Source organism: Ideonella sp. (genome assembly GCF_041918995.1).
Classification (GTDB): domain Bacteria; phylum Pseudomonadota; class Gammaproteobacteria; order Burkholderiales; family Burkholderiaceae_C; genus Ideonella.
The window spans coordinates 1-55881 of record NZ_JAYRUN010000015.1 but is presented as its reverse complement, the minus strand read 5'-3'; the positions used below and the strand labels follow the sequence as shown (position 1 = coordinate 55881).

Below are 55881 nucleotides of genomic sequence, written 5' to 3'. Positions count from 1 at the left end.
TGGGCGTGGCCGCGGGCGACCGCCTGGGCACCCTGTTCACCGGCCTGTATGCCGAGTTCTTCCACTTCCCCAGCTTCGAGCACCGCATCGCGCCGGGCCTGCTGCTGGTGAGCGCCGGGCTCACGCTGCTCACCGCCGTGGGCGGTACCTTCAACGCCATCGCCGCCACGGTGCGGCTGCCGCCCGCCGAGGCCATGCGGCCGCCGTCCCCCGGGCGCTACCGCCGCACGCTGCTGGAGCGGCTGGGCATCCAGCGCATCGGCCCGGCCGCGCGCATGGTGCTGCGCAACATGGAGCGCCGGCCCCTGCGCACGGCGCTGTCCATCGCGGGCGTGGCGGCCGCGGTGGCCATTGTCATCATGGGCAACTTCTTCCGCGACGCCATCGAGGTGATCGTGGACACCCAGCTGAAGGTGGCTCTGCGCGCGGACGTGACGGTGTGGACGACCGACGCGGTCGACGAGCCGCGCACGCGACTGGCGCTGGCGCGCCTGCCCGGCGTGCGGCAGGTGGAGAGCAACCGCTACGTGCCCGTGACCCTGCGCCACGGCCACCTGAGCGAACGCACGATCCTGCGCGGCTACCCGGGCCGCCCCGAGCTGGGCCGGCTGATCGACGTCGACCAGCGGGAGTCGCTGATCGAGGGCCGCGGGCTGCTGCTGACCGACCGGCTGGCGCGCCAGCTGGGCCTGCAGCCCGGCGACCCGGTGCAGGTGGAGGTGATGGAGGGCCGGGCCCGCACGCTCACCCTGCCCCTGGGCGGCACGCTGCCGGAGATGATGGGGCTGAACGCCTACCTCGACCGCGAGGTGCTCAACCGCGTGCTGGGCGAGGGCGACCTGGCCACCGGCTTCCTGCTGTCGGTGGAGCCGGGCCGCGAGCCGGAGGTGCTGAAGGCCACGCAGGCGCTGCCGCGTGTGGCGGGCGCGTGGAGCAAGGCCACCATGCTGCGCAACATGGAGGAGATCAGCGCCCGCAACATCCGCATCATGAGCACGGTGCTGACGACCTTCGCCGTGATCATCGCCGTGGGCGTGGTCTACAACAACGCGCGCATCGCCCTGGCCGAGCGCGCCTGGGAGCTGGCGAGCCTGCGTGTGCTGGGCTTCACCCGGGCCGAGGTCTCGGGGCTGCTGCTGGGCGAACTGGCCGGGGTCATCGCCCTGGCGCTGCCGCTGGGCATGCTGCTGGGCACGGGGCTCACCCATGGCGTGGTCGCCCTGCTGGCGTCCGACCAGTTCCAGTTCCCGGTGGTGATCCGGGCCCGCACGCACGCCTGGGCGGCCCTGGCCATCCTGGTGGCCGGCACCGCCAGCGCGCTGGTGGTGCGCCGGCGCATCGACCGGCTCGACATGGTGGCGGCGCTGAAGACGCGCGACTGACCCGCCGACAACGCGCCCCCGACAACGACAACCCGCGAATCGAGAGACACGCAACGATGAAGCAGAAGACGGTGTGGATGCTGGCCGGCGGCCTGGCCGGCGCCGTGGCGCTGATGGCCTGGGCCTTCGCGTCGCGGCCGCCGGAGGTGGAGGTGGCCACGGTGGCCCAGGGCCGCTTCGAGGCCACCATCGAGGAGGACGCGCGCACCCGGCTGCGCGACCGCTATGTCGTCTCCGCCCCGCTGGCCGGCCGCCTGGCACGCCCCGCGCTGCGCGACGGCGACCGCGTGGCCGCCGGCGCGGTCGTGGCCAGCCTGCAGCCGGTGCTGCCGGCGCTGCTGGACGAGCGCACGCTGGCCGAGCAGCGTGCCCGCGTGGATGCCGCGCTCGCCCAGGTGCAGCGCGCCGCCGCGCGGGTGGCCGCCGCGGCGGCCAGCGCCGGCCAGGCACAGGCCGAGCTGCGGCGCAGCGAGCAGCTCGCGCGCGACGGCTTCGTCTCGCCCACCCGGCTGGACGCCGAGCGCCTGGCCGCCCAGGTGGCGCAGAAGGAGCACGAGGCGGCGCTTGCCGACCGTCGCGCGGCCGAGCAGGGCGTGCTGCAGGCGCGAGCAGCCCTGGCCGCCGTGCAGGCCGGCCCGGCGGGTGCGGGCGCCTTCGCGGTGCGCGCCCCCATCGACGGCCAGGTGCTGCGCATGCTGCAGACCAGCGAGGCCACGGTGGCCACGGGCACGCCCCTGGTGGAGCTGGGCGACACCCGGCGGCTGGAGGTGGTGGCCGAGCTGCTCACCACCGACGCCCTGCGCGCGGTGCCCGGCAGCGCGGTGCGCATCGAGCGCTGGGGCGGCGCCGGCACGCTGGACGGCCGGGTGCGGATGGTCGAGCCGGCCGCATTCACCAAGGTGTCGGCGCTGGGCGTCGAGGAACAGCGCGTGGAGGTGCTGATCGACATCACCAGCCCGCCCGAGCGCTGGGCCGCGCTGGGCGACGGCTACCGGGTCGGCGTGCGCGTGCTGGTGGAGGCGGCCGACGCGGTGGTCAAGGTGCCCGCCGCGGCCCTGTTCCCGGTGCCCGGCGGCGCCCCGGGCGCCATGGCGGTGTTCGTGCTGCGCGAGGGGCGCGCGGTGCAGCAGCCGGTGCAGCTGGGCGGCCGTCACGGCGCCGAGGCGTGGGTGCGCGAGGGCCTGCGCGCCGGCGAGCAGGTGGTGATCTACCCCGGCTCCGCGGTGCGCGACGGGGCACGGGTGAAGGTGCGTTCCACATGAGCCCCGCCGAGCCCGGCACCATGCAGGTGATGGCGCTGCACGCGCCGGGCGAGGCGCTGCGCCCCGCGCAGCGCCCCCTGCCGGCCCCCGGTGCGGGCGAGCTGCGCCTGCGCGTGGCCGCCTGCGCGGTGTGCCGCACCGACCTGCACGTCGTGGACGGCGAGCTGCCGCTGCCGCGCCTGCCCATCGTGCCGGGCCATGAGATCGTGGGCGTGGTGGAGGCCCTGGGCGCCGGCGTGGACCCGGCCTGGCTGGGCCGGCGCGCGGGTGTGCCCTGGCTCGGCCACACCTGCGGCCGGTGCCGCGCCTGCGCAGGCGGACGGGAGAACCTGTGCGAGGCGCCGGTCTTCACCGGCCATGGCCGCGACGGCGGCTTCGCCACCCACGTGGTGGCGGAAGCGGCCTTCTGCATCGCGCTCGACGAGCCGGCGCCGCTGCCGCTGGACGACCTGCATGCCGCGCCGCTGCTGTGCGCCGGGCTCATCGGCTGGCGCACGTTGCGCATGGCGGGCGACCCGGCCAGCGAGGCGGCCACCGTGGGGCTGTACGGCTTCGGCGCCGCCGCGCAGCTGGTGGCCCAGGTGGCGCGCCACCGCGGCCAGCGCGTGCTGGCGTTCACGCGCCCGGGCGACACCGCCGCCCAGGCCCACGCCCGCTCGCTCGGCGCGGTGTGGGCCGGCGGGTCGGACGAGCCCGCCCCCGAGGCCCTGGACGCCGCGCTGATCTTCGCCCCCGTGGGTGCGCTGGTGCCCGCCGCGCTGGCCGCGGTGCGCCCCGGCGGCCGGGTGGTCTGCGGCGGCATCCACATGAGCGACATCCCGGCCTTCGCCTACCGCCTGCTGTGGCAGGAGCGGCAGCTGCTGTCGGTGGCCAACCTCACCCGGGCCGACGCGGCGGAGTTCCTGGCCGTGGTGCGCGACATGGCCGGCCGCGTGCCGCTGCGCGTGGATGCCACACCCTACCCCCTGGCGCACGCCAACGACGCCCTGGCGGACCTGCGGGCCGGGCGGCTGCTCGGCGCGGCGGTGCTGGTGCCCGGCGCGGCTTGAGGCCCGTCAAGACCGCCACGCGCCGGCGGCGAACAATGGGGCATCGGCCACCGGCCGCCACCCACCACCCCGAGGGATTCGCCATGTCCACCGCCCTGCCCACCGACCGCATCCGCCAGTGGCTCGACGAGCGCGAGCGCCAGCTGCAGGCCCTGGTGGCCGGTGGCCAGCCGCCCGAGTCGACCGGGCCCGAGGTGACCGACCTGAAGGACGGCGCCGCCGACGAGGCCGAGGCCGAGGTGGACGACGCGGAGCTGGCCCTGCACCTGGCCGAGCTGCAGCAGATCGAGCGCGCCCGCGAGCGGCTGGCGTCCGGCGACTACGGACAGTGCAGCGACTGCGGTGAGCCGATCGCCAGCGCCCGCCTCATCGCCCAGCCCACCGCCACCCGCTGCATCGCCTGCCAGTCCGCCGCCGAGCAGCACCCGCGCTGAGCGGCGAACGGCCGGGGCCGCTCACCACCACGCCGTCGCGGCCGCCGCGCCGACGAGGACCGACGCGGCATACGCCACCGCGATGCGCCGGCCGAAGGGCCAGCCGCCGGCCGTCCAGGCGAAGGCCAGCTTGGACACCATGCCGCCCAGCGTGGCCAGCACCACCCCCACCAGCGGCACCAGCGGTGCGGTGCCGCCCGCCGCCCATAGGCGCGTCATGGAGACCACCACCGGGTCCACATCCACCAGGCCGGACAGCGCGGTGACGGCGTAGATGCCGGCGTCCCCGAACCAGCGCTTGGCCGCCTCCACACCCACCAGCACGACCGCCAGCAGCACGCCGAAGCCCAGCATGGTGCCGAGGTCGAAGGGCGCCACCGGCTCGCCGTCCACGGCGGCCGCATCGGGCCCGCGGCGCCGCCAGTGCCAGGCGGCGAAACCGGCCACGGCCAGCGAACAGGCCACCATCACCGGCGCCACCGCCCGGCCCATGGCCGGCTGCAACGCCGCGACGACGATGGCAATGCGCAGGAACATCACCGCCGCCGCCGCCAGGGCGCCCGCGGCCGCCGGCTCCAGCAGGGCGGGTTCCGCCTTCGCCCGCCGCGCGAGCGTGAGCGTGGCCGCGGTGGACGTGGCCAGGCCGCCGAGCAGCCCGGTGAGCAGCACGCCGCGGGTGGGGCCCGACAGCCGCATGGCCACATGGCCGGCCAGCGACAGGCCCGCCAGCAGCACCACCGCCCACCACAGGCGGTAGGGGTTGAGCACGCCCCACGGGCCGTGGCCCGCGTCGGGCAGCAGCGGCAGCACCACCACCGACAGCACGCCCATCTGCAACCCGGCCCGCAGCTCCTGGTGCTCGATCAGACGCAGCACGCCGTGCAGCGCGCTCTTGTAGTCGAGCAGCACCACCGCCACGATGGCCGCCGCGAGCGCCGGCAGCACGTGCCCGCTGGCCGCCAGCGCGCCCAGGCCGTAGGTGGCCAGCGCCGCCACGGCGGTGGTGGCGCTCAGGCCCGCGCCGCGGCGCACGGCCTCGCGCCAGGCCACGGCCATCAGCACCGCCAGGCCGGCCAGCCCGGCGGCCAGGGACGGCGCCGCCGCGGCGCCCAGGCTGGCCAGCGTGCCGCCGGTCAGGCCGATGAGGCTGAACGTGCGCAGGCCGGCGATGCGGCTGCCCTCGGCGGCCTCGCGCGTGCTCCAGCCGCGCTCCAGGCCGAACAGCAGCCCGATGGCCAGCGCGGCGGCCAGGCCGCCCAGCGGGGGCGGCAGGGTGAAGGTGTCGGTGTCCACGCGGCCATGATGCCCCAAGGCCGGGGGTGGGAGCCCCCACGCGGACGGCGGGTGCGGCGAAGCTGCTACGCTCCACCGGTTCCCGACGACCACACCAAGGTGGTGCGCCGCCTCGGCGGCCCGCCGCCCTCCCCCCGCGTGACGATTGCCCAGCACCTGGCCGTCCTGGACGACGAGCCCGACATCACCCAGCTGCTTGCGGGTTACCTGCAGGCGCAGGGCTTCCGCGTGACCGAGCTGCACAACGGCGCCGCGCTGATGGCGCTCATGCGCCAGGACCCGCCGGCCCTGGTGCTGCTCGACCTCGGCCTGCCCGGCGAGGACGGCTTCTCCATCGCCCGCCAGCTGCGCGAGCACTGGCACTGCGGCCTGGTCATCGTCACCGGCCGCGGCGACGCCATCGACAAGGTCGTGGGCCTGGAGGTGGGCGCGGACGACTACGTGACCAAGCCCTTCGACCTGCGCGAGCTGCTGGCCCGCATCAAGGCGGTGCTGCGCCGCCTGGCGCCCGCCAGCGAAGGCGCGGCCGCGCCGGCGGCCGCCCCCGGCGCGCCGGCCGCCAGCGCGCCGGCGGGGCCGCGGGGCAGCCTGCACTTCGAGGGCTGGACGCTGGACACCGCGGCGCGCCGGCTGCTCTCGCCGGCGGGGCAGGACGTGGCCCTGACCAGCGGCGAGTTCGACCTGCTCGTCGCCTTCGCCCATCACCCCGGCCGCGTGCTGTCGCGCGACTTCCTGCTCGAGCAGACCCGCGGCCGCGAGGCCGGCCCGTTCGACCGCACGATCGACGTGCAGGTGGGCCGCCTGCGGCGCAAGCTGGAAGACGACGCGGACCACCCGCAGATCATCAAGTCGGTGCGTGGCGCCGGCTACCTCTTCGTGCCGCCGGTGACGGCCGGCTGACGCCATGCACAGCTACCCCCCGGTGCCGCCCGCGCCCGACACGCCGGGCGGCGCCGCGCCCGCGCCCGCCCTGCCCGTGGGCGTGGACCCGCAGGCCGTCTACCGCTCGCTGTTCACCGCCTACCCCGACGCCCTGCTGCTGGTGGACCAGGCCGGCGCGATCAGCCTGGCCAACCCGGCGGCCGCGCTGCTGCTCGGCTACGAGGTGCAGGAGCTCATCGGCCTGAGCGTCGAGGCGCTGGTCCCCGACAGCATCCGGCCGCGCCATGCCGCCTACCGCGAGGCCTACGGCCGCACGCCGCGCGCCCGGCCCATGGGGACGACCGACATGGACCTCGTGGCCCGCCGCAAGGACGGCACCGAAGTGGTGGTGGAGATCGCCCTGTCGCCGCTGCAGTCGCAGGGGCTGCCGTTCGTGGTGGCGGCCATCCGCGACGTCGGCGCCTACCCGCGCGTGAAGCGGGCCCTGCAACGGGCCCGCTACAGCGAGCACCTGGCGCAGTTCAGCCGCCAGGCGGTGGACACGCGCAGCCCCCAGCAGCTGCTCGAGCAGGTGCCGGCCATCGTGGCGCAGGCGCTGCAGGTCGAGATGGCGGTGCTGTTCATGCTCGACGAGGACCGACAGCAGTTCCGCGTGGCCGCCTGCGCCGGCGACCTGCCCATGGAACGCCCGGGCGACCGCGTGCCCAACCGGCCCGACACGCCGCCCGGCTTCGTGGTGCACGAGGGCAGGCCGGTGGTCATCGCCGACTACCGCACCGAGCAGCGCTACACGGTGCCGGCGTCCTACCTGGACGCCGGGCTGGTGAGCGCCCTGGCGGTGCCGCTGTTCGACCGCGGCCGGGCCATCGGTGCGCTGACCGCCCGGTCCCGCACGGCGCAGCGCTTCGGCGAGGAGGAGAAGCGCTTCCTCGAGTCGCTGTCCAACCAGCTGGCCACCAGCCTGCAGCGGGCCCATTCCGAGGACGCGCTGCACCACGCCCAGCGGCTGGAGTCGGTGGGCCAGCTCACCGGCGGCATCGCGCACGACTTCAACAACCTGCTCACCGTGATCCAGGGCAACCTGCAGGTGCTGGAGGACCGGCCCGCGCTGGCCGCCGACGCCGGCGCCCCGCCCCTGGTGGCGGCCGCGCTGCGCGCCACGCGGCGCGCCGCGGAGCTGACCAGCAAGCTGCTGGCCTTCGCCCGGCGGCAGGTGCTGCAGCCCAGCGCGGTGGACGTCTCCGCCATGGTGCCCTCGCTGGCCGACATGCTGCGCCGCACCCTGGACCAGCGCATCCGCATCGAGGCCGAGGTGGCGCCCGGTTGCCCGCCGGTGATGGCCGACCCGGGCCAGCTCGAATCGGCGCTGCTGAACATCGCCATCAATGCCCGCGACGCCATGCCGGACGGCGGCACGCTGCGCTTCCGGGCCGAGCCGGTGCAGCGCCTGCCCGAGGGCGTGGGCCGCGAGCTGGGCGACCCGAGCGCCCGCCACGAGCACTTCGTGGCCCTGCAGGTGATCGACAACGGCACCGGCATGCCCGAGGCGGTGAAGGAGCGCGCCTTCGAGCCCTTCTTCACCACGAAGGGCGCCGGCCGTGGCACCGGCCTGGGCCTGTCCACCGTGTACGGCTTCGTCAAGCAGTCCAATGGCGCCATCGCCATCGACAGCGCACCGGGCGCCGGCACCACCGTCACGCTGTACATCCCGCAGCCCTGGCAGCCGGCGGGCGCCGAGCCGGCCGAGGCGGGCCTCGCTTCCCACGCCCTGCCGCCCGGGCTGAAGGTGCTGCTGGTGGAGGACGACGGCGAGGTGCGCAAGGTGGTGCGCGCCTTCCTCACCGGCCTGGGCTGCGAGGTCACCGCCGCGGCCAGTGGCGAGCAGGCGCTGCTGCTGCTGGATGCCGGCGCTTCGCACCAGCTGCTGCTGACCGACATCGCGCTCGGGCCGGGCATGCGGGGCACCGCCCTGGCCGCCGAGGCGCAGCGGCGCCTGCCGGGCATGGCCGTGTTGCTGATGTCCGGCTTCTCGCAGGAGCTGCTCGAAGCCGACCGCGACTCGCCCCAGCACTGGGAACTGCTGCGCAAGCCCTACGGGCGCGGCGAACTCGCCGCCGCCATGGCGCGCGCGCTGGCGGCCGTGCGGGGCTGAGGCCGCCCGCGACCCGGCGGCTCAGATCGCCAGCGCCGGCTCCTCGCCGGCCGGCAGCGGCCGGATGGCGCCCGCTTGCATCACGGCCTGCAGGGCCGCCGCCGGCATGGGGCGGCCGAAGTACCAGCCCTGCAGTTCGTCGCAGCCCTGGCCGCGCAGGTGCTCCGCCTGCTCGGCGGTTTCCACCCCCTCGGCCACCACATGCAGCTGCAGGCGGTGGGCCAGGGCGATGATGCCGTCCACCAGCGCCGCGCCTTCCGCGCCCAGCTCGATGCGGTGCACGAAGGCCCGGTCGATCTTCAGCGTGTCGATCGGGAACCGGTGCAGGTAGCCCAGGCTGGAGTAGCCGGTGCCGAAGTCGTCCAGCGCCACGCACACCCCCAGGGACCGGATGCGGCGCAGGGCCGTCTCGGCCTCGCCCGCCCGGTCCACCAGCGCGCTTTCGGTCAGCTCCACCTGCAGGCAGCGCGGCGGCACGCCATGGCGCTGCAGCGCGGCCGCCAGCACATCCGGCAGGTCGCCCGCGGCGAACTGGCGCGCCGACACGTTCACCGCCACCTGGGGCGCGGGCAGGCCCGCGTCGAGCCAGGCGCGGATCTGCCGGCAGGCCTCGTCGATCACCCAGCCGCCGATGGCGTGGATGAGCCCCATGCGCTCGGCCAGCGGCACGAACACGGCGGGCGACACCATCTCGCCGCCCGGCCGCTCCCAGCGCAGCAGGGCCTCCACGCCGGCCAGGCGCCCGTCCACGGCATGCACCTTGGGCTGGTAGTGCAGGCTGAACTCACCGCGGCCGAGCGCGCGGCTGAGCGCGGCCTCCATGTCCAGCCGGGCCATGGCCTCGGCGTGCAGGTCACCGGTGTAGAAGCGGAAGCGGTTGCGGCCGTCGTCCTTGGCGCGGAACATGGCCGCGTCGGCGTCACGCAGCAGCTCCACCGCGGTCGCCCCGCGGTCGTCGGGGTGCAGGCTCACGCCGATGCTGGCCGTGACGTAGGCCTCGCGGCCCCCCGCCAGCCGCAGCGGCTCGCCCACGGCGCGCAGCAGCGACTGCGCCACCATCACCACCTCGTCGGTGTCGGCCACCGATTCCAGCAGCACGAGGAACTCGTCGCCGCCCAGCCGGCCCAGCGTGTCGCCCTCGCGCAGGCGGCCACGCAGGCGCGCGGCCATGCGCACCAGCAGCTCGTCGCCGGCCGGGTGGCCCAGGCTGTCGTTCACCGTCTTGAAGCCGTCCAGGTCGATGTACAGCACCGCCAGGCGGCCGCCCACCCGGCCACGGCGCTCCATCGCGCGCTCCAGCGTGTCCTGCAGCTGCAGGCGGTTGGGCAGGCCGGTCAGCGGGTCATAGCGGGCCAGGCGCTCCAGCTCGGCCTCGCTGCGCTTGATGCGGCTGATGTCGGTGAACACGCCCACGTAGTTCTGCACGCCGCCCGCGTCGTCGCGCACGGCGCTGATGGTCAGCCACTCGGGGTACACCTCGCCGTTGCAGCGGCGGTTCCAGATCTCGCCCTGCCAGTGGCCCTGGCGGCGCAGCTGGCTCCACATCTCGGCGTAGAAGCTGCCGTCCTGGCGGCCGGACGACAGCATCGCCGGGGTGCGCCCCACCACCGCCGCGGCGGCGTAGCCGGTGATGTCGCTGAACGCCCGGTTGACGGCGAGGATGGTGGCGTCGGCCGAGGTGATGATGACGCCGTCGCGCGTGTTCTCGAAGGCCATCGCCCATTGGCGGCGGGTGTCGTCGGCGCGACGGCGCTCGGTGATGTCGCGGCTCATGCCGAACACCCCGATCAGCTGGCCCTGCGCATCGCGCAGCGGGCCGAAGGTGTCGAGCAGCCAGCGCTCGCCGCCCGGCGCGTCCAGCCGGGTCTCGCCCTGCACGGTGTCGACGCCCCGGCGCAGGCCGTCCAGCGCCTCGCGCCAGCGGCGCGCCAGCGCCGGCGGCAGCACCTGCTCCACCGGTAGGCCTTCCGCCGTGTCGGTGGGGCCGGGCGCCTGCGCGCGCACGCGCGGGTTGGCGAACAGGCAGCGCCCGCGCGTGTCGAAAGCGTAGACCAGGTCGGGCGTGGCGTGGCACAGGCCGTCGAGCAGCTGCAGGGCCTGCAGGCGCTCGCGCGCGCTGCGTCGGTCCTCCCGCAGGCGGCGCATCCGCTGGCGCTGCACCCACAGGCCGGCGGCCCCGGCGCCCAGCGCCAGCACCAGGCCGTCCACCGCCAGCACCCAGCCGGCGTGGGCCAGCGCGTCGCCCTCCACCCGGGCACGCGGGTAGGCGATGCGCAGCTGCCAGTCGCTGCCCGGTACCGGCACGGCATGGGAATACACGCGTTCGGTGGACGCCAGCGGCAGGCTGGCCCCCTGGCGCGACAGCTCCACCTGCGCCTCGCCTGCGGAGGCGGGCACCGCCAGCAGCAGCTCACGGGCGGCCGAGCGTGCGGGCTCGGCCAGGGCGTCCAGGTCCGCACCGCCCAGCGCCTGGGCCTTCAGCCGGGCGATGGTGTCCAGCTGGTCCAGCCATTCATCACGCGCCAGCCGGGCGCTGGACCACGCGCCCAGCACACCCACCAGCACGACGAGCACGGCGACCGGCCCGAGCACCCAGGCCCACCAGGCCACACCGGCCGGGGGATGCCCGCGGGTGCCGGACGCCGTCGGCGTCACTGCAGCACCGCGGGCGCGGGCGTCAGGCTGTGCTGCACGAAGGCGGCCAGGGCATCGACGTCGGGGATGTGCACGTCGCGGCGGCCCTTCTCGGTGAAGCGGATCAGCTCCTGGCGGGCCAGGCGCGACAGGGCGCGGCTCACGGTCTCCAGCGTCATGCCCAGGTAGTTGCCGATCTCGGCACGGGTCATGCGCAGGGTGATCTGGTCGGTACGCAGGCCGCGCTTGGCCAGCGAATCGGCCCAGTAGCGCAGGAAGTCGGCCACGCGGGCGTCGGCCGGCAGCGAGCACACGCTCATCAGCGAGTCGCGGTCGCGGGCGATCTCGCGGCTCATGGCCTCGTGCAGCACGCGCAGCAGCGCCGGGCGGTTGGCACAGGCAGCCAGCACCTCGTCGTAGCGCAGCACCCAGACCTCGCCGGTGTCCATGGCCACGGCGTCGCAGGCATACAGGCCGGAGGCGATGCCGTCGAAGCCCATCCAGTCGCCGCGGAACTTCAGCGCCACCACCTGCTCGCGGCCGTCGGCCGACAGGTTCACCAGCTTGAACAGGCCGGAGTTCATGACGTAGAGGTGGCCGAACGCCTCGCCCGCCTGGTAGATGCGCTCGCCGGCCCGCACCAGGCGGCGCTGCGGCATCATCTGGTCGTTCACCAGCTTGAGCATCTCGACGATCGCCTGGCCGGCGCGCTGGTTCTCCTCGGCGGCGCGGCTGCGGACGGCACCCTGCATGGCTTGCGCGGCGGCGGTGGCGGTGGCGGTGGTGGTCTGCATCAGCATGGCGTCGGGCTCCGGGCGGGGGGTCGTCGTGTTCGTCTGCCCTGCACTGTAGGAAGCGACGGACAACGGCGTGCCAATGGCCGGCGTCGCTGCGTAACGCTCGGTCAACCGTCGGTAACCCCCGTGTATCAGCACAAGGGACGCCCCCATGCGTTGACCGCCATCAAAGCCGCCGCATGAGGGCCCGGTAGTCTTGCCATCTGTGTCGTGGCGCCGTCCCGGCCCCCTCACCGCACCATGCCGTTCAGCCCCTCCTCCACCCTGCCCGCCGCCCTGGACACCATGTCCGACGCCGATCGCCAGCACCTCGTGGCCTCGGCGGCCGCGCTCATGCGCCAGGCCCGCGAAGGGCTGGCCACGCACCCCCTGCAGGGCCGCAACCTCGGCCTGGTGTGCGAGGACGAGCACAGCGAGGCGGCCATGCGCTTCGAGCAGGCCGCCACGGCGCTCGGTGCCCACGTGGTGCGCATCCGGCCGAGCGTGGCCGGGCTGGACGACGCCGACGCACTGCCGCAGACCGCGCGTGTGCTGGGCCGCCTCTACGACGCCATCGAATGCCAGGGCCTGCCGGCCGCGACCGTGGCGCAGATCCGCCGCCATGCGGGCGTGCCGGTGTACGACGGCCTGGGCGGCCTGGGCACCGCGGCGCGCACCGTGGCCGCCATGCTGGCGCCCGGCGCCGACAGCACCGCGCCCGCCGAGGGCGAGCGCGACGGCTACGTGCTGCAGGCCCTGCTCGTCGGCAGCGTGGGCTGACGCGGCAAGGCCGGCAGGCGGGGCGGGCAGCGTGCGCATGGGCCCGCAAGGTAGCGGGCCGCCGCGGGCGCGAACTTGACGCAGATCACATTGACCTGCGTCATGCGGCCAGGGCCGCGCCGACTCAGTTCGACTCCTTGATGAGCCGGCCCGCGGTGGACTGCACCGGACGCGCATTCATCGGGTACAGGTGCGAGAAGATCTGCACCTGCTCCGGCGACACGGGCACCGGCGTCTTCATCACCATCCACAGCACGCCCTCGGTGCACGGCGGCGTGGTGAGAGAGCCCATGTAGGTGTAGTAGCGGCGGTCCTCCGGCAGCAGCCGGTTGAGGTCGATCACGCCGGGGGCGGCCTGGTCCTCGCCCTTTTCCAGCGGCAAGGCGTTCCACACGGCCTGCACCACCGGCTGCGCCACGCCGCGGTCGAGCAGCACGGCCACCACCGCCAGCCGCCCTTCGGCGTCCTGGTGCACCAGGTGCGCCACCATGTCGAACTGGCGGCCGTTGATGCGCTCTTCCGACGGCCGGTGGAAATGGAACTGCCTGAGCTCGTAGCGGCGGCCGAGCACGGTGATGGCGTTGCCGGCGGGCAGGTTGACCTGCACCGTGTGGCCGTTGTCGATCACCGAGAAGCCGCTGGGCCGGTAGTCGAACTGGATGGGCTCCAGCTGCACGGCGATGCCGCCGCGGATGTCGATGGGGCTTTGCCGCTGGCCGGCGGCGCACTGGGCGAATTCCGGCTTCATGCGCCCCCACGCCTCCGGCCCGAACTCGCCCGCGTAGTCCCAGTGGGCGGCGGCGTGGGTATGGGCGGCCTGGGACGGGGCCTTGGCGTGCGCGGCGCGCGCCAAGGCGGGCGCGGCCGGCTCGTCCCGCGGCGGCCGGGGGACCGACGGCGTGCGGGCGACGGTGGCCGTGGCGGCTTTCGGCCGGGCCCTGGCCACCGTGCCCGCGGGCGACGCAGGCGGCGCAGGGGGGGGCGTGTGGTTCTCCACCCGCACCACGTTCGACGGCGCCTCGGCCGGCTTCTGCGCGCCCAGCCGGTCGGCCAGCTTCTGGCGCAGCGTGTCCATGGGGTCCGCGTCGGCCGAGGCGGCCCGGCCGCCACGCTCGGCACGCGCCGGGGCGGCCGAGGCCCCGTCGGCCGCCTGGCGGGCGTCTGCCGGCGCGGCCGCGCCGACCAGGGCCGCCGCCACGAGCGCCACCACCGCGCCCGGGCAGGCGGCGTCCAGGCGCCAGCGCCACGCGGCGGGGGGGGCGGCCTGGTGCTGCAGGAGGGGGGATCGGGCGCGGCCCGGCAGGTCGAGAGGCATGGCGAAGGCGATGGGAGGGGACTCGCCTTCGGTATCGGCGCACACGGCAGCGTTCTTGAGGCGTCCGCCCGGCGCACCGTGCACGGCGTCGCACGGCGGCCGCGCCGCGCGGCCCCGCGGTGCGCTGCGTTGGCGGCCCCCTCAGCGGCCCCTCAACGGCCCCTCAGCGGCCCGCTCAGCCCAGCGCCAGCCGCGGCTTGACCCACCACCAGGCCACCACCCCGATGCCCATCATGAGCAGCGAGGCCACCGCGAGGGCCGGCGCCGAGTGCATCACCAGCGGCGCGATGGCACCGGCCACCAGCGCGTTGGCCGCGCTGCCGATGCAGGCCTGCAGCGACGAGGCCATGCCGCGCCGGTCCGGCGCCTGGTCCAGCACCAGCAGCGTCACCACCGGCACCATCAGCGCCCAGCCGAAGGCGAACAGCGCGATGAGCGGGATGGCCCAGGCCGGGTGCGGCGTGAAGCCCAGGTTGAGCCCCACGTTGACCAGCGAGACCGCGGCCATGATGCGGAAGCCGCGCCGGATCTGCCGCTGCGGCGGCAGGCGCCCCGCGAGCCGGCCCGACCACCAGGCGCCGGCCATGATGCCGCCGATGGTGGCCATGAAGAACCAGAAGAACTCCGTCGGGCCCAGGTGCAGGATCTCGCCCAGGAACACCGGCGCCGACAGCACGTACAGGAACATGCCGTTGAACGGCACGCCCGAGGCGAAGGCAAGGGCGATGAACACGGGGCTGGAGCCCATCTGCCAGTAGCCGCGCATCAGGTTGCGCACGCTGAAGGCCTGCACCTGGCTGGGGTGCAGCGTCTCGGGCAGCGCCCGCCACATGGTCAGCCACAGCAGCGCGCCTACGCCCACCAGGAACCAGAAGATCGCGTGCCAGCCGGCGTGCACGAACAGGAAGCCGCCCACCATGGGCGCGATGGCCGGGGCCACGCCGAAGTAGATGGTGACCTGCGACATCACGCGCTGCGCGTCCGCCGGCGGAAACAGGTCGCGGATGATCGCGCGGGACACCACCATGCCCGCGCCGGCGCACATGCCCTGCAGGGCGCGAAACCCCACGAGCGCGCCGATGGACGTGGACAGCGCGCAGCCCACCGACGCCAGCGTGAACACCGCCACGCCCGCCAGCACCACCGGCCGGCGGCCGAAGCTGTCGGCCAGCGCCCCGTGGAACAGGTTCATCACCGCGAAGCCGAGCAGGTAGGCCGACAGCGTCTGCTGCATCTGCACCGGCGTGGCCCCCAGCGACTGCGCGATGCCGGTGAAGGCCGGCAGGTAGGTGTCGATGGAAAACGGGCCCAGCATGCCCAGGCAGGCGAGCAGCGCCGCGAGGGCCCAGCGGGGGCCGCGCCAGATGCGCGAGGCTTCAGGGTTCATGCGGCCGGCCCGCGCGAAGGCGGGCGTGAAGGTTGAAAAGGTGTCGTGAAGCGGGCCGATAGGCCGGATTCTGTGCGGCTGGCAAACGCCTTGCGACGTCTGCGTCCCCGTGGCCGCCATTCCTCTGGGCCGGGCGGTTGCCCGCCTGGCTCGATGCCACCTACCCGCCGGCTCGACGGGCCGCGTCATAGCCGGCCTATTTGGTGTTGCTGCGCGTAGAGATTGCCGCGTTTCACCCCGCCGGGCTTGCGCCTGGCGGACTCGTCTCTGTGGCTCTGATCCGCACCTCGCGGTGGACGGGCGTTACCCGCTACGCTGCCCTGTGCAGTCCGGACCTTCCTCCAGTGCGGCCTTTCGGCGGGTGCACCAGCGGCGGCCTGGCCCGCTTCACGACGGGTTGGATTGTCCCATGGCCGGCAAGACCACGCGGCCACGCGCATTGCGGCATCATCGGCAGGTTATCGATCCGACCGGAGACCCCCATGAAGGCCGCCAACGTCCTCGCCACCATCGGCAACACGCCGCATATCCGCATCAACCGCCTGTTCGGCGACCGCCACGAGGTGTGGGTGAAGTCCGAGCGCAGCAACCCGGGCGGCTCGGTCAAGGACCGCATCGCGCTGGCCATGGTGGAGGCCGCGGAGGCGTCGGGCCAGCTCCAGCCGGGCGGCACGATCATCGAGCCCACCTCCGGCAACACCGGCATCGGCCTGGCCATGGTGGCCGCAGTCAAGGGCTACACCCTGGTCCTGGTCATGCCCGACAGCATGAGCGTGGAGCGCCGCCGCCTGATGCTGGCCTATGGCGCGAAGTTCGACCTCACCCCGCGCGAGAAGGGCATGAAGGGCGCCATCGCCCGCGCCCAGGAACTGGTGGAGCAGACGCCCGGGGCGTGGATGCCGCAGCAGTTCGAGAACCCGGCGAACATCGACGTGCACGTGCGCACCACCGCCGAGGAGATCGCCGCGGACTTCCCCGACGGCCTGGACGCGCTGATCACCGGCGTGGGCACCGGCGGCCACCTCACCGGCTGCGCCCGCGTGCTCAAGGCCCGCTGGCCGCAGCTGAAGGTGTTCGCCGTCGAGCCGACGCAGTCGCCCGTCATCAGCGGCGGCCAGCCCTCGCCCCACCCCATCCAGGGCATCGGCGCGGGCTTCGTGCCGAAGAACCTGGACACCACGCTGCTGGACGGCGTGATCCAGGTGGAGGCGGAGGCGGCGCGCGAGATGGCGCGCCGCTGCGCCCGCCAGGAGGGCCTGCTGGTGGGCATCTCCAGCGGCGCCACGCTGGCGGCCATCAGCCAGAAGCTGCCCGACCTGCCGGCCGGTGCCCGGGTGCTGGGCTTCAACTACGACACGGGCGAGCGCTACCTGTCGATCGAGGGCTTCCTGCCCGCCTGACGGCGCAGCAGGACGGCGCCCCGTTCCCCGGGGCGCCGATGCCTCAGTCGGCGGCGGCGGCCGGCACGCCCACCTGCACGCCGTGCCAGTTTTCGTAGTCCGGCATGGACCAGCTCAGCGAGCTGAAGGTGCCCACGAACTGCACCACGCCGTGGCCCTCGGTGCCGGTGACGGTGCGCTTCTTGACCGTGAGGCAGGTGGCGCAGCCGCCGTAGTAGCCCACGCCCGAGGACAGCAGCGTCGGTGTCTGCGTGAACACATAACGCGCCGGCGCGCCGTTGCGACCCAGGGACAGCAGGGCGATCACCGGGTTGGTCACCGGCCGGCTGAAGGTGATCTTGTACTTCTGGGTGTCGGTGCCGCCGACGAAGCCCATCAGGTCCACGCCAGTGGGCCGGCCGGTGGCGGCGTAGGCGTCCGGCGAGCCGGAGATCCAGTAGTCGCGGTCGCCCGCCTCGCCGATCTGGCTGAAGTACAGCGCCGGCCCCGAGAACTTCACCCGCACGGCGCCGTCGGGCAGCATGAGGCGGCCGGACATCGTGGTGCCGTTGACGGCGGTCCAGTCGGCCCAGGTGGTGGACTGGGCCTGGGCAGCACCCGCGAGGCTGGCCAGGGCACAGACGGCGGCCAGCACGGTGGCACGCGGCAAGGACGAAACACGCATTCTCATATCCCTCTTGTGGTTGAACGGAGCGGCGACTCTAGCGACGCCGATCCCTCCACGCGGAGGGCCCCCCTTGCCTGCGGTTAGGGGGGCGATGCCTGCCAGGCGTCGCGCAGCAGCCGCCCGCATTGGGCCGACGCCTGGCCGGAGCCGGCCGGGCCGCGGCGCGAGATGACGCCGTAGAAGCGACGGTCGGCGGTGATCCAGGGGTAGAAGCCGAAGGCACCGGCGCTGCTGAAGCTGCCGTCGCCGGTGCGCGGGTCGTCCTCGATCCAGTGGCCGAGCCCGTAGTGCCAGGCTTCGCGCAGCGGCACCGGCGTGTGCACGGCCTGGCCGGGGCAGCGCAGGCGGTTGGTGCAGACCGCGTGTGCACCGAGCTGTCGCCCCAGCTGCAGCTCGCCGGTGAGCAACTTGCGCAGGAAGCGGGCGTAGTCCTCGGCGCTGGTCACCACGCCGCCGGCCGGCTGCGGCTGGGAATACGTCAACCGGATGTCCTGGCCCAGCTGGCTGCGCAGCTCACGCGCCAGGCCCGCGTTGTCCAGCGCACCCAGGCCCAGCAGCACGGCATGGTGCTGCATGTGGCCGCCGCTGTAGTCGAAGCGCCCCTCGGTGCGCGGGTCCACCTCGTCGTTGCGGCGGAAGGCCTGGCACTGCCCCACCGTGTGCCCGGGCCGGCACCAGGAGAAGTCGCTGTAGCCGGCGCGGAAGTGGAGGTGGCGGATGTCGTCCTCGGTGGGCTGGCCCTGGCGGCGCTGCACCGCGTAGGCGCCCCACAGCCACTTGGACGCGGAGGCGATCGCCAGCACCGTGCCGGCCTCCACGGTGTCCGGCTGGCCGGGGCGACGCACCGAGCCGCTGGCCAGCGCCCCGCCGGCGTCGCCGATCTCCCAGTAGAACGGGCGGATCGCCGCGCAGGCGTTGTCGTCGGCCTGGGCGGCCCGGGCCACGGCCAGCGCCCGGTCGGCCGCCGCGCCGGGCGTGGCCGCGGGGACATCGGGCGAGGCGAAGGCCGCGGCGATGGCCGCCGCCGCGATGAGCGGCCAGGCCAGCGTGGCGCGCCGCGGGCGCGGCAGGGGGCGAAGTCGGCAGGGGGTGGGCGGCATGGCGTCTCGTCGGCAAGAGTCCGCCTGGGCAACGCACGCGCCCGCCTGCCCGCCGACGCCGGGGCCCCTTCGGGTTAGGGGCCCCGGCCCGGGACGCCGGGCGTCAGGCGACCAGCCGCCAGGACAGCGTCTCGCCTCCGCGCAGCGGCTTGATGGCCGCGTCCTGCGCGAACGGCAGGCTCTCCGGCAGGGCCCAGGGCTCGCGCCGCAGCGTCACCGTGCCGGCGTTGCGCGGCAGGCCGTAGAAGGCCGGGCCGTGGGCGCTGGCGAAGGCGTCGAGCTTGTCCAGCGCGCCCACGGATTCGAAGGCCTCGGCGTACAGCTCCAATGCGGCCGGTGCGGTGAAGCAGCCGGCGCCGCAGACGGACGCTTCCTTCATCACGGCGGCATGGGGGGCCGAGTCGGTGCCCAGGAAGAAGCGGTCGGAGCCCGAGGCCACGGCCGCCAGCAGCGCCTGGCGATGCTGCTCGCGCTTGAGCACGGGCAGGCAGTAGTAGTGGGGACGCAGGCCGCCCTGGAAGATGGCGTTGCGGTTGTACAGCAGGTGGTGCGCCGTGATGGTGGCGGCGGTGTGCGGGCCCGCCTGCGCCACGTACTGGGCCGCCTCCCGGGTGGTGATGTGCTCGAACACCACCTTCAGCGCCGGGAAGTCACGCCGCAGGGGCTGCATGACCTGCTCGATGAACACCGCCTCGCGGTCGAACAGGTCGATGGCCGGGTCGGTGACCTCGCCGTGCACCAGCAGCAGCAGGCCCTCGCGCTGCATGGCCTCCAGCGTGGCATACGTGCGCCGGATGTCGGTGACGCCGGCATCGCTGTTGGTGGTCGCGCCCGCCGGATAGAGCTTGAGCGCGACGATGCCCGCGGCACGGGCCCGCGCGATCTCCTCGGCCGGCGTGTTGTCGGTGAGGTACAGCGTCATCAGCGGCTGGAAATCGGCGCCGGGCTCGCCCGCCGCCGGGCGGGCGGCCAGGATGCGCTCGCGGTAGGCCAGGGCCTGGGCGGTGGTGGTGACCGGTGGCCGCAGGTTGGGCATCACGATGGCGCGGGCGAACTGGCGGGCCGTGTGCGGCAGCACGCTGGCCAGCGCCGCGCCGTCGCGCACGTGCAGGTGCCAGTCGTCCGGGCGGGTCAGGGTGAGGGTGTCGGAGGCGGCGACCCGGGCCGCGGAAGAAGGCGAGGACATGCGGGAATTGTCGCAGTCCTGGCCCTGGCGCCGGGGCGCCCCCCGATTCCCGCCGGCCGGCCGCCCCACTATGATGGGTTGCCCGGGCCCTGGCCGTCCGCCGTGCGTCGGGCGCGAGAGGCTGACTTGACCGACCGCTCCTTCGAAGACTTCAGCGCTGCGCAGTTCCGCCTGCTGGCCGACAACGTGCCGGCGCTGATTGCCTGCTACGACGCGACCAGCCGGCGCTGCCAGTTCGCCAACAAGCAGTACGCGCGCACCTTCGGCCGCGACGAGCGCTCCATCGTGGGCCTGACCTTCGCCGAGATCATCGGCGAGGAGGCGGCCCAGGAGATCGGCCCCCAGGTGGACCAGGTGCTGGAGCAGCGCCTGCCCGCCGTCTACGAACGACGCATCACCGACCGCCACGGCCGCCCGCGCTGGCTGGAGGTGCACCTGCTGCCGCACCTGGACGACGACGGCACGCCGCAGTCCTGCTTCGTGCTCATCTCGGACATCACCAAGCACCGCCTGGCCGAGGCGGCGGTGCGCGAATCCGAGGAGCGGCTGGCGAAGTTCATGCAGGCCAGCGTGGAAGGCATCGTCTTCCACAAGGACGGGCTGGTGACGGACGTCAACCCGCCCATCCTCGCCCTGACGGGCTATGCGCCCGAGGAGATCATCGGCCGGCATGTGCTGAGCTTCATCGCGCCGGAGCACGTCGCGCGCGTGCTGTCCGTCATGAGCGGCGGCCAGGAGCTCACCTACGAGCTGGCCATCCTGCACAAGGACGGTACGCCCATCCCGGTGGAGTTCATCGTGCGCACCATGGTGCGCCACGGCGAGCGCATGCGCATGACCATCGTGCGCGACATGCGCGACCGGCACGCGGCCCAGGCGCGCATCCAGCACCTGGCCCACCACGACCCGCTGACCGGGCTGCCCAACCGCGCCTCGCTGATGGACCGGCTGGAGCAGCACATGCACGTGGCGGCGCACCGCGACCAGCGGCTGGCCCTGCTGTTCATCGACCTGGACCACTTCAAGCGCGTGAACGACTCGCTGGGCCACCTGGTGGGCGACGGCCTGCTGCGCACGGTGGCGCAGCGCATCACCGGCGTGCTGCGTGCCAGCGACCTGGTGGCGCGCTTCGGCGGCGACGAGTTCATGGTGCTGCTGCCCGATGCGCAGGAGCGCGCCCAGGTGGACGAGGTGGCGAACAAGCTGCTGCGCGCCATCGAGATGCCGGTGGACGTGGACGGCCACAGCCTGTCGGTGACCCCGTCCATCGGGGTGGCGGTGTTTCCCGAGCATGGCGACACGTCCGACACCCTGATCAAGCACGCCGACACGGCCATGTACGTGGCGAAGTCGCGCGGCCGGGCGAACTGCCAGTTCTTCGCGCCGGCCATGGCGCAGATGGCCTACGACGCCCTGGTGATGGAGGTCGAGCTCAACCAGGCGATCGAGCGCGGCGAGTTCGAGTGGCTGTTCCTGCCGCTGGTGGCCGCCGGCAGCGGCGCCTGCGTGGCGGTGGAGGGGCTGCTGCGCTGGCGCCACCCCGAGCACGGCCTGCTGGAGCCCGAGCGCTTCGTGCCGCTGGCCGAGCAGCGCCGGCTCATGCCGCGCATCGGCCGGCTGATGCTGCGCCAGGCGCTGCGCCAGGCCCGCGCGTGGCACGCCGCCCGGCCCCTGGGCGCGCCCATCCCGCTGGCGGTGAACCTGTCGAACAGCGAGTTCCAGGCGCCCGAGCTGGCCAGCTGGCTGCCCGCCATGCTGCACGAGGAGCAGGTGCCGGGCCGCTGGCTGGAGATCGAGCTCACCGAGCGCGCCCTCGGCGGTGACCCGCAGCACGTGGAGGCCGCCCTGCACCGCCTGGGCGAGCACGGCGTGCGGGTCACGCTGGACGATTTCGGCGCCGGCCACAGCTCGCTGGCGCAGCTGCGCGCCCTGCCCATCGACCGCATCAAGATCGACCGGGGCTTCGTGGCCGGCCTGCCCGCCGACCCGGGGGCCGTGGCCATCGCCCGCACCGTGGTGCAGCTGGGCCACGGCCTGGGCATGCGCGTGGCCGGCGAAGGCGTGGAAACCCCCGCGCAGCGCGACACGCTGCTCGCGCTGGGCTGCGACGAGCTGCAGGGCTTCCTGGTGGCCCGGCCCATGCCGGCCGCCGCGCTGCACGCCTGGCTGGCGCAGCACGCGCCGGCCTGAGCCGCGTCGGGGGCGGGCGGTGCGAGGCCCCCTGGCACAAGAGGGCCTTCGACAGGCTCAGGCCGAACCAGCCTCAGGCGGAACGGAGGCGGGTGCGGGCCGGCCCGTGCGGTGAGCAAGGAAGGTCGAGCCGAGCCATCCGCCCGAAGGGATCAGTGCTGCAGGATCTTCGAGAGGAAGTCCTTGGCGCGCGGGCTGCGCTCGTCGGGGTGGCCGAAGAACTCCTCCTTGGTGCAGTCCTCGACGATGCGACCGGCGTCCATGAAGATGACGCGGTGGCTCACGCGGCGGGCAAAGCCCATCTCGTGCGTCACGCACATCATGGTCATGCCCTCGTTGGCCAGCTGCACCATCACGTCCAGCACCTCGCCCACCATCTCGGGGTCGAGCGCCGAGGTGGGCTCGTCGAACAGCATGACGATGGGGTCCATGCTGAGCGCGCGGGCGATCGCCACGCGCTGCTGCTGGCCGCCGGAGAGCTGGCCCGGGAACTTGTCCTTGTGGGCCATCAGGCCGACGCGGTCGAGCATCTTCAGGCCACGCGCCTTGGCGTCGTCCATCTTGCGGCCCAGCACCTTCACCTGCGCCAGCGTGAGGTTCTCGGTCACCGACAGGTGCGGAAACAGCTCGAAGTGCTGGAACACCATGCCGACGCGGCTGCGCAGCTTGGGCAGATTGGTCTTGGGGTCGGCGATGGACACGCCGTCGACCACGATGTCGCCCTTCTGGAAGGGCTCCAGCGCGTTGACCGTCTTGATGAGGGTGGACTTGCCGGAACCCGACGGGCCGCAGACCACCACCACCTCACCCTTCTGGATGCTCGTGGTGCAGTCGGTCAGGACCTGGAACGCGCCGTACCACTTGCTGACGTTCTTGATTTCGATCACGGCTTGCTCCTATCGGATGATCTGGATCTTGGCCTGCAGCCGGCGCACGAGCATGGACAGGCTGAAGCAGATGACGAAGTAGACGACGGCGGCGGTGAGGTAGGTCTCGACCGGGCGGTTGAAGTTCTTGCCCGCCACCTCGAAGCCCTTGAGCAGGTCGTAGGCGCCGATGGCGTAGACCAGCGAGGTGTCCTGGAACAGGATGATGGTCTGCGTCAGCAGCACCGGCAGCATGTTGCGGAAGGCCTGCGGCAGCACCACCAGCTGCATGGTCTGGCGGTAGGTCATGCCCATGGCGTAGCCGGCGTGCACCTGCCCGCGCGGCACGCTCTGGATGCCCGCCCGCATGATCTCTGAGTAGTAGGCGGCCTCGAACACCGTGAAGGTGATCATGGCCGACAGCTCGGCGCCCATGGGCCGGCCGATCAGCATGGGGATCAGCAGGAAGAACCACAGGATCACCATCACCAGCGGGATGGAGCGCAGCGTGTTGACGTAGGCCGCCGCCGGGACCACCAGCCAGGGCCGGCCCGACAGCCGCATCAGCGCCAGCAGCGTGCCCAGCAGGATGCCGCCCACCATGGCCACCAGGGTGAGCTGGATGGAGAACCAGAAGCCCTTGGCGACGAAGCTGGAGACGACACCCCAGTCGAGGAAAGCGAAGTCGAGTTGCATCACTTGCCTCCGCCGATCAGGCCGGGCACCTGCATGCGTGTCTCGATGAACTTGGCCACCCGGTTGATGGCCAGTGCCGAGATGAAGTACAGGGCGGTCACGGCGAGGTAGATCTCGATGCCGCGCGAGGTCTCCTCCTGCGCCTGCATCGCGAACTGGGTGAGCTCGGCGATGGACACCGCAAAGGCCACGGCCGAGTTCTTCACGATGTTCATGCTCTCGCTGGTCAGCGGCGGGATGACGATGCGGAAGGCCATCGGCATCAGCACGTAGCGGTAGGTCTGCGGCAGCGTCAGGCCCATGGCCAGGCCCGCGTAGCGCTGGCCGCGCGGCAGGCTCTGGATGCCCGCCTTGACCTGCTCGGAGATGCGCGCGGAGGTGAAGAAGCCCAGGCCCAGCACCACCAGGACGAAGCTGGGCAGGTCCTTCAGCGGCGGCACCAGCGACGGCACCACGTGGTACCAGAGGAAGATCTGCACCAGCAGCGGAATGTTGCGGAACAGCTCCGTCCATGCCGTGGCCAGGCCCGACAGCCACTTGCTCGGCGTGGTGCGCAGGATGCCCATGAGCGAGCCCACCACCAGCGCCACCACCAGCGCCAGCAGCGCGACGGACAGCGTCCAGCCCCAGGCCGATAGCATCCAGTCCAGGTAGGTGATGTCGCCGCCGCTGCCGAAGCAGCGTGGCCGCACCTCCTGGTCGATGGTGTCGCGGCAGAAGACCTGCCAGTCCCAGTTACCCACTTCGTGTTCCCTCCGCCGGGCAAAGAAACGGCGCGGCCCGCGTGGGGTACCGCGCCGTCAGGCCATGCAGGCCACGCGCCCACCGGGCGCGCGCCGCACGGGCCTCGAGCTCACTTCTTGGCCGCGTAGTCTTCCATCGGCTTGTCGTTGGGGTTGGCCAGCGCCGCCTTCAGGTTGTCGCTCATGGGCAGGCCCACCTTGGCGTTGGCCGGCGGGATCGGCTGCATCAGCCACTTGTCGTAGAGCTTCGCGATCTCGCCGGACTTCATCATCGCGCGCAGGCTGTCGTCCACCGCCTTCTTGAAGGCCGGGTCGTCCTTGCGCATCATGATGGCGATCGGCTCGACGGACAGCACCTCGCCGACGATCTTGTACTCGGCCGGGTTCTTGGACTTGGCCACCAGGCCGGCCAGCAGCGAGCCGTCCATTACGAAGGCGTCGGCACGGCCCGTCTCCAGCAGCAGGAAGCTGTCGGCGTGGTCCTTGCCGAAGACCTCCTCGAAGTTCACGTTGGTGGCGCGCTCGTTCTTGCGCAGCGTCTGCACGCTGGTGGTGCCGGTGGTCGTGGCCACCTTCTTGCCGTTGAGCTGGGCGATGGAGGTGATGCCGGAGCTGGCCTTCACCGCGATGCGCACTTCCTCGACGAAGGTGGTGACGGCGAAGGCGACATCCTTCTGGCGCGTCATGTTGTTCGTGGTCGAGCCGCACTCGATGTCCACGGTGCCGTTCTGCACCAGCGGAATGCGGTTCTGCGAGGTCACCGGCTGGTACTTCACTTCGAGCTTGCGGCCGAGCTGCTTCTCGATGTCGCCCAGCACCTTCTGGCAGATCTCGACGTGGTAGCCCACGTACTTGCCGTCACCCAGCGTGTACGACAGCGCGCCGGAGGATTCCCGCACACCCATGGTCACCACGCCGGTGTCCTTGAGCTTCTTCAGCGTGTCGGTGGCCTGCGCGTGGGCGGCACCCGCGGCGGCCAAGGCGACGAACGCGGCCCAACCGACCAGAGACTTCTTCATGCGAACTCCTTCCAAGAGGCTTCAGACTACAGAGGTGGTGAGGGTGTAACGGCAATCCCGCCCCGCGGGCGTACGTGCTAGCCCGTATGCCACCCGGGCGCCGCGGGGTGGGCGGCGCTGGGCGCGGACTGTAACGGTGCCGTTGGACACCCGCCAATGCCGATGGATTGCGGGGTCATGCACTCCACGCATGACGGCTGCGGGTTTCTACCATAGGGCGGCGGTTCGCCGCAGGCCGCACGCCGAGGGCCGCACGCCGCGGGCGCGCGGGGTCAGGACCGCGAGCGCAGGAAGGCCCAGAGCTCCTGCGCACCGGGCTTCACGTGGCGAGCCACCTCGGGCCGCTCACGGTAGATGCGCACCTCCATGGTGAGCTCGTAGTCGCTCGTGCCGGCGGCCACCAGGCGCCGGGCGCGGATCTCCTTGCGCACCGAGCTGGCCGGCAGGAAGGCCAGGCCGTGGCCTTCGAGCGCCATGGCCTTCAGGCCCTCGGCCATGTCCGTCTCGTACACCGGGTCCAGCACGGGCGGCGTGTGGGCGTGCTTGATGATCTGCTCCACGAGCCGCGCCATGTAGGCGCCGGAGGCGTAGCTGAGGAAGGGCACTGGCGCGCCGGCCCGGCCCGGCAGCGAGAACAGCGGCGCGCCATCGGCGCCCGCCTTGGCGTAGGGCGCCAGCGTCTCGGTGCCCAGGCTCAGCATCTCGTAGCGGTCGGGGCTGAGCTGCAGCGGCTGGGTGGGGTGGTGGTAGGCGATGAGCAGGTCGCAATGCCCCTCGGTCAGCCGCAGCACGGCGTCGTGCACGTTCAGCGCGATGAGCCGGCTCTTGAAGCCGGGCAGGCGCTTGCGCAGCTCCACCAGCCAGTGCGGGAAGAAGGTGAAGGCCAGGGTGTGCGGCACCGCGAACTCCACCATGTCCTGCCCGCTGGCCTGGTGGCTGCGCATGAGGTTGCGCGTGGCCTGCAGGTTGCCCAGGATCTCCAGCGCCTGGGCGTGGAAGGTCTCGCCGGCCGGGGTCAGCCGCGTGGGGTAGGACGAGCGGTCGACCAGGTCGATGCCGGCCCAGGACTCCAGCGCCTGGATGCGCCGCGAAAAGGCGGGCTGGGTGACGTGGCGCAGCTGCGCGGAGCGGGAGAAGCTGCGCGTCTCGGCCAGGCTGACGAAGTCCTCAAGCCACTTGGTGTCCATCCCTGCCCGTCTCCTGACCTGCTTCCTGCCCGGTGTGCTGCGCGCTGTGCTGCAGCTGCCACATGCGAGCATAGCGCCCGCCCTGCGCCAGCAGGGCCGCATGCGGGCCGCGCTCGACGATGCGCCCGGCCTCCATCACCAGGATCTCGTGCGCGTCGACCACCGTGGACAGCCGGTGCGCGATGACCAGCGTGGTCTTGCCCGCCGAGGCGCTGCGCAGCTCGGCCTGGATGGCGCGCTCGTTGGCCGAATCCAGCGCCGAGGTGGCCTCGTCGAAGATCAGCAGCGGCGGGTTCTTCAGCAGCGTGCGGGCGATGGCCACGCGCTGCTTCTCGCCGCCGGACAGCTTGAGGCCGCGCTCGCCCACCACCGTGTCGTAGCCCAGCGGCTGCGCGGCGATGAAGGCGTGGATGTGCGCCGCCTGCGCGGCCGCCTGCACCTGCTCGGGCGTGGCGCCGGACCGCCCATAGGCGATGTTGTAGGCGATGGTGTCGTTGAACAGCACGGTGTCCTGCGGCACGATGCCGATGGCCCGGCGCAGGCTGTCCTGCGTCACCTCGCGGATGTCCTGCCCATCGAGCGTGATGCGCCCGGCCTGCACGTCGTAGAAGCGGTAGATCAGGCGGGCCAGCGTGCTCTTGCCAGCGCCGCTGGGCCCCACCACCGCCACCGTGCGGCCAGCCGGCACCTCGAAGCTCACGCCCTGCAGGATGGGCCGCTTCGGGTCGTAGGCGAAGTGCACGTCCTCGAAGCGCAGCGTGGCACCCTGCACCTGCAGCGGCTGCGCGCCCGGCGCATCGGCCACCTCGCGCTCGCGCTCCAGCAGCGTGAACATCTTGTCCAGGTCGGCCAGGCTCTGCTTGACCTCGCGGTACAGCACGCCCAGGAAGTTCATGGGGATGTACAGCTGGATCAGCAGCGCGTTGACCAGCACCAGGTCGCCCAGCGTCAGTCGCCCTTCCACCACGCCGCTGGTGGCGCGCCACAGCATGGCCAGCAGCGAGGCGGCAATGATCAGCTGCTGGCCGGTGTTGAGCAGCGACAGCGAGGTCTGCGACTGGATCTGCGCGCGCCGGTAGGCGTCCAGCCCCTCGTCGTAGCGGCGGGCCTCGAAGTCCTCGTTGTTGAAGTACTTGACCGTCTCGTAGTTGAGCAGCGCGTCGATGGCCCGGGTATGGGCCTTCGAATCGAGCTCGTTCATGCGCCGGCGGAACTGCGTGCGCCACTCGGTGACCGTGATGGTGAAGGCCACGTAGGCCGCGAGCGCCGCCAGCGTGATCCACACGTAGCCCATGTCGAACTGCGTCGCCAGCAGCACCAGCGCCAGCGTCAGCTCCACCGCCGTGGGCAGGATGGTGTAGAGCGAGTAGGACACCAGCGACTGCAGCGCCCGCGTGCCGCGCTCGATGTCTCGGGTCATGCCGCCCGTCTGGCGCTCCAGGTGGAAGCGCAGGCTCAGCGCATGCAGGTGGCGGAAGGTGTCCAGCGCGATCTGCTTGGACGCGCCGTGCGTGGCCTTGGCGAACACCAGCTCGCGCAGCTCGGTGAACACGCTGGTGGACAGGCGCAGCAGCGCATAGCCCACCAGCAGCGCGCCCGGCACCACGAGCACGGCCGCCGCATCGCCGGGCTTCACGTCGAGCCGGTCCACCAGCTGCTTGAGCAGCACCGGCACACCCAGGTTGGCCAGCTTGGCCGCCACCAGGAACACCAGCGCCGCGCCCACGCGCCAGCGGTAGCGCCACAGGAACGGCCACAGGCGCTGCAGCGTCTCGCGGTCGGAGCGGGTGCGGGGTGTCGCCGCAGCGGAGGCGGCGGGGTCGCCGGAGGCGGCCAGGGAGGAGCGACGCATCGTGGAAGAATCTGCGGCAGACAAACGAACCGTCCGCACAGGACGCCGGCCATGACAGAACCGACTTCCCCCACGGCGGCCACCGCAGCCCCGAGTGTGCCGCAGCGCTCCGACGTGCGCTTGCCCGATGACAAGGCACTGGTGCTGCGTGTCATGCCCATGCCGGCGGACGCCAATGGCAACGGCGACGTCTTCGGCGGCTGGATCATGGCCCAGGCCGACCTGGCCGGCGCCGTGGCCTGCCACCGCGTGGCCCGCGGCCGCATCACCACCGTGGCGGTGAACCAGTTCATCTTCAAGCAGCCGGTGTCGGTGGGCGACGTGCTGAGCTTCTACGCCGAGATCACGCGCGTGGGCCGCACCTCCGTGTCGGTGCACCTGGAGGTCTATGCCGAGCGCAACCCGGCCGACCCGCACTTCGTGAAGGTGACCGAGGCGGACCTGACCTACGTGGCCATCGACCGCGACGGCAAGCCGCGCGCCATTCCGGCGCCCGCGGCCCCCACCGCCTGAGGCCGGAGCGCGCCATGTTCAAGAGTCTGCGTGTGCCCGAGCGCCTGTTCGCGCTCGGCATGTGGGCGGTGTCCTTCCTGTTCGCCGGCTTCCTCATCGGCCTGGGCGGCCAGGTGATCGGCGACCTGCCGCGGGTGGAGGCGCCGCTGTCCATCGAGCAGTTCGCCCCGCCCGGCGCGCTGGAAGCCGAGCGCGAGGCGCTCAAAGGCCTGGCGCAGCGCGAGCGTGAGCAGGACGACGCGCTGGACACCGCGCGCCTGGCCCAGCAGGCCGCCCAACGCGACAACGCGAACGCCCGCGAGGCGCACCGCAACTGGCTGGCCAACCGCCAGGTGACGGGTGACAGCGCCCAGGACCCGGAGCTGCTGCGGCGCACCCGGGAGCTGGACCGCCTGCTGGCCGCCGAGCGTGCCGCCCAGGCCGAGGTGGAGCGCCTGGAAGCGGCGCAGCTGCAGACGAACCAGCAGGCGGAGGCGCGCCGCCGCGAGGAAGCCCGCCTGCTCGGCGACGCCCAGGCCGGATACGACCGCGCCCTGTTCCAGCAGGAGCTGCGTGTCTTCGGCTGGCGCCTGGCGCTGACCCTGCCGCTGCTGGCCGTGGCCGTGTGGCTGGTGGTGAAGAAGCGGCGCAGCGACCACTGGCCGCTGATGCGCGGCTTCGTGCTCTTCGCGGCCTTCGCGTTCTTCTTCGAGCTGGTGCCCTACCTGCCCAGCTACGGCGGCTACGTGCGCTACGCGGTCGGCATCGCGCTCACCGGCCTGGCCGGCCACTGGGGCGTGCGCGGCATGCGCCGCTACCTCGCGCGGCGCGCCGAGGCGGAGCAGCGCGGCGAGGCGGAGCGCCGTCAGCGCCTGACCACCGACGAGGCGCTGAAGAAGATGGCCGCCAATGTGTGCCCGGGCTGCGAGCGCGCCGTGCTGACCACCGGCGAGGTGAAGCCCGACTTCTGCGTGCACTGCGGCCTGAAGCTGTTCGACCGCTGCGGCGCCTGCGGCACGCGCAAGAACGTGTTCTTCCGCTATTGCATGCAGTGTGGTGCGGCGGCGTCGGAGGGCACTGGCGCCGTGCCCAGCTCGGCCGCCATCGCCTCGGCCAGCGACAGCGCCCAGGCCCGGTAGGCCAGCGGGCCCGGGTGGAAGCCGTCGGCGGCCACCCAGCCGGCCGGCACGTCACCCGCGGACGCGGCCGGCACCGCCGGCAAGGGCACATAGCGGCGCGCGGCATGGCCGCGCACGTGCGCCTGCAGCGCCGCATCCAGCCGTGCCGCGTGGCGCCCCATCACCCAGCGCAGCGGCTGGGGCAGCAGCGGAAATCGGCCCATGGGCGGCAGCGCGCTGTGCCACACCTGGCGCACGCCGCAGCGATCGCGGGCCGTGTCGTGCAGCGCCTGCAACGCGGCCAGCCAGGTGCGGGTGGGGGTCAGCGCGGACGCGTCGTTGACGCCCGCGACGACCAGCATCAGGTCGGCCGCGGGCGCGGGCGACACCGTGCGCAGCGTGGCCAGGAGGTCGTGCGCCCGGTGGCCGCTGCGCGCCTGCAGGCGCCAGTGCACCGGCCGGTGCAGGCGGTGCGACAGCGCCTCGGCCAGTGGCGCCGCGAGGGCCACGGCCTGGTGGTCCACCCCCACGCCGGCCGCGGACGAGTCGCCCACGACCAGCAGCCGCCAGGGTGCGGCCGCGGCGGCGCCCGTGCCCGCGCCGGCGATCCCCTCGCGGCCACCCTGGGCCTCGGGCAGGCGCATCGCCACGCGGCGCACCCGCCGCCCCTGCCACCACAGCAGCGGCGCCAGGGCGGCCGTGGCCAGCCAGCTCACGCCGGGCCAGGCCGTGTCACGAAAACTGGGAGAAGTCGGGCTGGCGCTTCTGGAAGAAGGCCTGGAAGGCCTCCATCGCCTCGGGGCTGCGCAGCCGCTGGCCGAAGACTGTGGCCTCTTCGGCGATGACCTGCATGATGCGCTCGCGGCGCGGGCCGTGGATCAGCCGCTTGCTGTCGCGCACGGCGCCGGGCGGCAGCGCATTGAAGCGCTCGGCCACGCGGCGGGCGTGGTTCACCACCTCGGCGGCCGGCAGCACCGCGTTGGCGATGCCGCACTCCACCGCGTGCTCCGGCGTGAAGGGGTCGCCCAGCAGCAGCTTCTCGGCCGCGCGGCGCGCGCCCATGAGCTCGGGCACCAGCAGGCTGGACGCGAACTCCGGCACCAGGCCCAGGCTGACGAACGGCATGGCCAGGCGGGCCTCGTCGCTCACGTAGACGAAATCGCAGTGCAGCAACAGCGTGGTGCCGATGCCGATGGCCGCCCCGGTGACGGCCGCCACCACCGGCTTGTCGCAGCCCACCAGCGCCTGCATGAAGCGGAACACCGGCGAGTCGATGTCCTGCGGCGGCCGCTGCATGAAGTCCTCGATGTCGTTGCCCGAGGTGAAGATGCCGGGCTGGCCGGCGATGAGCACCGCCCGCACGCTGCCGTCGGCCTGGGCCTGGCCGAGGGCATGCGCCATGGCCTCGTACATGGCCTGGGTGAGCGCGTTCTTCTTCTCCGGCCGGGCGATCTCGATGGTCGCCACGCCGTTGACGACGGCGGTCTTGATGCTCATCGCTGGGGTCCCTTTCAGACGGCTTCGAAGATGCCGGCGGCGCCCTGGCCGGTGCCCACGCACATCGTGACCATGCCGTACTTCAGCTTCTGGCGGCGCAGGGCGTGCACCACGGTGGCGGCGCGGATGGCACCCGTGGCGCCCAGGGGGTGGCCCAGCGCAATGGCGCCGCCCATGGGGTTGACCACTTCGGGGTTCAGGCCCACGGTGCGGATGACCGCCAGCGCCTGCGCGGCGAAGGCCTCGTTCAGTTCGATCCAGCCCAGGTCGTCCTGCTTGAGGCCGGCCTTCTGCAGCGCGAAGGGGATGGCCTCGATCGGGCCGATGCCCATGATCTCCGGCGGCACGCCCTTGTTGGCGTAGCTCACGAAGCGCGCCAGCGGCGTCAGGCCGAACTGCTTCACGGCCTTCTCGCTGGCCAGGATGAGCGCACCCGCGCCATCGCTGGTCTGCGAGCTGTTGCCCGCGGTGACGCTGCCCTTGGCGGCGAACACCGGCTTCAACTTGGCCAGGCCTTCCAGCGAGGTGTCCTTGCGCGGGCCCTCGTCCAGGCTCACGGTGCGGGTGTTCACGCTGACCTCGCCCGTCTCCAGGTTGGGCAAGCGCTCCACCACGTCCACCGGGCAGATCTCGTCGCTGAAGCCGCCGGCCGCCTGCGCGGCCAGCGCCTTCTGGTGCGAGGCCAGCGCGAAGGCGTCCTGGTCCTCGCGGCTGACCTTCCACTGCGCGGCCACCTTCTCCGCCGTCAGGCCCATGCCGTAGGCGATGCCCACGTTCTCGTCCTTCAGGAAGACGTTGGGGTTGAACGAGGGCTTCACCCCGGTCATGGGGATCATGCTCATGCTCTCGGCACCGCCGGCGAGCATGACATCGGCCTCGCCCACGCGGATGCGGTCGGCGGCCATCGCGATGGCCGACAGGCCCGAGGCGCAGAAGCGGTTGACGGTGATGCCGCCCACGGTGTTCGGCAGGCCCGCCAGCAGCATGGCGATGCGGGCCATGTTGGCGCCCTGCTCGCCTTCGGGCATGGCGCAGCCGATGACCGCGTCCTCGATGGCCTTGGGGTCCAGCGAGGGCACCTGGGCCAGTGCGGCCTGCACGGCGCGCACCAGCAGGTCGTCGGAGCGGGTGTTGCGGTAGTAGCCGCGGCCCGACTTGCCGATCGGGGTGCGGCTGGCGGCGACGATGTAGGCGTCCTGGATTTGCTTGCTCATGTGCGTCGCTCCAATCGGTCAGTTGCGCACGGGCTTGCCGGTCTGCAGCATGCCCATGATGCGTTCTTGCGTCTTCGGGTGGTCGAGCAGGCTGCAGAAGTGCTTGCGCTCGAGCGTCATCAGGTATTCCTCGCTCACCACCGTGCCGGCTTCCACCTCGCCGCCGCACACCACGTCGGCGATCAGGCTGGCGATGTAGAAATCGTGCGCGCTGATGAAGCCGCCGTCCCGCATGCCCACCAGGCTCGCCTTGATGGTGGCGATGCCCATGCGGCCGGCCACGGGGATGGCGGCCTTCTGCGGCGCGCGGTAGCCGGATTCGGCCATCGCCTTGGCCTGGGTGATGGCCACGTGCAGCAGTTCGTCCTTGTTCGGCACGATGACGTCGGTGTCCAGCAGGTAGCCCAGCTTGCGCGACTCCAGCGCGCTGGTGCCCACCTTGGCCATGGCCGCCGCCTCGAACCCGCCCTTGAGGAAGTTCAGCAGGTCGGCGCCCGGGCCGCTGGCCGCGTTCTCCGCGGCACGGCGCGCGATGTAGGTGAGGCCACCGCCACCCGGCAGCAGGCCCACGCCCACTTCCACCAGGCCCACGTAGGTCTCCATCGCGGCCACGCGCTTGGCGCAGGCCACCGCGATCTCGCAGCCGCCGCCCAGCGCGATGCCGCGCATGGCGGCCACCACCGGCACGCTGGCGTAGCGCACGCGCAGCAGCGCGTCCTGCAGCTTCTTCACCTCAGGGTTGATGCCCTTGCTGCCGTGCTTCATGAACACGGGCATCAGGGCCTCGAGGTTGGCGCCCGCGGAGAACACGTCGTCCGGCGACCAGATCACCAGGCCCTGGTAGCCGCCTTCGGCCAGTTCCACCGCCTTCAGCAGGCCCTCGGTGACGGCGGGGCTGATGAGGTGCAGCTTGCAGGTGATGGTGGCGATCAGCACCTCGCCGTCCAGCGTCCAGACGCGGATGTCGTCGTTGCGGTAGACCTCGGTGCCGGCCTTCAGCGGGTCGGCCGCGCCGGCGCCCACCAGGCTCTCGGGGAAGTGCTGGCGCTGGTACACCGGCAGCGTGGAGCGCGGGATGTAGCGCTTCTCGGCGGCCGACCAGGAGCCTTCCGGCGTGTGCACGCCGGTGCGCCCGTCGAACACCCAGTCCGGCAGCGGGGCGCTGGACAGGGCCTTGCCGGCCTCGATGTCTTCCTTCACCCACTGGGCCACCTGCTGCCAGCCCGCGTCCTGCCAGAGCTCGAACGGGCCCTGCTTCATGCCGAAGCCCCAGCGCATGGCGAAGTCCACCTCGCGGGCGGAATCGGCGATGTCGGCCAGGTGCACGGCCACGTAGTGGAAGGAGTCACGCAGGATGGACCAGACGAACTGGGCCTGCGGGTTGCTGGACTCGCGCAGCAGCTTCAGGCGCTCGGCGGCGGGCTTCTTGAGGATGCGGTCGACCAGCGGGTCGGCCTTGGCGCCGCCCGGGACGTAGTCCCCCTTGGCGGGGTCCAGGCGCAGGATGTCCTTGCCCACCTTCTTGTAGAAGCCGGCGCCCGACTTCTGGCCCAGCGCACCCTGCTCGATCAGCTTGCCCAGCACGGACGGCGTGGCATAGCTGGGGAAGAACGGGTCGTCCTTGAGGTTGTCCTGCAAGGTCTTGATGACGTGCGCCATGGTGTCCAGGCCCACCACGTCCGCCGTGCGGAAGGTGCCCGAGCTGGCCCGGCCCATCTTCTTGCCGGTCAGGTCGTCGACCACGTCGTAAGACAGGCCGAACTTCTCGGCTTCCGCGATCGTGGCCAGCATGCCGGCGATGCCGACGCGGTTGGCCACGAAGTTGGGCGTGTCCTTGGCGCGCACCACGCCCTTGCCGACGGTGCTGGTGACGAAGGTCTCCAGCTGGTCGAGGATCTCCGGCCGCGTGGTGGGGGTGGGGATCAGCTCCACCAGGTACATGTAGCGCGGCGGGTTGAAGAAGTGGATGCCGCAGAAGTTGGGCTTGAGCGACTCGGGCAGCGCCTCGCTCAGCTTGGTGATCGACAGGCCCGAGGTGTTGGACGCCACGATGGCGGTGGGCGACACGAACGGCGCGATCTTCTGGTACAGGTCGAGCTTCCAGTCCATGCGCTCGGCGATGGCCTCGATCACCAGGTCGCAGTCCTTCAGCAGCTCCAGGTGCTCCTCGTAGTTGGCGGCCTGGATGCGGCCCGCGTCCTCCACCACGCCCAGCGGCGCGGGCTTGAGCTTCTTCAGGTTGTCGATCGCCCTCGTGACGATGCCGTTCTTCGGGCCCTCTTTCGCCGGCAGGTCGAACAGCACGACCGGCACCTTCACGTTGACCAGATGGGCGGCGATCTGCGCGCCCATCACGCCGGCGCCGAGCACGGCGACCTTGCGGACCTGGAATCGACTCATTTGCGGTTCTCCTTCGGGATCTGGGAGGCGGGCGTCACTCGACGCGCACCCATGTCTGGCTGCGGCCGAACATCGGCACGCCGATGTAGCCGCGCACTTCGAGCGCCTTGCCGCCCTGCACGGGCTTCAGGCGCACCTTGTAGACCTTGCCGTTGGCCGGGTCGAGGATGTCCCCGCCCTCCCACACGGTCTTGTCCTCGGCATGCGGGCGCACGCCACGCAGGATGGTCAGGCCCACCACCGGCTGGCCGCGGCGCTCGTCGGTGCACTCGTCGCACACGGCGTCGGCCTTGTCGGCGGCGTCCAGCAGCTTCTCGATGCGGCCCACGAGCACGCCGCCGGCCTCGGCGATGCGCACGAAGGATTTCTCCTTCTTCGTCGCATCGTCGATCGTCTTCCACAGGCCCACGGGCGTGGCCTGGGCCCAGGCGCCGGCCGAGGCAAGCAACAAGCCAGCGCACAGCGCCGCGCGCCGCGCGCCAGCGGCGGCGCCATCCAGTGGCGTGCGCGGATCCGGCTTCGCCGGTCCGCTGCGCGAGCCCCCTCGGGGGGCAGCGACCGCAGGGAGCGTGGGGGAACCACGCCCCGGACCCGGCTTCGCCGGTCCGCTGCGCGAGCCCCCCCGGGGGGCAGCGACCGATAGGGAGCGTGGGGGCATCAGAACAGCTGCTCGTCCATGGCCATCAGCGGCTGCAGGCCGGCGCGGCAGGTGCGGATGAGGCTGGCCGTCTCGGGCAGCAGCTTGGCGAAGTAGAAGCGCGCCGTGTGCAGCTTGGCCGCGTAGAACGGGTCGGTGTTGCCGGCCTTCTGCGCATCCAGCGCCACCTTGGCCATGCGGGCGAAGAGGTAGGCGAAGGTCAGGTGGCCCACGACGCGCAGGTAGTCCACCGCCGCCGCGCCGACTTCGTCGGCGTTGCCCATGGCCTTCATGCCGATCTCGGTGGTCAGCTTGGTGACCTTGTCGCCCAGGTCGGCCAGCGGGTTGATGAACTCCTGCATGTCCTCGCGCACGCCCTCGTCCTCGACGAAGGCGGCCACCTTCTTGCCGAAGGCCTTGAGCTTCTTGCCGTTGTCACCCAGGATCTTGCGGCCCAGCAGGTCCAGCGACTGCACGGTGTTCGTGCCCTCGTAGATCATGTTGATGCGGGCGTCGCGCACGAACTGCTCCATCCCCCACTCGTGGATGTAGCCATGGCCGCCGTACACCTGCATGCAGTGCGAGGTGGCCAGCCAGCCGTTGTCGGTGATGAAGGCCTTGATGATGGGCGTGAGCAGCGCCACCTCGTCGTCGGCCTCCTTGCGCACGTCCTCGTCGGGGTGGGCGAGCGCCTTGTCCAGCTGCACCACGGTGTGGATGAGCAGCGCGCGGCCGCCTTCGGCGAAGGCGCGCGCGGTCAGCAGCATCTTGCGCACGTCGGGGTGCACGATGATGGGGTCGGCCGGCTTGTCGGTGGCCTTGGGGCCCGACAGGGCGCGCATCTGGATGCGGTCCTTGGCGTAGGTGACGGCGTTCTGGTAGGCCACCTCGGTGAGGCCCAGGGACTGGTTGCCCACGCCCAGGCGGGCGGCGTTCATCATCACGAACATGGCCTGCAGGCCCTTGTTCGGCTGGCCCACCAGCGTGCCCACCGCGTCTTCCAGGATCATCTGGCAGGTGGCGTTGCCGTGGATGCCCATCTTGTGCTCGAGCGCGCCGCAGTGGATGCCGTTGCGTGCCCCCACCGAGCCGTCGGCGTTCACCAGGAACTTGGGCACGATGAACAGCGAGATGCCCTTGGAGCCGGCCGGCGCGTCCGGCAGCCGGGCCAGCACCAGGTGCACGATGTTGGCCGCCAGGTCGTGCTCGCCGGCGGAGATGAAGATCTTCTGGCCGGTGATCTTGTAGGTGCCGTCGGCCTGGGGCTCGGCCTTGGTACGCAGCAGGCCCAGGTCGGTGCCGCAGTGCGGCTCGGTCAGGCACATGGTGCCGGTCCATTCGCCGCTGGTCAGCTTGGGCAGGTACAGCGCCTTCTGCTCGTCGGTGCCGTGCGCGTGCAGCGCCTCGTACGCGCCGTGCGACAGACCCGGGTACATCGTCCAGGCCTGGTTGGCGCTGTTGAGCATTTCGTAGAAGCACTGGTTCACGGTGTGCGGCAGGCCCTGGCCGCCGTAGGCCGGATCGCAGCTCAGCGCGGGCCAGCCGCCCTCCACGTACTTGGCGTAGGCCGCCTTGAAGCCCTCGGGCGCCGTCACCTCGTGGGTGGCCTTGTCCAGCGTGCAGCCCTGCGCGTCGCCGCCCAGGTTGAGCGGGGCCACCACCTCGGCGGCGAACTTGCCGCCTTCTTCCAGCACCGCGTTGATGGTGTCGGCATCCACCTCGGCGAACTGCGGGATCTCCTTGAGTTCACCGACCACGTCGATCAGCTCGTGCAGCACGAACTGCAGGTCGCGCAGGGGCGGGTTGTAGTGGGGCATGGTCGCTCCTTGGAAGCAGGGGTGGGACGAGTTATGGCTGCCGGGTGGCAGCAGCAGGCTGCGCCGCGCGCACGGGGGTGACCGGTGCGCCGGGCGCGGCATAGTGGGACACGGTGCGGGCGAAGCCGATGCGCGCACGCTCCACGGCGCCGGGGCTGCGCAGGAACCGGGCGTCGTGGTGCAGCGCGAGGATCAGGCCGTGGATCTCGAAGAGCATCTGGGCGGCGTCGGTGTCGGGCTTCAGGTGCCCGATCTGCACGGCGAGTTCGATGGCACGCTGCAGCGCGCCGTGCCAGGCGTGCACCATGGCAGCCAGGGCGTCGCGCACGGGGCCCGGGCGGTCGTCGAACTCGACCGCACCGCTGATGTAGATGCAGCCGGAGTCGATCTCGACGGACACGCGCTTGACCCAGTTCTCGAACAGCGCCTCCAGGCGGGGCAGCCCGCGGGGCTGGCGGATGGCCGGGAAGAACACCTCTTCCTCGAACTTGGCGTGGTACTCGCGGATGACCGAGATCTGCAGTTCCTCGCGCGAGCCGAAATGGGCGAAGACGCCCGACTTGCTCATGCCGGTGACCTCGGCGAGCGCCCCGATGGACAGGCCCTCCAGCCCCATGCTGGACGCCAGCGTCAGGGCGGCGTCCAGGATGGCGGCACGCGTGGCCTGGCCCTTCTGCAGGGACCGGGCGCTGGCGGCGCTGCGGCGGTGTTCCACGGGGGTCGACACGGGAGGGGCGCTGGCCGGGGCGGCCAGATGTGAACGAACGATCGTTCTATTTTGCAGATTTCGGCGCCGCACGCACGCACCAGTGCGCGACTTTTTTTAGGGTTCACGGCCTAGAACGCCCCGTCGCGGCGCACAATTACGGGTTAACCCGCAGCCGGTGATGCCGGCGTGGGGGCGAGGAACGGGCAGTTGAGCGCAGTCACACGGCCGCGCTATGCTCGTCGGCTAGCGTCGAAACCAGCCTGGAACCCAGCATGGAGGTCCTGCAGCTCGATGTGTCCGGTCGCCCGCAGGCGTGGATGACGGTGCGCGAAGCCGCCGTGCTCTACGCCAGCGACAGCATTGCCTGGACGCTGGGCCAGACCTGCTCGGTGCTGCGCGGCGGCGTGCAACGCGCCACCGGCCTGCCCAGCCGCATCGAGGTGCACCCCATCATCGCGGTGCGCGGCGCCATCCCCTCGCGGGCCTGGCGCGTCAGCCCGGCGCTCACCAACCCCAAGCTGTTCTCGCGCGACCGCGGCATCTGCGCCTACTGCGGCCACCGGTTCGCCTACGACGACCTCACGCGTGAGCACATCGTGCCGGTCTCGCGCGGTGGCGCCGACAGCTGGATGAACTGCATCACCGCCTGCCGGGCCTGCAACGGCCGCAAGGCCGACCGGCTGCCCGAGGAAGCGCGGATGAACCTGCTGTACCTGCCGTACGTGCCCAGCCTGCACGAGGACATGATCCTGCGCGGCCGGCGCATCCTGGTCGACCAGATGGATTTCCTGCTGGCCAGCGTGCCCCGCAGCAGCCGGTTGCACGGCTGACCGCACCGCCACCCGCCCGAGGCGGCAGCCCGCTGTCAACGCACCCGACACAGCGGGCGTTGGATCCGCTGGGCCTCACTGGGCTATTCACACACCACCATGCACACCTCTTCCCGTCCCGCGGCCCGCGTGGCCACCTTCGCCACCCTGCTGGCCGCCGCGCTGCTCGCCGGCTGCACCACCACCAGCCCCGACGTGGTGCAGCGCCACCAGGCCCAGCGCATGTCGCATGTGCAGGACGCCACCATCCTCAGCATCCGGCCGGTCGTGGTGGATGGCCAGCAGACCGGCGCCGGGGCGGTCACCGGCGGCGTGGTGGGCGGCATCGCCGGCTCGTCGGTGGGCGGTCGCCGCGAAGGCGCCGTGGTGGGCGTGCTCGGCGCGGTGGCCGGTGCCGTGATCGGCAACGCCGTCGAGCGGGGCGCCACGCGTGAAGAGGCCTACGAAATCCTGGTGCAGCTGCGCAGCGGCGAACGCCGCGCCATCATCCAGGCCAAGGGCACCGAAGTGCTGCAGCCGGGCGACCCGGTGGTGCTGGTGACCACCGGCGCGCAGACGCGCGTGATGCGGGCACCGGCCGGCACCCAGCCGGCCCCTGCCCTGCCCGCCCCGGTGGCCTCGCCGGCCCGCCCGGCCGCCCCGGCCGTGCCTGCGCCGGCCCAGGGCGCCTCGGCCCCGGTGTACACGCCGCGCTGAGCCACCCCGCGCCCGGGCGCGCGCCAGGGCGGCCGTATCATCGGCCGGCCCTGGCCATGAACCTCAAGCAACTCGAGTACTTCGTCACCGTCGCCGAGCTGGGCAGCTTCAGCAAGGCGGCCGTGGCGCTGGACATCGCGCAGCCCGCGCTCAGCCGCCAGGTGCGGGCGCTGGAGGTGGACCTGCGCGAGACGCTGCTGCGCCGCAACGGCCGCGGCGTCAGCCTCACCGACGCCGGGCGGCGCCTGTTCGAGCACAGCGTGGGCATCCTCAACCGCGTCGCCCAGGCACGCGAGGACATGGGTGCCCAGCGCGACGAACCGGTGGGCCGCATCACGCTGGGCATGCCGCCCAGCATCGGCCGCCAGCTCACGCTGCCGCTGATCGACGGCTTCCGGCGCCAGCTGCCCAAGGCCCGTGTGGCCATCGTCGAGGGCCTGTCCTCGCACATCACCGAGTGGCTGGCCAGCGGCCGCATCGAACTGGGCCTGCTGTACAACCCCGAGCCCTCGCCCAGCCTCACCATCGAGCCGCTGCTCGAGGAGCCGCTGTGCCTGGTCAGTGCCGCCGGCCCGGCCGCTGCCGAGCGCGGGCCGGTGCCGCTGCGCACCCTGTCGCGCTACCCGCTGGTCATGCCCGAGCGGCAGCATGTCATCCGGCGGCTGGTGGAGAGCCAGGCCACGCTGGCCGGCCTGACGCTGGACATCGCCTCCGAGGTGTCCAGCATCGCGGCCATCATCGACCTGGTGGCCGCCGGCTATGGCCACGCCGTGCTGCACGCCAGCGCCGTGATCGCTTCCGGGCGGGCGGACCAGCTGGTGGCCCGGCCGCTCAGCGAGCCGGCCGTCGGCACCGTGCTGTGCCTGGCCACGTCGGCGCACAAGCGCGCCACGCCGCTGCAACGCGCGGCCGCCCAGCTGCTGGGCGAGCTGGTGCGCAGCCTGCCCCAGGGCAACGCCGCGCACTCCCGACCCGGCTGACGTCAGGGCCTTCCCCGCGCGTCGTACCCTGCCCCGGCCGCTGCCCCACCGGGCCAGCGGCGTCCGTGCCGGCGCGGCCACCGCCGCTGTGTGCCGGCCCACACGCGCACCCTGACCGCTGGGAGGGCTTTCCATGCCAACACGCCCCGAGACGCCCGCCGACCCGGGCGCCGGCCGACCCGCCGTGCTCGACCTCATCGGCAACACGCCGCTGGTGGAACTGACCCGCTTCGACACCGGCTGCTGCCGGCTGTTCGTGAAGCTGGAGTCGCAGAACCCCGGCGGATCCATCAAGGACCGCATCGGCCTGGCCATGATCGAGCAGGCCGAGCGCGAGGGCCGGCTGCAGCCGGGCGGCACGGTGATCGAGGCCACCGCCGGCAACACCGGCCTGGGCCTGGCGCTGGTGGCGCGGGCCAAGGGCTACCGGGTCTGCCTGGTGGTGCCCGACAAGATGAGCGCCGAGAAGGTGCTGCACCTGAAGGCGCTGGGCGCCGAGGTGCACATCACGCGCTCGGACGTGGGCAAGGGCCACCCGGCCTACTACCAGGACATGGCGGCGCGGCTGGCGGCGGAGCGCCCCGGCAGCTGGTACAGCGACCAGTTCAACAACCCCGCCAACCCCCTGGCCCACGAGACCACCACTGCGCCGGAGATCTGGCAGCAGACCGGCCACCGCGTGGACGCGATCGTCTGCGGCGTGGGCTCGGGCGGCACGCTCACCGGCCTGAAGCGCTACTTCCGCCGCGTGGACCCGCACACCGAGTTCGTGCTGGCCGACCCCAAGGGCTCGGTGCTGGCCGACTACATCGACACCGGCCGCGTGGGCCAGGCCGGCTCGTGGGCCGTGGAAGGCATCGGCGAGGACTTCATCCCGTCCATCGCCGAGCTGGACGGCGTGCGCCAGGCCTACACCATCGACGACGAAGAGAGCTTCTCCACCGCGCGCGAGCTGCTCAAGCGCGAGGGCATCGCCAGCGGCTCGTCCACCGGCACGCTGCTGGCCGCGGCGCTGCGCTACTGCCGCGCCCAGCGTGAGCCCAGGCGTGTGGTGACCTTCGTCTGCGACACCGGCACGCGCTACCTGAGCAAGGTCTACAACGACGCGTGGATGTTCGACCAGGGGCTGCTGCACCGCCCGGTGGTGGGTGACCTGCGCGACCTGATCTCGCGCCGCATGGAAGACGGCGCCGTGGTGAGCGTGACCCCGGACGACACGCTGCTCAGTGCCTTCCAGCGCATGCGCGCGGCCGACATCTCGCAGCTGCCGGTGCTGGACGAGCGGGGCCGCCTGGCGGGGCTGCTGGACGAATCGGACCTGCTGCTGCATGTGCAGGGCGATGCCGCGCGCTTCCGCGAGCCCGTGCGCACGGCCATGAACACCGAGGTGGAGACCCTCGCCCCCGGCGCCGGGCTGGCGGCGCTGACCACCACCCTGCGCCGCGGCATGGTGGCGGTGGTGGCCGACGGCGAGCGCCTGCACGGCCTGATCACCCGATTCGACCTGCTCAACCACCTGCGGAGGCATCTCGCATGAGCGACACGACCGACCACGGCGCAGCCCCTGCCCACGGCTTCGCCACGCGCGTCATCCACGGCGGCCAGCGGCCCGACCCGACCACGGGCGCGATCATGCCGCCCATCTACGCCACCTCGACCTACGTGCAGTCCAGCCCCGGGGTGCACAAGGGCTACGAGTACTCGCGCTCGCAGAACCCCACCCGCGAGGCCTGGGAGCGCTGCGTGGCCGACCTGGAGAACGGCCAGCGCGGCTACGCCTTCGCCTCGGGCCTGGCCGCGATGTCCACCGTGCTCGAGCTGCTGGACAGCGGCGCCCACGTGGTGGCCAGCGACGACCTGTATGGCGGCAGCTACCGCCTGTTCGAGCGGGTGCGCCGGCGCAGCGCCAACCTGTCCTTCAGCTTCGTGGACATGACCGAGCCCGGCGCCCTGCGCGCCGCCATCCGGCCTGAGACCCGCATGCTGTGGGTGGAGACGCCCTCGAACCCGCTGCTCAAGCTGATCGACCTGGAGGCGGTGGCCACCATCGCGCGCGAGCGCGGGCTGCTGGCCGTGGCCGACAACACCTTCGCCAGCCCCTGGGGCCAGCGCCCGCTGGAGCTGGGCTTCGACGTGGTGGTGCATTCGGCCACCAAGTACCTCAACGGCCACTCGGACGTGGTGGGCGGCGTGGCGGTGGTGGGCCGCGAGCCGCGCCATGCGGCCATCGCCGAGCAGCTGGCCTTCCTGCACAACGCGGTGGGCGCCATCGCGGGGCCCTTCGACGCCTTCCTCGCCTTGCGCGGCGTGAAGACGCTGGCGCTGCGCATGGAACGCCACAGCCAGAACGCGCTGCAGCTGGCCGAGTGGCTGCAGGCCCAGCCGAAGGTGGCCCGCGTGCACTACCCCGGCCTGGCCAGCCACCCGCAGCACGCGCTGGCGCGCCGCCAGATGCGCCGCGGCTTCGGCGGCATGGTGTCCATGGAGCTGGCCGGCGACCTGGCCGGTGCGCGGCGCTTCCTGGAGCGCTGCGAGCTCTTTGCCCTGGCCGAGAGCCTGGGCGGCGTGGAAAGCCTCATCGAGCACCCGGCGATCATGACGCACGCCTCCATCCCCGCCGAGCAGCGCGCGCGGCTGGGCATCGGCGACACGCTGATCCGCCTGTCGGTGGGGGTGGAGGACGTGGAGGACCTGCGCGCCGAGCTGACGCAGGCCCTGGCTGCGGTCTGAACGAGGGGCCGGCCGGCCGCCGGGTCTCAGGCGGCCTGGCGTGCGACCGGGACCCAGGGCGCCGGGGTGGAGGCGGCCGTGCCTCGGGCACAGCCCCCGCAGCCGCCGGCGCAGGCCGCCGGGGCGGCGCCCACGCCGTGGTCGGCACAGGCCTCCTCGAACACCATCTGCGCGCAGTCCAGGCAGTTGCCGCAGTTGGACGCGACGCGGGTGCGGTCCTGCAGGTGCTCGAAGTTGTGCGTGCCGTCGGCCACGGCACGGTGGATGTCGCGGTCGGACACGCGGTGGCAGAGGCAGACGATCATGGTGCCCGCATGATAATCAAGATGCGACTCATTCGCAATTGAGCGGCGTCAAATGGGCGCCGTGGCGCCCTGGGTATTCAGCGCCGGGCGGCCTGCTTCAGCTGCCGTCCTTGCCGTAGGCCTGCGACTGCAGCCAGTTCGCCTCGCCCATCTGGGCGATCAGGCCGATCTCCGTCTCGATGTGGTCGATGTGCTCCTCGGTGTCCTCGAGGATGTCCTCCAGCAGCTCGCGGGAGACATAGTCGCGCACCGACTCGCAGTAGGCGATGGCCTCGCGCAGGTGCGCCTGCGAGGCGTATTCCACCTTGAGGTCGCAGTGCAGCGTCTCGATGGCGTTCTCGCCGATCCACAGCTTGCCCAGGTCCTGCAGGTTGGGCAGGCCGTCCAGCATGAGCACACGCTCGATCAGGCGGTCGGCGTGCTTCATCTCCTCGATCGACTCCTCGTACTCGTGCTTGGCCAGGCGGGCCAGGCCCCAGTTCTTGTGCATGCGCGCATGCAGGAAGTACTGGTTGATCGCCGTGAGCTCGAGCTTCAACTGCGCGTTGAGGTACGCGATCACCGTGGGGTCGCCTTGCATGGCCTTCTCCTTCTTTGCATGGTCGGGGCAACCCCCATTGTGGGCCGGCGGGCCGGGCGCGGCGATACCCGCGCTGTGCCGGTCGTAGCGCGAATCGGTCGCATTCGGGGCCCGGCCCGATGGGCGGCGTGCGGCGCCCGTGGCAGCATGCCGCCATGCTGCTCGTCCGTCCGCTGCCCACCCACCTGCCCAGCTACGCCAACGCCCTGCAGCGCGGGTGGTCGGCCGACACCGTGCGCGGCGCCGACGCCGCGCGCGAGGAGCTGGCCTGGATCGCCGCGGACCCCGCGGGCTTCCTGGCCAGCCTGGACGACCCGCAGGCCAAGGGCCCGCCGGTCACCTTGGGCGATGGCCGCCAGGTGCCCCGCCTGCCCGGCTTCCGGCGCTGGATGTGGGACGAGGAGGACGACCGCTTCGCCGGCAGCATCAACCTGCGCTGGCAGCCCGGCACAGCCGAGCTGCCGCCGCACTGCCTGGGCCACATCGGCTACTCGGTGGTGCCGTGGAAGCGCCGCCGTGGCTTCGCCACCCAGGCGCTGGCCGGCATGCTGGCCGAGGCACGCGCGCTCGGGCTGCCCTGGGTGGACATCCGCACCGATGCCGACAACCCCGCCTCGCAGCGGGTCATCGAGGCCAACGGCGGCGTCCGCGCCGATCATCCGCTGCCTCCGCTGCAGCCCGGCGCGGCGGCAGGTTGGCGCTATCTGGTGCACCTGCGCTGACGCCTCGGGCGGCGTGCCACCCCACCGCCCGAGATGCCCCCATGCGCCTGTGCCGCCCCTGCCTGCTCGCCGCCACCCTCATCACGTCGTGCGCTGCCGCGCTGGCCGCGTCGCCTCCGCCGCCCATCCCGCTCGCCGGGCCCGCCGCGTCCGCCACCGCCGCCGCGCGCGACCTGCACGCCCTGTTCGACGAGCAATGGGAAGCCAGCGCCCGCATGGCGCCCGAGTGGGCCACCTTCCGCGGCGACCACCGCCACGGCGACCGCCTGTCGGACATGTCGCCCGCCGCGCTGGCCGAGCGCGACGCCGCGGCCCGGGCGTGGCTGGCCCGCGCCCGGGCGATCCCACCCGGCGGCCTGTCCGACACCGACCGGCTCTCGCGCGAGGTGTTCATCCACCAGCTGCAGCGCGAGGTGGAGCTGCAGGCCTTCGACGGCTTCCGCCGCCAGAGCCTGAAGCCGGGCTTCGGCTTCCAGCAGGCGTTGGCCGGGCTGCTGCGCAACTCGCCCGTGGACGAGCCGGCACAGGTGGAGCAGCTGCTGCAGCGCCTGGCCGCGTTTCCCCGCCGCGTCGATGAGGAGATCGTGCTGCTGCGCGCCGCGGCGAAGCAGGGCTGGGCGGCGCCGCGGCCGGTGCTGCAGCGCGTGCTCGACCAGCTCGACGGTCAGCTCAAGCCGCCGCCGGGCGACGGCCCCTTCTTCGAGCCGTTCACCCGGCTGCCCGTCACCTGGCCGGCGGCGCGGCGCGACGCCCTGCAGGCGCGCGGCCGCGAGGCCATCGCCGCGCACGTGCTGCCCTCGCTGGCGCGCCTGCGTGACGCCGTGCGCGACGAGCTGTGGCCACTCGCGCCCGAGGAAGGCGGCCTCACCCGACGCCCCGACGGCGACCGCCTGTACGCCGCGCTGGCCCGCCACCACACCACCACGTCGCTGAGCCCGCGCGAGATCCACGCCATCGGCCGCGCCGAGCTGGCACGCCTGCAGGGCGAGATGCAGGGGGTGATGCGCGAGGTCGGCTTCTCGGGCAGCCTGAAGGAGTTCACCACCCACCTGCGCACCGATCCGCGCTACTTCCACGCCAGCCCCGAGGCCATGCTGGCCGCGTACCGCGACATTGCCAAGCGCATCGACCCCGAGCTGCCACGCCTGTTCGCGGAGCTGCCGCGCTCACCCTACGGCATCCGCCCCATTCCGGCCTTCGCCGGGCCGGGCGTGGCCGACAACTACACCGCGCCGCCGCTCGATGGCAGCCGGGGCGGCTGGTACAACGCCAACATCCAGGCCTACCAGCGCCGGCCCACCTGGGCCATGCAGACCCTGGTGGCGCACGAGACGGTGCCGGGCCACCACCTGCAGTCGGCCCGGGCGCGCGAGCTGCCCGGCCTGCCGCCCTTCCGCCGCAGCGCCTGGTTCGTGGCCTACGGCGAAGGCTGGGCCCTGTACGCCGAGACGCTGGGTCCGCAGCTGGGCCTGTTCACCGACCCCCTGGACCGCTTCGGCCACCTGCAGGCCCAGGCCTTCCGCGCCATGCGCCTGGTGGTGGACACAGGCCTGCACGCGCTGGGCTGGACCCGCCAGCAGGCCATCGACTACATCGTCGAGCACAGCGGCGACGCACCGGACTACGTGGCGGCGGAGATCGACCGCTACACCGCCGACCCCGGCCAGGCCCTGGGCTACATGGTGGGCAAGCTGCGCTTCGACGCCCTGCGGGACAAGGCCCGCGCGGCCCTCGGCGCGCGTTTCGACCTGCGCCGCTTCCACATGGCCGTGCTGGACACCGGGCCCGTGCCGCTGGACCTGCTGGAGCAGGTGGTGGACGACTGGGTGGCGCAGGAGCGGCGCCGGGTCCCGCCCGTGGCGCCGCCCCGGCGCGCCGGCGCAGCCCCGGCATCGTAGGGGTGCGGCCGCGCCGGAGGGCGTGCGAGCATCCCCGCTTCTTCAGGGAGAGCTCCATGCGCATTCGCACGCACACCGCCGCCGCCATCGCCCTGCTGCTGGGCCTGGGCGCCTGCGGCGGTGCCGACGAGGACACCCCACCGTCGGGCAGCGACCCCTTCCCGCTGGCCGTGGACAGCCAGTGGTCCGCCCAGTTCACCAGCAGCATGAGCGAGACCGGCACGCGCACCTACGAGGTCACCGGCACCGATCTCGTGGACGGCGACACCGCGCACGTGGTCGCCGATCGCTTCGGCGCCAGCACCCTCGTGCGGCGGTACGTGCACACGGACACGGCGGTGTGGCGCCTGGCGAACGACGAGGCACCGATCGACGAGCAGTCCGCCAGCACCTTCCTCATGCTGAAGCTGCCGCTGCGCGCGGGCGACCGCTGGACGCAGCTGGATGAATCCGCCGACAGCGGCATCGACGTCGACGGCGACGGGCTCGCGGAGACGCTGCAGACCCAGGCCGAGGCGGTGGTGGAGCAGAGCGGGCCCGTCACCACGCCGGCCGGCCGGTTCGAGGGCGCCTACCTCGTCACCAGCACGTACCGCCGCGGCCTCGTCAACCCCGCCACCGGCGAGATCTACGAGCCCGAGGTGGAGTCGGTCATCCACGAGTGGTACGTGCCGGGCGTGGGGCGGGTGGCCCGTGACCGCCTGGTCATTCCGGCCGGTGGCTGGCGCGAGTACGAAAGCACCGAGGCTCTCAGCAGCTACCGCCTGAGCGCCCCCTGAGGCGCTCAGGCCGCGGCGCGGGTCAATCCGCCAGCCAGCGCGCCAGCGCCGTGCTGGGCCATTCACGCCAGCCGCCGTCGGGCGTGCGCGCCACGAACCACGCCGCCACCTCGTGGGCCTCGGCCCAGTCGGTGCCCGCCTGCGGGCCGAGCACGCACAGCGCGGTGGCCAGCGCGTCGGCCCAGGCGGCCTGGGCATGGCACACGGTGACGGCCGACAGCGCGTGGTCGACCGGCGCGCCGGTGCGCGGGTCCAGCGTGTGGCTGAGCCAGCGGTCGCCCAGGCGGCGCCGCTGCCGCCAGTCGCCCGAGCTGGCCACGGCACCATCGACGAGCGCGATGCGCAGCTCGGGCAGGCAGGCGGCCTCGGGCGGCCGCTCCACCCCCACCCACCAGGGCTGGGCGCCGGGCTTGAGGCCGCGCGCGCGCAGCTCACCGCCCAGCTCGAACAGGAAGTGGCCGATGCCCGCCGCCGCCAGGGCGTCGGCCACGGCGTCCACCGCATGGCCCTTGGCGACGGCCGAGAGGTCCAGCCGCACGCCGCCGGGCTGAGACACCCGGCCGCCCTCGCAGCGCAGCGCACGCCAGCCCCCCGTGCGCGGCGGGCCGGCCACGTGCGGCACCGGTGCATCGGGCGACGTGCCCGCCGCCGGGCCGAAGCCCCACGCGCGCACCGCCTCGTCCAGCGTGGGGTCGAAGGCGCCGTCGCTCAGCGCGGCCACCTGGCAGGCGATGCGCAGCGTGGTGGCGAAGTCCGGCGGCAGCGCCATCGCTTCGCCGGGCGGCAGGCGGCCGAAGGCGCTGAGCAGCGAGTCCTCGCGCCAGTGGCTCATCTGCGCGTCGATGCGCGCGAGCACCGCGTCCACCACCGCGCGCAGGCGCGCGATGTCGTCATCGCACCCATGGCCAAGCGGCGGCACCCAGCGCAGCCGCCACGCCGTGCCCAAGGCCGTGCCGGCGAGTGCGCCCACCGGCCGGCCGGCCGGCGGCGCCGCCAGCGGCAGCACCGGCGGCACCAGCACCCAGGGAGCGGCACCGTTCAACGCGGGCGCACCTCGAAGGTGGCGGCGTAGCTGGCGCGGCGCAGCGGCGGCGTGCGGGGCTCGGTGGCGCCAGGCGCGGGCACGCTGTGGTTCACGCCCAGCCAGTAGCGGCCCGGCTCCGCCCAGGTGATGCCGAACTCGCCGCGCGCGTCGGTGCGCAGCGTCTGCTCGCCCATCTTGTAGCGGTAGCGGTTGCCGCCGCGCAGCAGGCTCACCGCGGCGTCGGCCAGCGGCTGGCCGTCCAGCAGCAGGCGAAAGCGCGTGCGGTCGCCGTCGCTCAGGTCCACCGGCGGGTCCAGCGGGACCAGCTCCAGGCCTGCGCCGGTGGGCACGACCGGCTGGCCGCCCGGCCGCTCGCGGGCGACGAAGGTCTCGATGCGGCTGGCGGTGTGCGTCACACGCACGTCCTCGGCGGCCGCGGGCCGGGCCGTCTCCCACGCCTCGGCGGTGCCGCGGAAGCGCTGCGTCTCGCCCTGGACGCGGTAGCTGGCCATCACGCCCTGGCTCACGTTGGCGATGCGGTAGGTGCCCGGCCGGGGCAGGGTGAGGGCCACGCTGGTGCGGTGGCGGGACGCGGCGTTCACCGCGCCGGGCTCCACCCGCTGGCCGTCCGGCCCGGTGACGACCAGGCCATCCAGCACGAGGCCGCGCGTGTCGAACTCGAAGAGGTCCTCGCTGGCGGCCGCATCGACGGCGACCTGGCCGTCCTTGTCGTCCACCACCGAGTGGGTGGGCAGCAGCCAGGGGTGGTGGGCGTGGGCGGCCAGGGCGGTGGTGGCCAGGGCCAGCGCGATCAGGCAGAGGCGCATGGGTTCTCCTTCAGGGTCGGGCGTGCAACGTGAGGGCACCCAGCTCGTGTTCGCCCTGGGCGCGGGCCTGGGCCGGGGCGGCCGGCGGCCACTTCAGCGGCAGGCGCAGCACCTCGCGGCCGCCGCCCTCGCGCGCGGCCTCGACGACGAGCTCGTAATCGCCGGCCGGCAGCGTGGCCAGGGCCTTGGCGCCGCCGAGCTGGACGGTGTGCTCGCCGGGGGCGCGCGTGGCGCCGCTCACGCCGTCCATCGGCATGCGGGCGTCGCGGCCCCCCTGGCGCCACCACTGGCGCATGTCGCGCAGCCACTTGGCGCCGGCGTTGTCCTTCTTCTTCAGGTCGTACCAGACAGCGAGGTGGCCGACCACCGCGGGCTCGCCGGCCCGCTGCAGCCACATGGCCACGTAGGGCACGTGGTACTCGGCCACGGCCAGGCGGGGGATCTCCAGTTGCAGGCTGAGCTCGGCCGCCTGCGCGAGCGGCGGCGCCAGCGCCAGTGCGGCACCGAGCGGCATGGCATATCGGATGGGCATGGAGGGGCCTTTCGGAGTGGAGGGTCAGTGGATGGCGACGACCGCCAGCAGCGCGGGCAGCACCAGGCCGGCAGCCACCAGCGGCCAGGTGCTCGGCCGGCGTCGCGCGTGCAGCGCCAGCAGCAACAGGCCGGTGGCCGACGCCAGCACGCAGGCGGCGGCGAAGATGTCGATGAACACGGTCCACAGCACGCCGGTGTGGCGCGCCTTGTGCAGGTCGTTGAGCCAGGCGACGAGGCCGCGGTCGGCGTCTTCCCACTCCAGCTCGCCGGTGGCGCGGTCGATGCGCAGCCAGGCGTCGCCGCCCGGGCGCGGCAGCGGCAGGTAGACCTCGTCGGCGCTCCACTCGGCCAGGGCGCTCGCCGGCCCCTCGACCACGCCCTGGGCGCGCAGGGCGGTGCGCAGCGCCTCGGGCAGCGGCGCACGGGCGGCGTCACCCGGCGGCGCATGGCGGCGCAGCAGCGCCTGCTGCTCGGGCGTGAGCTGGGCCGTGCCCGAGCGCACCACGGCACGCGACTCGATGGCGCCGGCATGGTTGAGCGTGATGCCGGTGACGGCGAAGGCCAGCAAGCCGGCGAGCGTGAGCGCCGAACTCACCCAGTGCCAGGGCAGGATGGCCTTGAGCCAGCGCGCCCGCTGCTGCGCCGCGGCGGCGGGCTGCACGGCCGGGTTCACGGGCGCGCCCATCGCCGCAGCAGGTTGTGGTACACGCCGGTGAGCTGCAGCCGCGCGGCCTCGTCCGCCCCCGTGGCCGCCAGGCGCTGGATGGACGTGTCCAGGTCGAACAGCAGCGCCCGCTCGCTGACGTCGGCCACCAGGCTCTGCACCCAGAGGAACGACGCCAGCCGCACGCCGCGCGTCACCGGCTCCACGCGGTGCAGGCTGGACGAGGGGTAGAGCACCAGGTGGCCCGCGGGCAGCTTCACCGCATGCGCACCGAAGGTGTCCTCGATGAGCAGCTCGCCGCCGTCGTAGCTCTCGGGCTCGGCCAGGAACAGGGTGGCCGACACATCGGTGCGGATCTGTGCACCGCCGCCGCCCGGCAGCAGGCGCACCGCGTTGTCCACGTGCGTGCCGAAGGTCTCGCCGCCCTCGTAGCGGTTGAACATGGGCGGGTACACGCGCGCCGGCAGCGCCGCGCTGATGAACAGCGGATGGCGCTCCAGCGCGGCGAGCACATGCTCGCCCAGCGCCCGGGCGGCCGGCGAGTCTTCGGGCAGCTGGCGGTTGCGCTTGACGGCCGCGCCCTGGTGGCCGGCGGTGACCAGGCCATCCACCCACGGGGCAGCCTGCAGCACCTGGCGGAAGTGCGCGAGCTCGTCGGCGCCCAGCACGTCCGGGATCTGGACGATCATCGCGGGCGCTCCGTCAGAACCGCACGGTGCCGGTGAGCAGGGCCGTGCGGCCACGCACGGGCGTGGCCCGGCCGGCGCTGCTGGCCTCGAAGTAGGTCTCGTCGGTCAGGTTCTGCAGGTTCAGGCGCAGCTCCCACGACTTGGCGAGGTAGGCCGCCGTCAGGTCGAAGCGGGTGTAGCCCTCGACCTTGGCCGTCTCGTAGTTGTTCAGCCAGCGTTCGCTGGCGAACTGCGCGCCGCCGCCCAGCTCCCACTGCGGCGCCACGCGCCAGGTCGTCCACAGCGTGGCGTTGTGGCGCGGCGCGTTGGGGGCGGCCTTGCCCTCGGCGGCGATGCCGGCATCGGCACCGCTGCCCACCTGGGGCGATTCCACGATGCGGCCGTCCAGGAACGTGTAGCCGGCGAACACCTGCCAGGTGGGCGAGAGGCGGCCGGTGAGGCCGAGCTCCAGGCCATCCATGCGGATCAGGCCTTCGGTCACCTGCGTGCCGGTGGCGTCGGTGGTGCGCGGGTTGGTCTTCTCCACGCGGAACAGCGCGCCGGTGAGGCTGAGCTCACCGTCCCACAGCTCCAGCTTGGCCCCGAGCTCGAACGAGCGGTTCTTCTCGGCGCCCAGCTGCGCGGTGCTGGCGCTCTGGCTCACCGCCTCGGCCGAGGGGTTGAACGAAGTGCCATACGAGGCGTACCAGGTCTGGCTCGCGCTGGGCTGCCACAGCACGCCGGCGCGCGGGCTCCACAGCGTCTCGGACTTCGGCGCGGCGGGCTCGGTGGTGTCGGCCGGGAAGCCGGGCGGCAGCGTGTGCTTGACCAGGTCGGAGCTGACCTCGAAACGCTCGCCGCGCACGCCGGCCACCAGCTTCCACTGCGGCGTGAGGCTCACGGTGTCGTTGGCGTACACGGCCAGCGTGTCGGCGGTGGTGGTGACGGTGCGGGTGAGCGCGCGCTCGCCGGTCATGGCGCGGTACACCGGCTGGCCCAGGTTGATCAGTGCGTCCTCGGCCGGCGTGTTCCACACGTAGCGGCGATCACGGCTGCGCTCGCGCGCCAGCTCCAGGCCGCCGGTGAGCTGGTGGGCCATGCCGGCCGCCTGCAGGCGGGTGGTCAGGTCGAGCTGGCCGATGAGCGAGGTGTCGCGGATCTCGCGGTCGCGCGTGCTGCGCGCGGCGGACAGGCGGTCCAGGTCGTCGCTGCGCGTGGGCACGCCGCCGTCGTCGCGCACCACCGAGCCCAGCGGGTTGGCGCGCGCGTCGGTGCGGTTCTCGCCGGCCAGCAGGCGCGCGCGCAGCGTGGTGTCGGCGCCCAGGCGCTGCTGCCAGCCGGCGGTGAGCACGTTCACCTCCTGGTCGAACACGTCGTCGGTGTAGCCGTAGTAGGCGTTCGCCGGGGCATCGATGGGCTGGCGCACGGGGTCGGTGGCGCTGCCGCGCAGCAGCGGGAAGCCGTAGTCGGGGATCTCGTGGGTGCGCTGCAGCAGGGCGGACACCGTGAACTCGGTGGCCGTGCCGATGCCCCAGCGCCAGCCCGGCGCGACCCCATGGCCCTCGTTCTCCACCACGTCACGCGTGGAGTGCTGCGACTGGCCGAACGCGGCGACGCGCAGGGCGGACGTCTCACCCGTGCGGCGGTTGAGGTCGGCGGTGGCGCGCCAGGTGTCGTCGGTGCCGCCGGTGACGGCCACCTCGCCGCCGTCACGCAAGCGCGGCTGCTTGCTCACCTGGTTGATCACGCCGCCCGTGGAGCCGCGGCCGAACAGCATCGACGACGGGCCCTTGAGCACCTCCACCGCGTCCAGCGCGAAGACATCGCGCGTGTACTGGCCGCGGTCGCGCAGGCCGTCCAGGTACACGTCGGTGCGCGCCGAGAAGCCGCGCAGGTTGATGTTGTCGCCGATGACGCCGCCCTCGCCGGCGCCGAGCGTGATGCCCGGCACGTTGCGCAGGGCCTCCTTCAGCGAGGTGGCGGCCTGGCTGTCGAGCAGGCGGCGGTCCACCACGGTGATGGACTGCGGCACGTCGCGCACATCGGTCTCGAACTTGCCGCCCGCGTGGACGCGCGTGTTGTCGCGCTCGGCGGTGGCCGTGGCCTTGATGGTGGGCAGCGTGGTGTCGGGCGTCGGCGTGGCCGGTGCCTCGGGAGCCGTCTGCGCGTGGGCACTGCCGACGGCCAGCGCGAGCGTGGCGGCGCGCAGGCTCCAGGGGGCCTTCACGGCCGGGCGGACGGGGGTGGGCTGGGACATGGGTTCTCCTCGTGGTCTGCGTGGTCTGGTGTGGAGGGCGCGCGAAGGCGCGGCTCGCCCTTCCCCGTGCGGCGGGGCAGGGTCGGATCAGGGGCGGATCCGGTGACGGGCGTCAGCGCCCGGCGGTCTCGGGCTGGCTGACGAAGCCGATGCGGGTGACGCCGGCGCGCGAGGCGTCGGCCAGGGTCTCGGCCACCGCGCGGTAGGCCGACGCCTCGTCGGCACGCAGGTGCACCTCGGGCACGGGCTGCAGACGGCCGGCGGCGGCGAAGCGCTGCGCCGCGTCCTCGCGGGTGACGGGCTCGCCATTCCAGAAGCGCTGCCCCGCGGCATCGATGGCGAAGTCGATCTTCTCGGGCTGGAGCACGTTGGGCTGCGCGCTCGCCTGGGGCAGGTCGATCTTCACCGCGTGGGTGAGCAGCGGCGCGGTGACGATGAAGATCACCAGCAGCACGAGCATCACGTCGATGAGCGGGACCATGTTGATCTCGCCCACCGGCGCGGCGGTGCGCTGGGCGTTGAAGCTGGCGAAGGCCATGGCGCGGCTCCCTTCAGGCCGCCGCCGGCCGGGCCGCGGGCGCCAGCGGGCGCACGGCGGGCGCATCCCCGCGCGGCGCGCCGGCGGCCAGCGTCTCGCCGTAGGTGAGGAAGCTCATGAGCTCGAACGCGAAGGCGTCGAGTTGCGCGGTGAGCACCCGGTTGGCGCGCGTGAGCCAGTTGTAGGCCATGACCGCCGGGATGGCCACGGCCAGCCCCAGCCCGGTCATGATGAGCGCCTCGCCTACCGGGCCGGCCACCTTGTCCAGCGTGCCCGCGCCGCTCATGCCGATGGCCACGAGCGCGTGGTACACGCCCCAGACCGTGCCGAACAGGCCCACGAAGGGCGCGGTGGCGCCGATGGTGGCCAGCAGGGTGAGGCCGCTCTCCAGCTGCATGGTCTCCTCGTCGAGCACCTTCTTGATGGTGCGGGTGAGGAACTCCTGTTCGCTGCCGGCCTCCGCGAGCTTGGCGGCGCCCTGCCCGGCGTGGCGCGCATGGTGCGCCTTGGCGTGCATGGCATGGGCGCTCAGGTGCGCGAAGGGCTCGTGCACGCCGTGCGTGGCGATCTCGGCCTGCACCTCGTCGAGCGAGCGCGCGTTCCAGAAGAAGTGCAGGAACTGCGCCGAGCGGCGCTTGCGCAGGAACTGCATCAGGCCCTTGGTGGCGATGAGCACCCAGGAGGCCACGGACATGGCCAGCAGCACAACCAGCAGCGTCTTGCCCACGGCGTCGCTCTGGCCCAGGAAGTGGGCCAGGCCCAGGGAGGTGGAGGGGTCGGTCATGGCAACAGGGCTCTTCAGTTCTCGAGTTCGAAGGCGATGGGCACGGTGGTCCACACGGCGAGCGGCACACCGTTCTCGGCATAGGGGCGAAAGCGCGCGGCGCGCACGGCCACCAGCGCGGCCTCGTCCAGGCGGGGCGATCCCGAGCTGCGGTGCACCCGCACCTGGCTGGCGCGGCCGTCGGTGCCCACCTCCACGCGCAGCAGCACCTCGCCCTGCTCGCGCAGGCGGCGCGAGGCGCGCGGGTAGACCGGCTGCGGCGGCTCCAGGTAGCTCACCGCGCTGACGGGCACCAGCCGGGGTGCGGGCGGGGCGGCAGGCGCCGGTGCGGCGGGCGGCGCGGGCGGCGCCTCGGCCACCACGGGCGCCGGCGGGGGCGGTGGCACCGTGAACGCCGCCGGGGGCGCGTCGGCCACGGGCGGGGCGGTGACGAGCGGGGCGGGCAGTGGCGGTGCCGGCGTGGCGCGCGGCGGCGGCGGCGGCGCGGCCGGGCGCGGCGGCGGCGGCGGTGGCGGTGGCGCAGGGGGCGGCGGGGCCACCAGGTCGACCATCAGCGGAGCCACCTCCGCCACGGCCTGGCGCACCGCGGACACCTGCAGCAGCGCCCACGCGCCACCCAGGTGCGCCAGGCACACGCCCGCCACCAGCGCGTGGCGTGCGGCCGGCGGCAAGCCGCGGCGCCGCCCGGCCAGCCAGGCCGGAGGGCGGGGGGTGGAAGACGGGGCAAGGCCCACGGGCATGGCGCAGCTTCTGTCGACAACCGGAAACGGCCCGGGGCCGCGCAGGCAGGCGCTTGGCGCATGCGGGCGGCCCCGGGGGCGTGTCAGACGGCGGTGGGCTGGCGGAGGCTGGCTATCCGTGTGTGCGAAGCATTGTAGTGCGACTCATTCGCGTTTGCAAAGACGTGCAATCCGGTGCGGACCGCGCGG

General features: G+C 72.9%; 51 protein-coding genes and 1 other RNA gene (1 of these 52 only partly in view). 19 read left to right on the top strand and 33 right to left on the bottom strand.

Annotated elements, in window-relative coordinates:
• The 4 genes from ACE3UN_RS14380 to ACE3UN_RS14365 all read left to right on the top strand — a co-directional run.
• Window positions 1-1382 carry the 3' portion of an ABC transporter permease gene (locus ACE3UN_RS14380; protein WP_374675656.1) on the top strand. 988 nt of this gene lie to the left of the window's left edge, so only the last 1382 of its 2370 coding nucleotides appear in the window; its start codon lies off the left edge, out of view; the stop codon is at window positions 1380-1382.
• A 56-nt stretch (window positions 1383-1438) separates the two neighbouring features.
• Window positions 1439-2644: an efflux RND transporter periplasmic adaptor subunit gene (locus ACE3UN_RS14375; protein WP_374675655.1), complete on the top strand. Its 1206-nt coding sequence runs from the start codon at window positions 1439-1441 to the stop codon at window positions 2642-2644.
• A gap of 20 nt (window positions 2645-2664) precedes the next feature.
• Window positions 2665-3693, top strand: a complete 1029-nt coding sequence (locus ACE3UN_RS14370) for a zinc-binding alcohol dehydrogenase family protein (RefSeq protein WP_374675712.1) — start codon at window positions 2665-2667, stop codon at window positions 3691-3693.
• 83 nt (window positions 3694-3776) lie between these two features.
• Window positions 3777-4127, top strand: coding sequence for a TraR/DksA family transcriptional regulator (locus ACE3UN_RS14365; RefSeq protein ID WP_374675654.1), 351 nt, complete (start codon window positions 3777-3779; stop codon window positions 4125-4127).
• A 21-nt stretch (window positions 4128-4148) separates the two neighbouring features.
• Here the strand turns inward: ACE3UN_RS14365 and ACE3UN_RS14360 are convergent, their stop codons facing one another.
• Complete coding sequence (locus ACE3UN_RS14360) at window positions 4149-5420, bottom strand: MgtC/SapB family protein (protein ID WP_374675653.1); 1272 nt, start codon at window positions 5418-5420, stop codon at window positions 4149-4151.
• Window positions 5421-5558: 138 nt separating this feature from the next.
• On the opposite strand from ACE3UN_RS14360, the gene ACE3UN_RS14355 reads away from it, so the two are divergent.
• Together ACE3UN_RS14355 and ACE3UN_RS14350 are read left to right on the top strand one after the other, a co-directional pair.
• On the top strand, window positions 5559-6320 hold the full coding sequence (locus tag ACE3UN_RS14355) for a response regulator (RefSeq protein ID WP_374675652.1): 762 nt from the start codon (window positions 5559-5561) through the stop codon (window positions 6318-6320).
• Between the two features lie 4 nt (window positions 6321-6324).
• Entirely contained in the window at window positions 6325-8454 is a 2130-nt protein-coding gene (locus ACE3UN_RS14350; RefSeq protein WP_374675651.1) for a PAS domain S-box protein, read from the top strand.
• 21 nt (window positions 8455-8475) lie between these two features.
• Here ACE3UN_RS14350 and ACE3UN_RS14345 read toward each other — a convergent pair whose 3' ends face one another.
• Together ACE3UN_RS14345 and ACE3UN_RS14340 are read right to left on the bottom strand one after the other, a co-directional pair.
• Window positions 8476-11109: a putative bifunctional diguanylate cyclase/phosphodiesterase gene (locus ACE3UN_RS14345; protein ID WP_374675650.1), complete on the bottom strand. Its 2634-nt coding sequence runs from the start codon at window positions 11107-11109 to the stop codon at window positions 8476-8478.
• On the bottom strand, window positions 11106-11888 hold the full coding sequence (locus ACE3UN_RS14340) for a Crp/Fnr family transcriptional regulator (RefSeq protein WP_374675649.1): 783 nt from the start codon (window positions 11886-11888) through the stop codon (window positions 11106-11108). The genes ACE3UN_RS14345 and ACE3UN_RS14340 overlap by 4 nt, the downstream gene beginning before the upstream one ends.
• Window positions 11889-12125: 237 nt before the next feature.
• Between ACE3UN_RS14340 and ACE3UN_RS14335 the strand changes: the two genes are divergently transcribed.
• Window positions 12126-12644, top strand: a complete 519-nt coding sequence (locus ACE3UN_RS14335; RefSeq protein WP_374675648.1) for an ornithine carbamoyltransferase — start codon at window positions 12126-12128, stop codon at window positions 12642-12644.
• Window positions 12645-12768: 124 nt separating this feature from the next.
• Here ACE3UN_RS14335 and ACE3UN_RS14330 read toward each other — a convergent pair whose 3' ends face one another.
• The 3 genes from ACE3UN_RS14330 to rnpB form a co-directional block, all read right to left on the bottom strand.
• Entirely contained in the window at window positions 12769-13959 is a 1191-nt protein-coding gene (locus ACE3UN_RS14330) for a carbonic anhydrase (RefSeq protein WP_374675647.1), read from the bottom strand.
• Window positions 13960-14134: 175 nt separating this feature from the next.
• Window positions 14135-15346 (bottom strand): multidrug effflux MFS transporter, encoded by a 1212-nt coding sequence (locus tag ACE3UN_RS14325; RefSeq protein ID WP_374675646.1) that lies wholly within the window; start codon window positions 15344-15346, stop codon window positions 14135-14137.
• Between the two features lie 43 nt (window positions 15347-15389).
• Window positions 15390-15735, bottom strand: an RNA gene (rnpB, locus tag ACE3UN_RS14320) — RNase P RNA component class A.
• A gap of 93 nt (window positions 15736-15828) precedes the next feature.
• Here rnpB and cysK point away from each other — a divergent pair.
• Window positions 15829-16746: a cysteine synthase A gene (gene cysK / locus ACE3UN_RS14315; RefSeq protein WP_374675645.1), complete on the top strand. Its 918-nt coding sequence runs from the start codon at window positions 15829-15831 to the stop codon at window positions 16744-16746.
• A gap of 43 nt (window positions 16747-16789) precedes the next feature.
• Here the strand turns inward: cysK and ACE3UN_RS14310 are convergent, their stop codons facing one another.
• From ACE3UN_RS14310 to pyrC, 3 genes are all read right to left on the bottom strand, one after another.
• On the bottom strand, window positions 16790-17410 hold the full coding sequence (locus ACE3UN_RS14310; protein ID WP_374675644.1) for a hypothetical protein: 621 nt from the start codon (window positions 17408-17410) through the stop codon (window positions 16790-16792).
• 83 nt (window positions 17411-17493) lie between these two features.
• A complete protein-coding gene (locus ACE3UN_RS14305) occupies window positions 17494-18513 on the bottom strand; it encodes a hypothetical protein (protein ID WP_374675643.1) in 1020 nt (339 codons plus the stop codon).
• Between the two features lie 103 nt (window positions 18514-18616).
• Window positions 18617-19699: a dihydroorotase gene (gene pyrC / locus ACE3UN_RS14300; RefSeq protein WP_374675642.1), complete on the bottom strand. Its 1083-nt coding sequence runs from the start codon at window positions 19697-19699 to the stop codon at window positions 18617-18619.
• Between the two features lie 126 nt (window positions 19700-19825).
• Here pyrC and ACE3UN_RS14295 point away from each other — a divergent pair, with 126 nt between their 5' ends.
• On the top strand, window positions 19826-21889 hold the full coding sequence (locus tag ACE3UN_RS14295; protein ID WP_374675641.1) for a putative bifunctional diguanylate cyclase/phosphodiesterase: 2064 nt from the start codon (window positions 19826-19828) through the stop codon (window positions 21887-21889).
• 152 nt (window positions 21890-22041) lie between these two features.
• Here ACE3UN_RS14295 and ACE3UN_RS14290 read toward each other — a convergent pair whose 3' ends face one another.
• The 6 genes from ACE3UN_RS14290 to ACE3UN_RS14265 form a co-directional block, all read right to left on the bottom strand.
• Window positions 22042-22776: an amino acid ABC transporter ATP-binding protein gene (locus ACE3UN_RS14290; protein WP_374675640.1), complete on the bottom strand. Its 735-nt coding sequence runs from the start codon at window positions 22774-22776 to the stop codon at window positions 22042-22044.
• 9 nt (window positions 22777-22785) lie between these two features.
• Window positions 22786-23451: an amino acid ABC transporter permease gene (locus tag ACE3UN_RS14285; protein WP_374675639.1), complete on the bottom strand. Its 666-nt coding sequence runs from the start codon at window positions 23449-23451 to the stop codon at window positions 22786-22788.
• A complete protein-coding gene (locus tag ACE3UN_RS14280; RefSeq protein WP_374675638.1) occupies window positions 23451-24194 on the bottom strand; it encodes an amino acid ABC transporter permease in 744 nt (247 codons plus the stop codon). The genes ACE3UN_RS14285 and ACE3UN_RS14280 overlap by 1 nt, the downstream gene beginning before the upstream one ends.
• A gap of 110 nt (window positions 24195-24304) precedes the next feature.
• Window positions 24305-25213, bottom strand: coding sequence for an amino acid ABC transporter substrate-binding protein (locus tag ACE3UN_RS14275; RefSeq protein ID WP_374675637.1), 909 nt, complete (start codon window positions 25211-25213; stop codon window positions 24305-24307).
• Between the two features lie 272 nt (window positions 25214-25485).
• Window positions 25486-26400, bottom strand: a complete 915-nt coding sequence (locus tag ACE3UN_RS14270; protein ID WP_374675636.1) for a LysR substrate-binding domain-containing protein — start codon at window positions 26398-26400, stop codon at window positions 25486-25488.
• On the bottom strand, window positions 26381-28252 hold the full coding sequence (locus ACE3UN_RS14265; RefSeq protein ID WP_374675635.1) for an ABC transporter ATP-binding protein/permease: 1872 nt from the start codon (window positions 28250-28252) through the stop codon (window positions 26381-26383). The genes ACE3UN_RS14270 and ACE3UN_RS14265 overlap by 20 nt, the downstream gene beginning before the upstream one ends.
• A gap of 51 nt (window positions 28253-28303) precedes the next feature.
• Between ACE3UN_RS14265 and ACE3UN_RS14260 the strand changes: the two genes are divergently transcribed.
• On the top strand, window positions 28304-28765 hold the full coding sequence (locus ACE3UN_RS14260; protein ID WP_374675634.1) for an acyl-CoA thioesterase: 462 nt from the start codon (window positions 28304-28306) through the stop codon (window positions 28763-28765).
• A 14-nt stretch (window positions 28766-28779) separates the two neighbouring features.
• A complete protein-coding gene (locus ACE3UN_RS14255; protein WP_374675633.1) occupies window positions 28780-29883 on the top strand; it encodes a serine endopeptidase in 1104 nt (367 codons plus the stop codon).
• On the opposite strand, the gene ACE3UN_RS14250 is transcribed toward ACE3UN_RS14255, so the two are convergent.
• The 7 genes from ACE3UN_RS14250 to ACE3UN_RS14220 all read right to left on the bottom strand — a co-directional run bounded on the left by ACE3UN_RS14250 (window position 29784) and on the right by ACE3UN_RS14220 (window position 38154).
• On the bottom strand, window positions 29784-30578 hold the full coding sequence (locus tag ACE3UN_RS14250; protein WP_374675632.1) for an SGNH/GDSL hydrolase family protein: 795 nt from the start codon (window positions 30576-30578) through the stop codon (window positions 29784-29786). The genes ACE3UN_RS14255 and ACE3UN_RS14250 overlap by 100 nt on opposite strands.
• 16 nt (window positions 30579-30594) lie before the next feature.
• Window positions 30595-31359: an enoyl-CoA hydratase gene (locus ACE3UN_RS14245; protein ID WP_374675631.1), complete on the bottom strand. Its 765-nt coding sequence runs from the start codon at window positions 31357-31359 to the stop codon at window positions 30595-30597.
• A gap of 14 nt (window positions 31360-31373) precedes the next feature.
• A complete protein-coding gene (locus ACE3UN_RS14240; RefSeq protein WP_374675630.1) occupies window positions 31374-32573 on the bottom strand; it encodes an acetyl-CoA C-acyltransferase in 1200 nt (399 codons plus the stop codon).
• Window positions 32574-32591: 18 nt separating this feature from the next.
• Entirely contained in the window at window positions 32592-34973 is a 2382-nt protein-coding gene (locus ACE3UN_RS14235) for a 3-hydroxyacyl-CoA dehydrogenase/enoyl-CoA hydratase family protein (RefSeq protein ID WP_374675629.1), read from the bottom strand.
• Between the two features lie 34 nt (window positions 34974-35007).
• Window positions 35008-35424: a DUF2147 domain-containing protein gene (locus ACE3UN_RS14230; RefSeq protein WP_374675628.1), complete on the bottom strand. Its 417-nt coding sequence runs from the start codon at window positions 35422-35424 to the stop codon at window positions 35008-35010.
• 206 nt (window positions 35425-35630) lie between these two features.
• A complete protein-coding gene (locus ACE3UN_RS14225; RefSeq protein WP_374675627.1) occupies window positions 35631-37427 on the bottom strand; it encodes an acyl-CoA dehydrogenase C-terminal domain-containing protein in 1797 nt (598 codons plus the stop codon).
• Between the two features lie 31 nt (window positions 37428-37458).
• Entirely contained in the window at window positions 37459-38154 is a 696-nt protein-coding gene (locus tag ACE3UN_RS14220; RefSeq protein WP_374675626.1) for a TetR/AcrR family transcriptional regulator, read from the bottom strand.
• A 254-nt stretch (window positions 38155-38408) separates the two neighbouring features.
• Here ACE3UN_RS14220 and ACE3UN_RS14215 point away from each other — a divergent pair, with 254 nt between their 5' ends.
• The 5 genes from ACE3UN_RS14215 to ACE3UN_RS14195 all read left to right on the top strand — a co-directional run bounded on the left by ACE3UN_RS14215 (window position 38409) and on the right by ACE3UN_RS14195 (window position 43372).
• A complete protein-coding gene (locus tag ACE3UN_RS14215; RefSeq protein ID WP_374675625.1) occupies window positions 38409-38966 on the top strand; it encodes an HNH endonuclease in 558 nt (185 codons plus the stop codon).
• Between the two features lie 99 nt (window positions 38967-39065).
• Window positions 39066-39662: a glycine zipper 2TM domain-containing protein gene (locus ACE3UN_RS14210; protein ID WP_374675624.1), complete on the top strand. Its 597-nt coding sequence runs from the start codon at window positions 39066-39068 to the stop codon at window positions 39660-39662.
• A 56-nt stretch (window positions 39663-39718) separates the two neighbouring features.
• On the top strand, window positions 39719-40642 hold the full coding sequence (locus ACE3UN_RS14205; protein WP_374675623.1) for a LysR substrate-binding domain-containing protein: 924 nt from the start codon (window positions 39719-39721) through the stop codon (window positions 40640-40642).
• 133 nt (window positions 40643-40775) lie between these two features.
• Window positions 40776-42179 carry a pyridoxal-phosphate dependent enzyme gene (locus ACE3UN_RS14200; RefSeq protein ID WP_374675622.1) on the top strand — a complete coding sequence of 468 codons (1404 nt, stop codon included), beginning with the start codon at window positions 40776-40778 and terminating at the stop codon, window positions 42177-42179.
• Window positions 42176-43372, top strand: a complete 1197-nt coding sequence (locus ACE3UN_RS14195; protein WP_374675621.1) for a PLP-dependent aspartate aminotransferase family protein — start codon at window positions 42176-42178, stop codon at window positions 43370-43372. Before ACE3UN_RS14200 ends, ACE3UN_RS14195 begins: the two co-directional genes overlap by 4 nt.
• Window positions 43373-43398: 26 nt before the next feature.
• Here ACE3UN_RS14195 and ACE3UN_RS14190 read toward each other — a convergent pair whose 3' ends face one another.
• Together ACE3UN_RS14190 and bfr are read right to left on the bottom strand one after the other, a co-directional pair.
• Entirely contained in the window at window positions 43399-43677 is a 279-nt protein-coding gene (locus tag ACE3UN_RS14190; RefSeq protein WP_374675620.1) for a bacterioferritin-associated ferredoxin, read from the bottom strand.
• 97 nt (window positions 43678-43774) lie between these two features.
• A complete protein-coding gene (bfr, locus tag ACE3UN_RS14185) occupies window positions 43775-44257 on the bottom strand; it encodes a bacterioferritin (protein ID WP_374675619.1) in 483 nt (160 codons plus the stop codon).
• 155 nt (window positions 44258-44412) lie between these two features.
• On the opposite strand from bfr, the gene ACE3UN_RS14180 reads away from it, so the two are divergent.
• From ACE3UN_RS14180 to ACE3UN_RS14170, 3 genes are read left to right on the top strand one after another with little or no spacing between them, the layout of a single operon-like run.
• A complete protein-coding gene (locus ACE3UN_RS14180; RefSeq protein WP_374675618.1) occupies window positions 44413-44979 on the top strand; it encodes a GNAT family N-acetyltransferase in 567 nt (188 codons plus the stop codon).
• A gap of 41 nt (window positions 44980-45020) precedes the next feature.
• Window positions 45021-46877, top strand: a complete 1857-nt coding sequence (locus ACE3UN_RS14175; RefSeq protein WP_374675617.1) for a DUF885 family protein — start codon at window positions 45021-45023, stop codon at window positions 46875-46877.
• Window positions 46878-46933: 56 nt separating this feature from the next.
• Window positions 46934-47656: a hypothetical protein gene (locus ACE3UN_RS14170; RefSeq protein ID WP_374675616.1), complete on the top strand. Its 723-nt coding sequence runs from the start codon at window positions 46934-46936 to the stop codon at window positions 47654-47656.
• Between the two features lie 22 nt (window positions 47657-47678).
• Here the strand turns inward: ACE3UN_RS14170 and ACE3UN_RS14165 are convergent, their stop codons facing one another.
• The 9 genes from ACE3UN_RS14165 to ACE3UN_RS14125 form a co-directional block, all read right to left on the bottom strand.
• On the bottom strand, window positions 47679-48698 hold the full coding sequence (locus ACE3UN_RS14165; protein WP_374675615.1) for an FAD:protein FMN transferase: 1020 nt from the start codon (window positions 48696-48698) through the stop codon (window positions 47679-47681).
• On the bottom strand, window positions 48695-49507 hold the full coding sequence (locus ACE3UN_RS14160; RefSeq protein ID WP_374675614.1) for a DUF4198 domain-containing protein: 813 nt from the start codon (window positions 49505-49507) through the stop codon (window positions 48695-48697). The genes ACE3UN_RS14165 and ACE3UN_RS14160 overlap by 4 nt, the downstream gene beginning before the upstream one ends.
• A gap of 10 nt (window positions 49508-49517) precedes the next feature.
• Entirely contained in the window at window positions 49518-50039 is a 522-nt protein-coding gene (locus ACE3UN_RS14155; protein WP_374675613.1) for a DUF2271 domain-containing protein, read from the bottom strand.
• Between the two features lie 24 nt (window positions 50040-50063).
• Entirely contained in the window at window positions 50064-50726 is a 663-nt protein-coding gene (locus ACE3UN_RS14150) for a PepSY-associated TM helix domain-containing protein (protein WP_374675612.1), read from the bottom strand.
• Window positions 50711-51394 carry a Fe2+-dependent dioxygenase gene (locus ACE3UN_RS14145; protein WP_374675611.1) on the bottom strand — a complete coding sequence of 228 codons (684 nt, stop codon included), beginning with the start codon at window positions 51392-51394 and terminating at the stop codon, window positions 50711-50713. Before ACE3UN_RS14145 ends, ACE3UN_RS14150 begins: the two co-directional genes overlap by 16 nt.
• A gap of 13 nt (window positions 51395-51407) precedes the next feature.
• Entirely contained in the window at window positions 51408-53630 is a 2223-nt protein-coding gene (locus tag ACE3UN_RS14140; RefSeq protein WP_374675610.1) for a TonB-dependent receptor, read from the bottom strand.
• Between the two features lie 112 nt (window positions 53631-53742).
• A complete protein-coding gene (locus tag ACE3UN_RS14135) occupies window positions 53743-54168 on the bottom strand; it encodes an ExbD/TolR family protein (protein WP_374675609.1) in 426 nt (141 codons plus the stop codon).
• Window positions 54169-54181: 13 nt separating this feature from the next.
• Window positions 54182-54952: a MotA/TolQ/ExbB proton channel family protein gene (locus ACE3UN_RS14130; protein WP_374675608.1), complete on the bottom strand. Its 771-nt coding sequence runs from the start codon at window positions 54950-54952 to the stop codon at window positions 54182-54184.
• A gap of 14 nt (window positions 54953-54966) precedes the next feature.
• Window positions 54967-55692, bottom strand: coding sequence for an energy transducer TonB (locus tag ACE3UN_RS14125; protein ID WP_374675607.1), 726 nt, complete (start codon window positions 55690-55692; stop codon window positions 54967-54969).
• Between the last annotated feature and the right edge of the window lie 189 nt (window positions 55693-55881).

Coding starts and splice junctions, on each gene's coding strand:
- ACE3UN_RS14235 (WP_374675629.1), bottom strand. CDS start 34,973: ATGAGTCGATTCCAGGTCCGCAAGGTCGCCGTGCTCGGCGCCGGCGTG.
- ACE3UN_RS14305 (WP_374675643.1), bottom strand. CDS start 18,513: ATGCCGCCCACCCCCTGCCGACTTCGCCCCCTGCCGCGCCCGCGGCGC.
- ACE3UN_RS14265 (WP_374675635.1), bottom strand. CDS start 28,252: ATGCGTCGCTCCTCCCTGGCCGCCTCCGGCGACCCCGCCGCCTCCGCT.
- ACE3UN_RS14190 (WP_374675620.1), bottom strand. CDS start 43,677: ATGATCGTCTGCCTCTGCCACCGCGTGTCCGACCGCGACATCCACCGT.
- ACE3UN_RS14340 (WP_374675649.1), bottom strand. CDS start 11,888: ATGCTGATGCAGACCACCACCGCCACCGCCACCGCCGCCGCGCAAGCC.
- ACE3UN_RS14155 (WP_374675613.1), bottom strand. CDS start 50,039: ATGCCCATCCGATATGCCATGCCGCTCGGTGCCGCACTGGCGCTGGCG.
- ACE3UN_RS14365 (WP_374675654.1), top strand. CDS start 3,777: ATGTCCACCGCCCTGCCCACCGACCGCATCCGCCAGTGGCTCGACGAG.
- ACE3UN_RS14270 (WP_374675636.1), bottom strand. CDS start 26,400: ATGGACACCAAGTGGCTTGAGGACTTCGTCAGCCTGGCCGAGACGCGC.
- ACE3UN_RS14245 (WP_374675631.1), bottom strand. CDS start 31,359: ATGAGCATCAAGACCGCCGTCGTCAACGGCGTGGCGACCATCGAGATC.
- ACE3UN_RS14330 (WP_374675647.1), bottom strand. CDS start 13,959: ATGCCTCTCGACCTGCCGGGCCGCGCCCGATCCCCCCTCCTGCAGCAC.
- ACE3UN_RS14275 (WP_374675637.1), bottom strand. CDS start 25,213: ATGAAGAAGTCTCTGGTCGGTTGGGCCGCGTTCGTCGCCTTGGCCGCC.
- ACE3UN_RS14160 (WP_374675614.1), bottom strand. CDS start 49,507: ATGCGCCTCTGCCTGATCGCGCTGGCCCTGGCCACCACCGCCCTGGCC.
- ACE3UN_RS14130 (WP_374675608.1), bottom strand. CDS start 54,952: ATGACCGACCCCTCCACCTCCCTGGGCCTGGCCCACTTCCTGGGCCAG.
- ACE3UN_RS14240 (WP_374675630.1), bottom strand. CDS start 32,573: ATGAGCAAGCAAATCCAGGACGCCTACATCGTCGCCGCCAGCCGCACC.
- ACE3UN_RS14180 (WP_374675618.1), top strand. CDS start 44,413: ATGCTGCTCGTCCGTCCGCTGCCCACCCACCTGCCCAGCTACGCCAAC.
- ACE3UN_RS14260 (WP_374675634.1), top strand. CDS start 28,304: ATGACAGAACCGACTTCCCCCACGGCGGCCACCGCAGCCCCGAGTGTG.
- bfr (WP_374675619.1), bottom strand. CDS start 44,257: ATGCAAGGCGACCCCACGGTGATCGCGTACCTCAACGCGCAGTTGAAG.
- ACE3UN_RS14310 (WP_374675644.1), bottom strand. CDS start 17,410: ATGCGTGTTTCGTCCTTGCCGCGTGCCACCGTGCTGGCCGCCGTCTGT.
- pyrC (WP_374675642.1), bottom strand. CDS start 19,699: ATGTCCTCGCCTTCTTCCGCGGCCCGGGTCGCCGCCTCCGACACCCTC.
- ACE3UN_RS14135 (WP_374675609.1), bottom strand. CDS start 54,168: ATGGCCTTCGCCAGCTTCAACGCCCAGCGCACCGCCGCGCCGGTGGGC.
- ACE3UN_RS14210 (WP_374675624.1), top strand. CDS start 39,066: ATGCACACCTCTTCCCGTCCCGCGGCCCGCGTGGCCACCTTCGCCACC.
- cysK (WP_374675645.1), top strand. CDS start 15,829: ATGAAGGCCGCCAACGTCCTCGCCACCATCGGCAACACGCCGCATATC.
- ACE3UN_RS14175 (WP_374675617.1), top strand. CDS start 45,021: ATGCGCCTGTGCCGCCCCTGCCTGCTCGCCGCCACCCTCATCACGTCG.
- ACE3UN_RS14145 (WP_374675611.1), bottom strand. CDS start 51,394: ATGATCGTCCAGATCCCGGACGTGCTGGGCGCCGACGAGCTCGCGCAC.
- ACE3UN_RS14140 (WP_374675610.1), bottom strand. CDS start 53,630: ATGTCCCAGCCCACCCCCGTCCGCCCGGCCGTGAAGGCCCCCTGGAGC.
- ACE3UN_RS14350 (WP_374675651.1), top strand. CDS start 6,325: ATGCACAGCTACCCCCCGGTGCCGCCCGCGCCCGACACGCCGGGCGGC.
- ACE3UN_RS14150 (WP_374675612.1), bottom strand. CDS start 50,726: ATGGGCGCGCCCGTGAACCCGGCCGTGCAGCCCGCCGCCGCGGCGCAG.
- ACE3UN_RS14225 (WP_374675627.1), bottom strand. CDS start 37,427: ATGCCCCACTACAACCCGCCCCTGCGCGACCTGCAGTTCGTGCTGCAC.
- ACE3UN_RS14335 (WP_374675648.1), top strand. CDS start 12,126: ATGCCGTTCAGCCCCTCCTCCACCCTGCCCGCCGCCCTGGACACCATG.
- ACE3UN_RS14255 (WP_374675633.1), top strand. CDS start 28,780: ATGTTCAAGAGTCTGCGTGTGCCCGAGCGCCTGTTCGCGCTCGGCATG.
- ACE3UN_RS14200 (WP_374675622.1), top strand. CDS start 40,776: ATGCCAACACGCCCCGAGACGCCCGCCGACCCGGGCGCCGGCCGACCC.
- ACE3UN_RS14195 (WP_374675621.1), top strand. CDS start 42,176: ATGAGCGACACGACCGACCACGGCGCAGCCCCTGCCCACGGCTTCGCC.
- ACE3UN_RS14325 (WP_374675646.1), bottom strand. CDS start 15,346: ATGAACCCTGAAGCCTCGCGCATCTGGCGCGGCCCCCGCTGGGCCCTC.
- ACE3UN_RS14205 (WP_374675623.1), top strand. CDS start 39,719: ATGAACCTCAAGCAACTCGAGTACTTCGTCACCGTCGCCGAGCTGGGC.
- ACE3UN_RS14125 (WP_374675607.1), bottom strand. CDS start 55,692: ATGCCCGTGGGCCTTGCCCCGTCTTCCACCCCCCGCCCTCCGGCCTGG.
- ACE3UN_RS14370 (WP_374675712.1), top strand. CDS start 2,665: ATGCAGGTGATGGCGCTGCACGCGCCGGGCGAGGCGCTGCGCCCCGCG.
- ACE3UN_RS14285 (WP_374675639.1), bottom strand. CDS start 23,451: ATGCAACTCGACTTCGCTTTCCTCGACTGGGGTGTCGTCTCCAGCTTC.
- ACE3UN_RS14375 (WP_374675655.1), top strand. CDS start 1,439: ATGAAGCAGAAGACGGTGTGGATGCTGGCCGGCGGCCTGGCCGGCGCC.
- ACE3UN_RS14170 (WP_374675616.1), top strand. CDS start 46,934: ATGCGCATTCGCACGCACACCGCCGCCGCCATCGCCCTGCTGCTGGGC.
- ACE3UN_RS14215 (WP_374675625.1), top strand. CDS start 38,409: ATGGAGGTCCTGCAGCTCGATGTGTCCGGTCGCCCGCAGGCGTGGATG.